Genomic DNA, 55,477 nt, shown 5'->3' with positions numbered 1-55,477 from the left:
GTGCCGGGTCGGTCGAAGGGATCCGTCGCGCCACCGCAGCCGGCCAGCGCGCTGCAGGTCAACAGCAGGGTCAGGCAGGTGGTGCGGGGCATCGGCGCTACTCCAGAATGAAGCCGGCGTCGCGCCGTTCGGTCGGCAGCGGCTGGTGCGGCAGGCCCCGCGCGACCTGCCGCGCATGGAGCAGGCGGTCGAGGTCGGTGGCGGGGCGGAAGCCGTCCGTGGGGCCGGCCAGACGGCGCGGGTCGGAGACCGGGCGCACGAGATAGGGTGTCACGATGATCACCAGTTCGCTCTCGCTGCGGCGAAAGCGCTCGGAGCGGAACAGCGCGCCGAGCACCGGCACTTCGCCCAGGCCGGCCACGCCGTCCGACACCTGGGAGGAGCTGCGTTGCAGCAGGCCCGCGATCGCGAAGCTTTGCCCGCTGCCAAGCTCCACCGTCGTCTCCGCCCGGCGTACCGCCAGGGCGGGGATGCGGACCGTGCCGGCACCGAGCGGGACGGTGATGGACCCGTTCTCCGACAATTCGCTGACCTCCGGGCGGACCCGCAGGTTGATGCGGTCAGGGCCGAGCACGGTCGGCACGAAGGCCAGGCTGACGCCGAACTGCTTGAACTGGATGGTGATCTGGCCGATCTGCGAGGCCGCGACCGGGATCGGGAACTCGCCGCCCGCGAGAAAGCTTGCCGTTTCGCCGGATTGGGCCGTGAGGTTCGGCTCCGCGAGGATGGTGGCCAGGCGGTCCTGCGCCAACGCATCGACGATGGCGTTAATGTCGAAGCGCGAGGAGGTGACGCCCGCGCCGAAGCGCGTCGGCGCGCCGAGCGTCGCGGTGCCCGTGGTGAGGCCGCTGATCACGCTGGCCGCGGCAGCGCCCGAGCGCAGGCCGAGCACGAAGTTCCCGCTATTCGCCAGGGCCTGCCAGTTGAAGCCGAGCTCCCGCGTGATCTCGCGTGATATCTCCATGACGCGGACGCGCAGGTTCACCTGGATGCTCGACATCACCTCGATCTCGTTGAGGACCTGCCCGTCCTCGCCGGCGAAGGCCTTGGCGACGGCCTCGGCGCGCTGCGCCTCGGAAGCCGTGGCGGCGGTGCCTGTCAGGATCACGGCGGACGCCGTGGCCTGCACCCCGAGCCCCTGGAGGGTCGGCACCGCCTGGCGGATCGCTGCCTGAATGGCAGCGGCGGAAGGCCGCGCTGCGGCCGGGGCAGGCGCGGCGGCGGGGGCGGACGCACCGGCCGGCGGGTTGCCGCCGCGCACCGTCACGAGATACTCGGCGATGGTGGCGCCGCTTTCGGCCGCGGCGAGGATCGTGGTGCGTCCCGCTGAGACGCCGATGATGACAAGGCTGGTCGGCGAGGTGGGCTGAACGCGGGCGATGCGCGGATCGGCCGCCACCACCGTCGAGGCCGCCGTCGGCAACGTCACCGCTCGGCCCCGCCCGGCCTCCAGCGTCAATTCCGATCGCAGCGCAGCCTCGGGCGCCAAGGGCTCCGAATTGGCCACGGGACCGCGGCGCGGCATGATCTGGCTGACACGGGGTAGGGCGCCGGCATCCCGCGCAGGTGATGCGGGCTCGGGGTCGCGCGACCGCCTCTGGGCGTCGGCGCTGCCCGCGGCGAGCAGGGCGGCAAATGTCAGGACGAGGGGCAGTGCGAACCGGGCCTGCCATCTCACCGGAAGACGACCTCCTGCGTGTCGTTGCCCTGCAGGACGCGCATGCGCGACCCGACCGCCGATCCGGCCCGTGACAACGCCGGGGAGACGTCGCCGCCGAAGACCGAATTCGGAATTGCATCGCCCTGCGACGCCTGCGCTGTGTCCTCCATCGCGCGGACCGTCAGGGACAGCCGCCCGAGCCGGCCGCCCACGGCGACACGCTCGGCCTCCTCCGCAGTGGCCTCGAGCGTGACGGTCCGTGCGATGCCGCGCTGCGTGCCACCGGTGCCGGGGCCTGGCTCGAGCGTGGCGCCCTGGGTGAAATGCTGGTCGACGGCGATGACGCGGACACCGGTCAGCACGGTCTCCCCCACCACCCGGCGGCCGAGCGGGGTGGCGGCGGCGTCGAGTTCCTGCGTCAGGATCACATCCACCCGGTCGCCCGGCCAGATCAATCCCGCCGCGCCCGTCACGGCATCCACGCCCACCGCGATGGCGCGGGTGCCGGGGCGCAGCACGGCGGCGAGGAAGCCGCGGTCGCGCGGGCGCAGCACGTCGGTGCGCGCCACGGTGGCGCCGGGGTCGAGGTAGCGGCGCAGCATGCCGCCGCGCAGTTCCTGGCGCACCTCGTCAGAATGCTCGAGCGCGCCATCCGGCAGCTCCGCCGGGTTGATGTGACGCACCGCGAAGTCCTCGTCCTTCACCAGCGTGCCCGCGGGCAGCGCACGCGCTGCGACCAGCAGCGCGGCGCGCGCCGGCGGCGCGGGTTGCGGGGCCTCGACGGCCAGCGCTGCGGGCGGAGACGCCGTGCGCAGCGCTGCCAGGGTCAGGTAGCCAAAGCCGGCGGCGCCGATCAGCAGGCAGGCGCCGAGAACGGTGCGGATCATCGCGCATCAGCCTCCTGCGGGGATCAGTCGGACCAGCGTGCCGCCACAGGCGATGGCGACGGCGTAGGGAAGCGGGCCACGCCGGCGGATGCGCCGGCGCTCGACGGCCAGGACGCGGCCGGGCAGGGAAGCCGGGATGCCGACTGCGAAGGGTTGCGGCGAGGGCAGGCGCGCGAGGGCCAGATAGACGCACCCGAGCACGCCGCCCGCCAGCGCAGTGAGCAACAGGAAGTCCATGGTGCCGAACGGCGGCAGGCCCACTGCGACGGCCGCGCCGAGCTTCAGGTCGGCACCGCCCAGCATGCCGCGGGCGTGCAGCGGGACGAGAAGCAGGAACAGCAGCGCCGCGCTGCCGAGCGAGAGGACCACGGCGAGCGGCCCCTCGGTCGCCCTCAGGCCGCAGCCGGCAGCTGCGAGCGCGATGCTGAAGCCATCCGGGATAGTCCGCGTGGCCACGTCACGCAGGGCTGCGGCGATCAGCAGGATGGGGACGCCGTAGAGGAGAGCCGAATGCAGGATGGCCACGGGTCACCTCGTGCGGCGCCGCCGAAGCGGCGCCGCGAACATGTTCATTGCCTAGAAGGTGAAGCCGCCGAGGGCGGTGACCAGCCGGCCGAACAGGCCGCTGAACGCACCGATGACGCCCACGGCCAGCGCGGCGGCGATGAGGCCGTATTCCAAGGCCGTCACGCCCTTGCGGTCGGCGGCGGCCTGCTTGGTGACGGTAACGAACTTGTTCAGCATGTTCTGTCTCCGCGTTGTAGGTCGACAGGCTTTGGGACGCACCCAATGCGCGTCCGCGGTGAGCGCATGCACACCAGCGGTATTTCCCGTCGCCGGAAACACAATGCGCGGTTGATCGAAGCCCAACAACACTGGAATTGTCAGTTAAACCCACCCCGCTTTGCTTTGTTTGATATCTCATTCACAATGTGTCTGACGATTTGCGACAATGTCACGCAAGCAATTCAAGTGTAGTCGGATGTATTCGAGTGTACTTCTTTGCTGACATCGTAGGGCGGCCATTCCCCCGCAGCGCGGTGGTTTGAGCGGGGTGGATGCTGCCACCGCATCAAGGTCACATCAGTCCGGACAAGGCGTTTCCGACGACGATGCGGACCCAGGTGACGCCGTCATGGCCCTCCGCGGGTTCGGGAACCGCATACAACTCATGACGAAACCTGCCGGGCGATTCCGGCGGGCGTCGAACATCGTGCGATGGCGCTGCCAATGCCCTGCTCTGCAGCGCGCTCATCAAGGAGCCTTCCGCATGGTCCCCATCCCGACAGCGCCAGTGGCGGATCGGCGCGCCGCACAGGCGGCAAAGCACGCGACCACGAAGGGTGTACCCGCTCCGCGGCCGCAGGGTATGTCAGCCGCCTGGGCGCTGCGTCGCGACCGCCGGGGAACCGTGGCCGTCACGGTCGCGATCGGCGCCTCAGCGCTGCTCGGCGCCGCGGCGCTCGCGACCGATGTGGGCAACCTGTACCTGGTGCGCCGGAACATGCAGAGCGCGGTCGATGCGGCCGCGATCGCGGCAGCACGCGGCATGGCCGGAGGGGCAGACGACGTCGCCGTTGGGGCGCTCGCATCCGATGTGGCGGCGAGAAACGGCTTCCAGACCGGCACGCAGACACGCATCACGAACGTGGATGTCGCGGTCCTGCGAGCCACGAGCCCGCGCCAGGTCACCGTCACTGTCCAGCAGACCCAGCCGATGCCCTTCGTGCGGGCGATGATGAGCGCAGCGCCGGTGGTGACCGCCTCTGCCACGGCAGTGGCGCAGAGCGACCCTGGCGGCGCCTGCGTGCTGTCGCTCAGCCAGCCGATCGCCTTCGCCGGCAACTCCAACCTGCAGGCGCCGAATTGCGGCCTGAGCTCGAATTACCGCCATCCGGACTCCCTCCGCTTCGGGTCGGGCGGGTCCAATGCGGGCAGCAGCTTCACCGTGCGAGTGTCCTCGCTCATCTCGAGCGGGGGCTGCACGACCTGCACAGCGGCGGAAGCGCTGCTGAAGCTGGCCTTCACGCGCAACCGGCCGGCCTTCTATCAGGCCGACACGGCCAATCCCTATGCGAGTATCACCAGCCAAGGGCCCGCCCTGCTCGACGACATGACCCGCGGCAGCGCCTGCGCGTCGCCGAAGAAGCTCGATGAATCGCCCGAACAAGGCATCGTCGCGCTCCCGCCAGGCTGCTATACTAGCATGTCGGTGACAGGCGGGCGCACGCTGCAACTCAGCCCTGGCATCTACGTCGTCTCGCAGGGCAATTTCTCGGTCTCCGGCGGTTCGCAGGTGAACTGCCCGCTCTGCACCTCGCCGACCAACGGCGTGACGATCGCCATGGTGCCAGGTTCCGGCAACAAGCCGTCCGATGTCGGTGCCATCGACATCCAGGCGAATGCCATCGTGAACCTCAGCGCGCGCAGCACGACGGCCGACCCGAAGCTCGCCACCGGCCTCGACGGCGTGCTTTTCTATCGCGACGGGCGTTGGCCCGCGGAGACCGGCGTCGCGCGCATCACCATCCAGGGCGGTCCCGCCGTGCTGCTGCGCGGCGCGATCGTGGGACCGACGACGAATGTCGAACTGCGGGGCGGGCCGAACGTGGATACCGCTGCGGCGACAAACTGCATGGCCTTCGTGGTCCGGGGCATGACATTCCAGGGCGGGTCGGGGCTCGACACCTCGGGCTGCACGGCAAGCGGGGTGCGCTTGCCGTCGCTCGAATTCGTCAAGCTGGCGAGCTAGTTGGGATGCTTAAGGCATGGAAGGCATCGCGCGACCGGCGGGGCCTCGCCGCCCTCGAGTTCTGCATCGCGGCGCCGATGCTGGTGACGGTTCTGGTCGGAGTCATGGACCTGGGCCGAGCCATCGACCAGACCATCCGGCTGGAGACAGCGGCGCGTGACGGCGCGCAATACGCGCTGTCCTTCCCCGACGACTTGGCGGGCATCCGGAACAGCGTCAGCACGGCACTTAATGGCCAGGCCGGATTGCGCACGCCGCAGGTCACGATGGCTTGCGAATGCCCCTCCGCGGGGGGTGGCGTGCCGGCGGCGGATCCGGGCTGCACCAGCCCCTGCTCCGGCCGGCAGCGCTTGCTGACGATCGTCGCGCAGCAGGATTTCAACGCCACCCTTCTCAAGAACGTGAAGGTGCTGACTGGCAATGTCACGCTGCGCATCGAATAGGCCGCGCCGCCGCCGATTGGGAGTGGCGGGGTCGGTTGCCCTGGAATGGTCGCTGGTCGCACCGGCGCTGATTGTCCTGCTCGTCGGCGGCATAGATCTGGGCCGGTACATGTTCACCGCGCAATCCGTCCGCGAGTTGAGCGGAATCGTCTCTCGCGCAGCGATGATCGACCCGGCCCTGGCCGGCTGCACCGCGCCCAAAGCGCTGGCTGCCCGCACGCCGATGCTGAGCGACCCGGCGAAGCTGACCGTCTGCGTCACGCGCAGCGCCGGCAATGGCACGACGAACTCCGCAAGCATCGAGGTACGCTACGACTTCGCCTTCCTCGTCACCGTGCTGGCAGGCCGTGTCAGCCAGATCCGTGAGACGCAGCAGCTTATCTGGTAGGTGACGAGGCTGCTCTTCATGCCGCGCAGGGCAAGGGAGCGACAGCGCTGCGGACGGCTCATCATTGGCCACCCAGCAGGCAACGAGCCTCGCTGCCTGGCTCATTGACAGGCCGACGCATGTGCCTGGAACGCGACTTGTCTATGGCGACGTGCCTAGCCCCCATCCACCCGGGACGATCATGCCGCGTCAGCCAATTGCGGTCTTCACCGCATCCAGCAGCGCCTGGCGCGTGAAGGGCTTGGGCAGGAAGACGGCGCCGGCGGCGTTCAGCGTGAGCGTGTCGGGCGTGTAGCCCGACATCAGCAGCCCCGCGACCGCTGGATTGATGCAGCGGACACGCTCCAGCAGCGCCAGCCCGTTGACCTCGCCTGGCATCACGACATCGGTCAGCAGCACGTCGACCCGTTCCCCCGCCTCAACGCGGGACGCAGCTTCCGCGCCGCAGGCCGCCACGGCGACATCGTAGCCGGCGCGGATCAGAATGCGTTCCGCGAGGGCACGGATTTCCGGCTGGTCGTCCACCACGAGCACGCGACGCGGCGTGGTGACGTCCGCCGCAGGCAAGGAACTGGCGGGCTCATCGGACGCGGGCGGAAGGCGCGTGGTCGCGGCCATCGCGGGCAGCTCCAGCGTCACCGTCGTGCCCGTGCCGGGCTCGCTCGACAGGCGCACACGTCCGCCAAGCTGGCCCACCAGCCCGCCGACGTGCGACAGCCCGAGGCCCGAGGCCGGACGACCGGTCTTGGTGGTGAAGAAGGGTTCGAAGGCGCGCGCCACGATCTCGCTGCTCATGCCGCGGCCGTTGTCGGTCACCGAGATGGCGACAAAGCGCCCAGGTGCGATGTCGCTGTCGGCAAGGTCGCCGGCGGTCAGCGTGACCTCGCGGACGGCCAGCGCGATCCGGCCGCCGGTCTCCGGCATTGCCTCGCGGGCGTTGGCGACCAGGTTGCCGATGGCGGCGCGCAGCTGCGCGGGGTCGCAGAGGCAGTCCGGCAGGCCCGGCGCGATGTCGAGCGTGACCTTCGTCTTCTGCCCGGCCAGATCCTCCAGCACGGGCTTCATCTCCTCCAGCAGCGATCCGATCGCAACCGGCTGGACCTGCAGCACCTGCGTGCGCGCATAGACAAGCAGGCTGCCGGCGAGCTGCGCACCCGCTTCCGCCGCCTTGCGCGCGCGATGCGCGACGCCGCGTTGGACCGGGCTGGTCGCGGATTCCTCCAGCATTTCCAGGTTGCCGATGACGACCGTCAGCAGGTTGTTGAAATCGTGCGCCACCCCCCGTGCCATCCGCCCCAGCGCTTCCAGTGCATGTGCCTGCGCCAGCCGCGCCTCCAGGGCGATGCGCCGGTCGGTCTCCTGCTCCAGCGCATGCAGCGCGTTGGAGCGCTCCCGGAAGGCGCGGTGTGCGAGCCAGGTGGCGCTGGCCAGCAGCAGCGTTGCGGCCAGCGCCAGCAGGGCATCGCGCAGCAGATCCGCTCGCCAGGCCGCCACCCTTACCGGCATGTCGACGCCGTAGCCGATGAAGGCAGGGAACGCGCCAAGTCGCCGATAGGCATAGACGCGCTCCACCCCATCCACCGAGGAGCTGGCGTACAGCTCGCCACGTGCCGAGCCGGTGGCGAGGGCGCGCATGAGCGGGCTGGAGGGTTCGAGCCGCTCGATCGCCGGGGCCGGCGGGTGACGCGCCAGGATGACCCCGTCCTCCCGGATCAGGCTGGCGGCGCCCCCCAGGCCGCGCTTCATCGCGCCGAACGCATTCTCGAAGTGCAGCGGGCTGATGGCGACATGCAGAATGCCGACGAAGGCACCGCCTGGAGCGGAGCGGCGCTGGCTCATCGCGAAGGAGGGCAGGTTGGTGGTGCGGCCGATATAGGGCTCGCTGATGAAGTGTGGCACGAAACCATGGCGATGCACCTCGAAGTATTCGAGGCCAGCAAGACTCAGGCTGGATGGCCACGGCAGGCTGGCGGCGATGATCGCGCCTTCCGAGTTGCTCACCCAGATGGAGACGGTCTGCGGAAGCTGGCTTGCCAACTCGGCGAGCTGCGCGGCAACGCTGCTGGAGCGCACCTCCTCGTCCGACATGTTGCGGACCATGCCGTCGACGAGTTTGAGCACCAGTTCCTGCGTCTCGAAGATGTGGCGGGCCTGCTGCTCGATGATGGTGACGGTATTGAGCGTGTCGTTCTCCGCAGTGACCTTCATCAACGTCCAGCGCTCGGCCGAGATGCCCGCCAGCAACCCGAATGGCAGCAGCACGGAGAGCGCGAACAGCGCGACGATGATGCGCGGCGTCTTCATGCGCTTTCCTCCACGCCAGCCGCGCGGCAGCCAAGCGTTTCGAGATCGTAGATGCAGGGCGGTGCGATCACAAGCCAGCGGCGGGCGCGAAACCGTGCTGCAACGCGCCAACGCGACGATGCGCTTCTTCGCAGCGCGCCACTCGCACAAGCTTGCCACGGTGTGCGAGTTCCTGTGCCGGCTTTCCAGGCCGCAGCCGCGAGCCGGGTACTTTCGGCGAGAGCGGCCTGCATGGCCGCGTGTACCTCCGCCTGCGCGCGCGCGGCCCCACGGACAATGGCGCGATCCATGACTTCGGCGACCTCCGCCAGGCGGGGAGGCTTCTGCAGCAGGCCGAAGGTGCCGGCGCGCAGCGCGCCGAGGGCGACATCCGTGCCCGCGCCGCCGGTCAGCAGCACCACCTCGATCGCCGCTTCCTCGGGGCGGTCGCGGCGCCGCACCTCTGTCAGTTGCAGGCCATCCACGCCGGGCATGCGCACGTCGGATGTGACAACGCCAATCTGGGGGTCCGCCTTCGCCAGGGCTGATGCCGTCGTCGCATCGCCGGCGCCGGTGGACTGGTGGCCGTGCCTGGGGAGAAAGCGCAGGAGCATGTCGACGATCTGCGGCCCATCGCCGACCATGAGGATACCGAGACGCTGGGGTTCCGGGGCAAGCTGCTGCATGAGCCGCTCCTGATGAGGGGGCGAGCTACCAGACGAGGCGGTAGCCCCGGCCGCGGACGGCGGCGAGCGTGATGCGCCCGGCCGACGCCTCGTGCAGCTTCTGGCGAAGATTGGAGGCCAACTGGTCCACTCCACGCTGTTCCGGCAGCAGGCGGCGCCCGAGCACGCGCTCCGAGATGGTCTCGCGGTCCGCCAGGTTCTCCTGTTGCGTCAGCAGAAGGGACAGCAGCCTGGCCTCGCCGCCGGTCAGCCGTGTCTCCGCCCCTTCGGCATCGACCAGACGGTGGCGGGCGGGCTCCAGGTTGACGCTGCCGAACCGCCAGGCCTGCCGCGTGTCGAGCTCGGCCGCGGCGGGCGCTTCTGCGGTCGGGACTTGCGGCTCCAGCCGGCGGCTCAGCGCGCGCACGCGGGCCACCATCTCACGCGGGGAGAAGGGCTTGGCGAGGTAATCGTCCGCCCCGACCTCAAGGCCGATGACGCGGTCCATCGCGTCGCCGCGGCCACTGACCACGATGATGCCAAGCCGTCCCTGGCCGGACGCTTCCCGCACAAAGGCGATGCCGTTGCCGTCGGGCAGGCCCAGATCGACGACTGCGATGCAGGGCTGGTCATCGCGCAGGCGTGCACGCCCTTCCGCGAGGGTTTTCGCCGTAACGGTCTGCCATCCGTCGCGGGTCAAGGCCGCGTTGATCATCGCGGAAACGCCGGGGTCGTCCTCGACGATCAGAACGGGCCGAGCGGACTGCATCAGCTGTCTTCCAGAAAGTTCCCGCCTCGTTAGTGCAAATTTACGTGATTAACGCTTTGGTGTCGATCCCAAATCATGCCCATGGCTGTTCGGCCGCCGGGCAATGGGCCCGGAAGCGACCGGGCCAGGGGCGATTGCCGGCCGATCAGGCTTCCAGCACGTGGCGAAGCTTCGCAGCAAGCTCGTGGCGGCGATACGGCTTGGTCAGCAGGTGCACCCCGCGATCGACCCGGCCCTCATGGACAATGGATTGCTCGCTGTAGCCGGAGGTGAACAGCACCTTCAGCCGCGGCTGCACCACCACCGCAGCCTTGGCAAGCTCCACGCCGTTCACGCCGCCGGGCATGACGATGTCCGTGAACAGCAGGTCGAAGTCGTGCACCTGCCGCAGCAGCGCCAGCGCCTCGGGCCCGGCGGCGGCAGCGGTGACGCGGTAGCCGAGGCCTATCATCAGGCCGTTGACATGCTCCCGCACCAGCATGTCGTCTTCCACGAGAAGGACGTGCTCGCGCCCGGGTGGCAGCGCGGCAGGTGTGTCCTGTGCCGCCGCCGCCTCCTGCCCTTCCATAGACCGCGGCAGGTAGAGGCTTACCACCGTGCCATGGCCGGGTTCGGAATGGATGCGCGCATGGCCTCCGGACTGCCGGGCAAAGCCGTAGACCATGCTCAGGCCAAGGCCGCTGCCCTTGCCGACCTCCTTGGTCGTGAAGAAGGGCTCGAACGCGCGCGCCATGACATGCGGTGCCATGCCGGTTCCGGTGTCAGAGACCACGATGGTGATATAGGGGCCGGGTCGGACGTCGAACTGCTGCGTGGCGATGTCCTCGTCGAGCCAGGCGTTCGCCGTCTCGATGGTCAGGCTGCCGCCCTGCGGCATGGCGTCCCGCGCATTGATCGCGAGGTTGAGCAGCGCCACTTCGAGCTGGCCGGGATCGACATCCGCGAGCCAGCACTCCGGCGCGCAGCGCACCGCGATCTGGACGTGCTCGCCCAGGGTACGGCGCAGCATGGCTTGCATCCCGATCGCCAGCGCGCCGACATCGATCGAGCGCGGCTCCAGCGCCTGGCGGCGCGCGAAGGCCAGCAGGCGGCTGGTCAGCTCCGCGCCGCGTTCCGCCGCGGTCATCACCATGCCCGCCATCTGGCGGAGGTCCAGCTGGGCTTGCAGCTCGTCGACCAGCAGCTCGGCATTCCCCAGGATGATCGTCAGCAGGTTGTTGAAGTCATGCGCAACGCCACCGGTCAGCTGTCCGACCGCCTCCAGCTTCTGCGCCTGGCGCAGCCGCTCGTCGAGCTCGCGCCGTTCGGTCTGGTCCGCCATGCTGCGGAGCATGCGCACCACGCGTCCCCGGTCGTCACGAATAATGAAGGCCCGGTCGATGATCCAGCGCGTGCTGCCCGCATGATCGATCATCCGGTACTCGCATTGCGTGACCTCCGCACCGCCCTCGATGGCGGTGCGGGACGACTGCAGCACGCGATCGCGGTCCTCGGGGTGGAGCAGGTCGATCCAGCGCTGGACGCGGTCCGCCTCGCTCGCGGCCTTCTCGCCGAACAGCTGCCGGCCGTTCTCGTTCCACCAGACCTCGCCGGTGACGAGGTCCGCGTCCCAGACGATGTCGTTGGTCGCGCGCGCGACCAGCCTGAAGCGTTCCTCGCTGGCGCGCAGCGCCGTCTCCGCCCGCTTGCGTTCGGTCACGTCGCGCTCGGTCGCCACCCAATGGGTGAAGCAGCCGCGTTCGTCGGCGAGCGGCACGATGTCCAGCTCTATCCAGAAGGCCTCTCCGGCCTTGGTGTAGTTCACGAGCTCGGCGCGGACCGGCTGCCAGGCCTTCAGCGCGGCGCCGATGCGGTCGAGCTCCGCCCGGTCCGTCGCCGGGCCCTGCAGGAAGCGCGGCGTGCGGCCGATGGCGTCCTCCCGCGTGAAGCCGGTGCGGCGGACGAAGGCGTCGTTCGCATAGACGATGCGGGGGCCTTCGGGACCGGCGGTCGGCTCGGCTTCCGTGATCAGCAGGATGTCGGTGATGCGCGCCGCCGCGGCCTGCAACAGGCGAAGCTCCTGCTGGTCGGCACGCTCGCGGGTGACGTCCCGGAAGTAGATCGCCAGCCCTTCCGTGCCGGGATAGGCGGTGACCTGGAACCACGCGCCGAGCGGCGGGAAGAACTCGGTGAAGCGCCGCGTCTCTTGCCCGGTGAGCGCTGCCTCGTATTCGTGGGCGAGCTTCGATCCGACGGCCTCGGGGAACACGTCCCAGACGCTTCGGCCCAGCAGCTCGGCCGCACTGCGCTGCATCAGACGCTCGGCTTCATGGTTCAGGAAGGTGTAGCGCCATTCAGCGTCGATGGTGAAGAAGCCGTCGCCGATGTTCTCCAGCACGTTGGTCAACTGCCGGCCGATCTCTTCGGCCTGCTGCCGCGCCTCCACCAGCTCGGAGACGTCCTGGAAGGCGCCGCGGAGCGCGAAGACACGCCCGTCGTCGTCGCGCGTGGCCTCGCCAATCACGCGAACCGACACGCGACGACCGCAGGCGTCGATGATCTGGAACGGCTCGTCGAAGGGAGTACTGTGCTGGATACAGGCATCCACCGCCGCCTGGATGCGGCTTCGGTGTTCCGGGATGTAGAAGTCGCACAGCTCGTCGAACGGCATGCCGCGCAGATTCGGCACGCCGTGAATGGCCGCGACCTCGGCCGACCATTCCACGTGCCTGCAAGGCAGCTGCAGGCGCCACCCGCCGACGCGGGCGGTTCGGCCGGCGATCCGCAGCAGTTCGGTCGCTTCCGCAAGCCGTGCCGCTTCCTCGATGTCACGTGTGACGTCGCGGACCACGCCCGAGAGGATCCGCTGGCCGGCCGCCTCCGTCGCGTCCGCCTCGCCACGCACATGCACGATGGTGCCGTCGGAGCGGAGGATGCGGTGGTCGAACCGAAAATGCGTGTCACCGGACGCGAGAAAGGCCGCGAAGTTGTCCTGCATCGCGGCACGGTCGTCGGGATGCACCAGGCGGACATACGCATCGCGGGTGTGGCCGAACTCATCCGGCGCGACGCCGTGCAGGGCATAGAGGTTGTCCGACCAGCGAAGGGCGTTGGTCGTCAACTCCATCTGCCAGATGCCCATGCCGAGCATCTGCTGCGCGCTGCGCAGCGTGGCCTCCTGCTCCCGAAGGCGCCGGGTCGCTGCCTCCATCGCCTGCGCCTGGAGCCGCGCTTCGAGGGCAAGGACGTCCGCCCGCCCGCACGGCCCGTCGCCCGGGATCCCCCCCGGCTGGTGGACGATAAGCACCACCGTGCCGTCCGTGCCGCGCACCGGCGCGTTGACGCCGGCGGGCCGGCCGGGGGTGTCGGCCAGACCCGTCGCGACGACGCGCTTGAGGGAGGCACGCATCGCCTCCGCATCGTCCGGGCCGAAGATTCCGGACAGCGGCTTGCCGAGCACGGCGTCGCGCTGCAGGCCTGCGCCGGCGAGGTAGGCGTCGCTGGTTGCCACGACGGATTGCGTCACCGCATCCAGCACCAGGTAGCGCCCAGGCAGCACCTGCACCAGGCCCTGATAGTGGCCGCGTGCGTCTTCCGCGGCGCGGCGCAACCCGGCCTCCCGATGCAGTGCCTCGGCGCAGGCCCGTTCGCCGGCGACGTGGCGGCTGACATCCCGCGCGACGACGATCCTGGCGGGCCTCCCGCCGATATCAAGGCCCTGGGAGGTCAGCTCGACATGGATGGCATGGCCCGACTTCCTGCGATGGCGCCAGACGCGGGCGTGGTCGGAACCGCCGGGGGCGGAGGCCAGGCTGTGTCGCAGCGCGGGGGCATCCTCCGGCAAGCCCATCTCGTCCGCCGTGACCGCCAGGAACTCCGCACGCGAATAGCCGTAGGCCGCAATGGCCGCGTCGTTGACGTCCAGGAACTGAAGCGTGGCGGCATCGAGCACCCAGACCGGGTCGGGATGGCGTTCGAACAGCACCTGCGCCGCCACATCCATCACAACGCTCCGTAATCGCCAGTCGCGACGACTGGGAGACGCACCATACGTCCTGGTGGCAACGGATGGGAACCGCTGACTGGATCTGTCACGCATCCCGCCGGCGTGCCGACATGACGGCAGCCTGTTTGGCGCAGCCCGGGACCAACGGCGCGGAGAGGCCGAGATCCTGCCATGCGAGGCGCGCCATCAGCGTGATCGCCGCTGGGTAGTAGTGCACCGCATCGGCGACCGCGGGCAAGGCGCTGTCGCGCCTGTTGCCCACCGACGCGGCGAACGCCAGGCGGGCCACCGCCTCCTGTCCCGCATCGCCGGCATAGGGCGCGGCGAGGCCGGTGCGCAGGTCTACCCAAGCGGGCATGACGCGGTGGCCCGGGTCGGTCCAGAACGCGACCGCAGCGCGCACCGCCGCATGCTGCGCCTGGCCGGCCCAGACGAGGTTCAGCGGCACGCGCAGCGCGTCGTCGGAGAACCGCGGCGGCCAGCCCGGCGCGGGGGCCGGGCGCCCGGCGCCGCGCGGCAGCGCCACCCAGTCGGCCGGAAGCCGCCAGCGGCCGAAGCGTGCCGTCTCGGCCAGGGCGATGCCGCCGGCCTCGAGCTCACGCCAAATTGGGCTCGGCGCGACGCGCGCCAGCGTGCGGAAGGCGGGCAGGACGAAGTAGCTGGGGTTCACGACGAGATGGTCGACCTTGAGGAAGCCCTCCGCCCCGGGCAGCAGCATCGCACCCTCCGGCCGCGGCAGCACCGCGCGGCGCAGCAGGTCGCGCGCCATCTCCGCCGCAAGACTCCGCCACTCGCCGCTCGACCAGCGCTCCGCCGCATCCGCCAGCGCCCAGGCGACGAGCAGGTCGCCGTCGCTGGCATTGTTGAGGTCCGCGACCGGCGTTGCGGCACCCGGCTGGTAGCGCCAGGCGAGCAGCGTGTCATGCGGCCGGCGCAATGTGCCCCGGGTCCATGCCAGGATACGCTCGAATCTGGCGCGGTCACCGAAGCGCAACGCGAACAGCAAGCCTGTGCCCTGACCTTCCGAATGCGAGATGCCCTGATTTCCCGAATCCACCACCCGTCCTTCGGGAGTGATGAAGCGGCGGGCGAAATCCTGCCAGTCTTCGGCCACGACGACGGCTGATGGCGCCGGTTGTTCGGTGGCGCGTGCCTGGCCGGGCCCGGTGGTACGCGTCAGCGGTGTCGCGGCGGTGATCCCGGCGAGCGCTGTGGCACCGCCGAGCAGGAGTCGCCGGCCGAACCGCGGAGCCTGGGCACTCTGCATGTCCCCGCCAGGCAGATGTTGCATCACGCGCGCTCCTCGTCGGCGGCGGCCCGGATGGCCCGGCCAGCTGCCGATCCTGGTAGCGCCGCCGCCGCCCGGCCTTCGAGCCAGCATTTGTGCTGAGTTGTGCGACCTGCCCGTATCCCGCGATGGTCAATCGCGACATTGCCTACGGAAATCGGGGAGCCGCAGGCCGATGACGGCCGGCTGGCACGATGGCTCACCTTTCCTGACCTTTGGCGACATTCGAGACCGAGGCAGCCGTGTCACTCTCGGCGCCTTGGCGAGCCCGGGGGCAGCATGCGCGACGACGATGGCGACCTGATCGGCCGCGCTGAGGCGGGAGGGAGCTATCGGCTCGATGCCGATTGCCGATTCGTGACCGTGGATGCGCACGCGGCCGAATTGCTGGGCCAGCCTGCCTGGTCACTGACCGGCAGCATCATCTGGGAGGTGTTGCCGGAGCTCCGCGTGCCGCTTCAGGCCCGCTTCGAGGCGGTGCTGCAGGGCGGCGGGGCGAGCCGTTTCGTCTGCCGCCTTCGCCCGGTCGATCGCTGGTACGCGGCGCAGGTGGATCCGGTCGGCCCGCCGCAGGCGCCGGCCGGCCTGATGGTCCGCTTCTACGATGCGACGGCCGAGCTCGGCGCGCTGAACGACGAGATTGTGGCCGAGAGGCTGGACGCGGCGGCGGAGGCAACAGGCCGGCTGGCGCACGATGTCAACAACGGCCTCACCGTCGTTCTCGGCAATGCGGAGTTCCTCGAGGAGGAGCTGGCCGGCCGGCCGGACCTTCTGGAGGTCGTGCGGCTCGTCGCGGATGCGGCGGAGCGCCTGGCGGCGCTGACTAAGCGCGTGCAGAGCTTCGCAAGCTACCGCCGCCAGGGGTTCGGCCAGACGCCGCCGGACGCGCTGCTGCCGCGAATGGCCGCGCGCCTGACATCGAACGCGCCGGACTGGCCGGTGCTGGTGGCCTGCGAGCCCGACCTTCCGCCGGTGCTGGTCGATGCCGAAGATCTGGAGGCGGCGCTGTCGGAGTTGGTGCTGAACGCTCGCGCCGCCCTGCCGGACGGTGGACCAGTGCGGCTTCTCGCGCAGGCGTCGGCACGGCCCGGGCGGGTGATGATTGCGGTGGTCGACGGCGGCTGTGGGATGCCGCCCGCACTGAGCCTGCGCTGCATGGAGCCCTTCGTGACCTCCGGTTCGCGGCAGGGGCTCGGGCTGTCGGTCGTGCGGGGCTTCGCCGCGGCGCACGGGGCGACGCTGCAGATCGATAGCGATCCTGGCGCCGGCACGATCGTGACGCTCGACCTGCCCGCGGCGGCTGGCGAGGCGGAGCCGCCGCCGTTGCGCCACGGCGCCAAACGGCCGCATGTGCTACTGGTGGACGACGATGCGAATGGAAGGACCAAAGAAACGCGGCTGCCCGACGCACTCGGCTGCGACGTGATCGCCGCCGCAAAGTCGCGCGATGCGCTGGAGGCCTTGCGCCAGGGTCCGCGCCCGGCGCTGCTGCTCGCGGATGCGGTCCTGCCCAATGGCGCAGGTGGAGCGCTGCTGGTGGAACAGGCGCGGCGACTGCACCCGGCGCTTCCCGCGGTGCTGATCTCGGACGACGCTGCGCTAGGGAGCGTTGACTCCAGGGAGAGAGCATCGGACCTGCCGTTGCTGGAAAAGTCGTTCGGGACGAGCGAACTGGAACAGGTCTTGAGCGGGGCGCTGGAGCGGTGATCGGCTCTCCCATATGCGTCGGGCTTGCTGCTGGCTGGAACGCCACGGACGCCCAGCATGCCGCCCTGCGCTGAACCGGGCGGGCCGGGTTGGCCTTTCGTCGGCCGAAGGCGGGAGCGCCCAGGACGGGGGCGCATGCGCGGCACGCCCACAGACCATGTGCCGCGCCTCAGTGTCCGAGCACCCAGTGTTGCGTGGGACAGGCAGGCATGTCAGCCGTTAAACGCTGTCCGCGGCATCTGCGCATGCAGCGCCAGTCAGAACTCCGGCGACGGCACATCGGCGTCCGCGACGGTCCGGGTGCTTGTCGTCGAGGATGACGAGCCCGTGCGGAGCCACATTGTCCGGATCGTCACGGCGCTCGGCTTTCGCGTGCGTACGGCTGGCAGCGGGATGGACGCCTTGCAGGCCCTGTCTGCCGACCTGCGCTGCGACCTGTTGGTGACCGATGTCGTGATGCCCAGGATGAGCGGCGGTCAGCTTGCCCAGGCGGCCCGGCTGCTGTCGCCCGGGCTGCCGGTGGTCTTCGTGACGGCACACAACGTCGACCCCATTGTCGAGCAGCTGTGCCGCGACGGCAGAGCGGTGATGCTGCCCAAGCCGTTCCGCCGCCAGATGCTGGTTGCGGCGCTGATGCAGGCCCTTCGGTGCGGCTGACATAAGCCTACAAGTCATAACGACTCCAGGCATGCGAGCCGCGGCTGCACGGTTCATGGTTATCCCGAGACGGAATGGGCTGCCTGGGGAGCTTCGATGCCTGACACCTGCATCGCGGTCGCGCCGCGTCCCCTTTGGATGCCGGCTAACGACGATCTGTCGCTGCTCGATCTGTGCTGCCGCGGCGACGCACGGCAAGCACGAGCCATGCGCGCGCTGCTGGACCAGCTGGGTCGCCACCACATGCCGAGCGCAAAGCATTCCCTGCGCGTCGCCCATACGGTCATGGCAATGTGGAAATATGGGTCGGAGCAACTCGGCGATCCGGTGACCGCGGCCACCGCCGGCGTGCTGCACGACATCGGCAAGCTGTTCATCTCCGCCGCCACACTCGACTCCGGCCGCCAGCTTTCGCTGGACGAGCGTGCGCAAGTGCGCGAGCACCCCGCGGCCGGGCAGCGCGTGCTGGCGGGCCTCGGCTTCGATGAGGGGGTGATCGCCGCTGCGCGGGAGCATCACGAATGCTGGGCCGGCCAGGGCTATCCCACGGGCCGGCCGTCCCGCCTGCTGCATCCCCTCGGGCGCATTGTTGCCGTCGCCGACGCCTTCGTAGCCATGGTCGAGCCCGGGCGCGCCTACCGTGCACCGCTCGGCCGAGCGGCAGCACTGGCCGAGATCGCGCGCTGCAGCGGCACGCATTTCGATCCCGACGCGACCGCCCTGCTGCTTGTCACCTTCGCCGGCAACCCAGCCGACCGGATCGAGCTCTTCGCCTCCTAACACCGTCGGGCCCGCCCTCGCCCGGGCAGGCGCCGCGGCACCGTGTCATCCCCGGGAACCGCTCCCGCACGATCAGCAGGACATCCGCCATGAATGCGTCCGACATCGCCGAGCAGCTCATGCAGCGCAGCGCCGCGCCGCGGGAGATTGCGTTCCGCGACCTCGTGGAAAGCGCATCCGACGTCGTCATCGTGACCGATGTGGCGCTCGACCAGCCCGGCCCCTTCATCCGCTATGTGAATCCGGCCTTCACACGCCTGACCGGCTGGCAGCCTCAGGAGGTGGTGGGCCGTTCACCCCGCATCCTGCAAGGTCCGGGCACCGATCGGGCGACCACCGCTGCCATCGGCGCGGCGTTGCGACGCGGGGAACGGACATCGGCGAAGATCCTGAACTACGCCCGCAACGGCGCGCCCTACTGGCTGGACCTGCGCATCGTGCCGCTGTTCGATGCGCAGCTCCGCATCGACGGCTTCGCCGCCTTCGAGCGCGATGTCACCTTGGACAAGCGGCAATACGACGAACTGGAGCATCTGGCGGACCGCGACACGCTGACCGGCGTGCCGAATCGGCGCGCGCTGCTGCGTGGTGCCGAGGCGGAGCTCGCGTCGCGTGGCGATGGAGGCTTCTGCGCCGCCTGGGTGGACATTGACCACTTCAAGCGCGTGAACGATACGCATGGCCATCCCGCAGGCGACGCCGTGCTGATGGCGGTTGCGGATGTCCTGGCTGAGAACTTGCGACGCGTCGACCTGTTCGGCCGGATGGGTGGCGAGGAGTTCGCAATCTGCATGCCCGGAGTGACGATCTCGGAGGCCGGCGCCGTCGCCGAGCGGCTTCGCCGCGCCGTCGAGGCCGCTGTCTTCCCGACCGAAGTCGGGCCGTTGCGCGTGACCTGCAGCATCGGAGTGACAGCGGCACAGCCGGGGGAAGCGCTTGCAACGCTGCTGGCCCGCGCGGATACGGCGCTCTACGCCGCGAAACAGGGTGGCCGCAACCGGGTCGTGGCCGTTGCCTGAGGCCAACGCGAAGCGGTCGAAGGCGCCGGCGCTCTCCGAGACGGCGACGCCGGTCTGCTCCGCGAGGCGTTAAAGGCCCCGTGGGCCGCCTCGGCCGCGGCGATCGCACCTGACGCGGCCTGCAGCCGGGCGAGGGATTCGGTAGCGTGGTCACCAGCGCGGGCCACGGCAACGCCGGCCGTGCCGGTGCCGGCGGCGTGCGCGGCGGTGGCGGTGGCGGTGGCCAGGAGACCAGCAGCGGTGGGAACCGGACTCCAACGTTAGCTGGGCGCTGTGAGACGCGTCTCGCTGACTGAAACGACTTCCCATGCCCGTGCAGGGGCGCTGGCTCGGCCAGGTGGTGCGCGGCTACCTCGCGTCTCACGTTGGGCCCACCAATTCGCTGCCGAGCACGTCCTTCGTGCACGACGTCACCTGGCACTAAAAGCGGACGCTCGGGCGCCGCAGCCAAAAAGCCCACATGTCCTGGGCAGGGATGGCGCCAATCGCCGCGCGGTCGCTGCCGCCCGCTAGGGTCCATCACCCGTATCAGGTTGGTACCATGCCGCGGGGGACTTCCCTGACTGACGCAAGCCGCCAACGTGACCACCGTCTCTCTTGCAGCCTGGAAGGCGAGAAACCGCCGACCGAGCAAACGCCCTCTGAAGTGGCCTCGCCGAATTCTCGTTGCGCCGAAAGAGTGCAAGTGAGGTAGTGCCATCCAATCCTGCTCTGCCAGCGGCGTGTAGTCCTGCCTCCTCGCCCAACGCGACCTGCATCGAGGCCGCTTTGCCGAGGAAAATCCCATGCCCATCCTTGCTACCGTGGCACCGAGCCTGAAGCTGCTCACGCCTGAAAATCACCTGCTGATCCTGATTGACTTCCAGTCGCAGATGGCCTTCGCCACGCGCACTATCGACGGGGTTTCGCTGCGCAATAACGCGGGCATGGTGGCCGAGGCCGCCGCGGGCTTCGGTGCGGCGACACTGCTGACAACGGTCGCCGAGAAGACCTTCTCCGGCCCGATGTTCGATGATGTGACACGCCCGTTCCCGGGTGCCGCGATGATTGACCGCACCACCATGAATTGCTGGGAGGATGCGGCCGTCATCGCCCGGGTGAACGAGGCCGGGCAACGGCGCATCGTGCTGGCGGCTTTGTGGACCTCGGTGTGCATCGTCGGGCCCGCGCTCTCGGCTCTCGAGCAGGGCTAAGACGTCTGCGTCATCGCCGATGCCTGCGGCGATGTTTCGGACGAGGCGCATGATCGCGCCATGGACCGCATGGTGCAGGCCGGGGCGCAGCCGATGACGGCGCTGCAATACCTTCTGGAACTCCAGCGCGACTGGGGCCGAGGCGCGACCTACGGCCTGACGACCGGCATCGCGGCACGGCTTGGCGGCGCCTATGGCCTGGGCATCGTCTATGCCGGGGCGATGTTCGGCGGCCATGAAGGCTGAGCGGAGGTGAAGGCCTATCTTCTCGCGCTCGGAGCGGGGGCGCTGGTAGGGGTGATCTACGGGTTGTTGCAGATCCGCTCGCCCGCCCCGCCGGTCATCGCGCTGGTCGGACTGCTCGGCATCCTGCTGGGCGAGCAGGTGGTGCCGCTGGCGCGCCGGCTCCTCGAGGGGCAGGGCGTCAACCTCAGCACACTGCGCGAGGAGTGCGGCGAGCATGTGCTGGGCCGCCTACCCGGGCGCGTTACCGCCGAATCCCGCCCGAAGGCATGATCCGGAGCACTGCATTGACCGACGCCGCCCCCCAGACCATCCTGCACAACGCGGCCATCACGACGATGGACCCCGCACAGCCGGCGCCAGGAGCGGTGGCCATCACCGATGGCCGCTTTTTCCGCCATCGGATCGGCGCGTGACATCCTGCTGCTGGCGGGTGCGGCGACGCAGGTCATCGACCTCGGTGGACGTCGCATGATCCCCGGGTTGATCGACAACCACATCCATATCATCCGCGGTGGGCTGAACTACACGATGGAATTGCGCTGGGACGGCGTTCGTAGCCTGGCCGACGCCATGGCGATGCTGCGGGCGCAGATCGCCATCACGCCGCCGCCACAATGGGTGCGCGTCATCGGTGGCTCCCCCGAGCACCAATTCGTCGAGAAGCGCCTGCCAACGCTTGCGGAGATCAACGCCGCCGCGCCCGACACGCCACTTCATCCTGCATTTGTACGACCGCACGCTGCTGAACGCCGCCGCGCTGCGCGCCGTGGGCTATGACCGCGCCACGCCCGATCCGCCGGGCGGGGAGATCCAGCGCGACCCGTCGGGCAATCCCACCGGCCTGCTGCTGGCCCGGCCGAACGCCAGCATCCTCTACGCCACGCTGGCGCGCGGCCCGAAGCTGCCGCCCGAATACCAGCGCAACTCCACGCGCCATTTCATGTGCGAGCTTAGCCGTCTCGGCGTTACCAGCGTGATCGATGCGGGCGGTGGCTTCCAGAACTATCCCGATGATTACGCGATCATCGAGAGCCTGGGCGGTTTGGGCGAGCTGACGCTGCGCATCGCCTACAACCTGTTCACCCAGAAGCCGAAGCAGGAGCGTGACGATTTCCTGCGCTGGACCTCGAGTGCCCGCTACGGCCAGGGCGACGACTACTTCCGTCTCAACGGGGCAGGCGAGATGCTGGTCTACAGCGCCGCCGACTTTGAGGATTTCCGCGTCGAACGGCCTGAGATGCCGGCGGCGATGGAAGGCGAGCTCGAACAGGTGCACATCCTCACGGCAAATCGCTGGCTCTGGCGGCTGCATGCGACCTATGATGAAACGATCACCCGCGCACTGGATGTCTTCGAGAAGGTGGATGCGGAGATCCCGCTCGAAGGCCTGCACTGGATCTTCGACCATGCGGAGACTGTCAGCGACCGCAGCCTGGAGCGCATCGCGCGGCTCGGCGGTGGCGTGGCGGTGCAGCACCGCATGGCGTTCCAGGGCGAGTACTTCGTCGAACGCTACGGCGCCGCGGCGGCCGCGCGCACACCGCCGGTGGCGCGCATGATCGAGATGGGAGTCGCCGTCTCGGCTGGCACCGATGCGACGCGCGTGGCCTCCTACAACCCCTGGATCGCGCTGTCCTGGCCGGTGACGGGCCGCACGCTCGACAGGCTGCGGGTCACGCCCGAGTGCGACACGCTCGACCGCATGACCGCATTCGGCATGCTGACCCACCGCGTGCCCTGGTTCTCGAATGAGGAGGGCCGCAAGGGCGCGCATCGCGCTGGGCCAGTTCGCCGACCTTGCCGTGCTCGACCGCGACTACTTTGCCGTGCCCGGCGACGAGATCCAGGACATTGCATCGGTGCTGACCCTGCTGGGCGGGCGGGTCGTGTATGACACTGGCGATTTCGCCGGCCTGGCATCGCCCCTGCCGCCCGCCATGCCGGATTGGTCACCGGTGCGCCGCCATGGCGGTTATCAGCCCCGGCCGGGCAGGATGGCGCGTTGCTGCGACACCGCCTGCGGCGTGCATGGCCATGACCACGCCCGGACCTGGGCGGCCGACGTGCCGGCGGGGTCTGACCGCGGCTTCTGGGGCGCGCTTGGCTGCGCCTGCTGGGCCTTCTGAGACGGCGGCGGGATTCGCCAAATTCGGCCGCGCGCGTGCAATCCCGTCCGCCGCCGCCACGCCATGGTGTCGCCGGCCGCGCATCGCGGTCCCCGTTGCGAAGGACACCGCCCATGCCACGATTCACCACGCCGGATGGCACGAAGATCTTCTTCAAGGATTGGGGCAGTGGCCAGCCCGTTGTGTTCAGCCATGGCTGGCCGCTGAACGCCGATGCCTGGGACGCGCAGATGATGTTCCTGGGCGCGCGCGGCTACCGCGTCATCGCGCATGATCGGCGCGGCCATGGCCGGTCCGACCAGACCTGGTCGGGCAACCACATGGACACCTACGCGGACGACCTCGCCGCGCTGATGCAGGCGCTGGACCTGAAGAACGCGGTGCTGGTCGGCCATTCGACCGGCGGGGGCGAGGTTGCGCGTACAATCGGCCGGCATGGCACGGCGCGAGTCGCGGGCGCGGTGCTGCTCGGCGCCGTGCCGCCGCTGATGCTCCGCACGCCGGCCAATCCGGGCGGCCTGCCGATCGAGGTGTTCGACGGCATCCGCGCCGGCACCCTGGCTGACCGCTCGCAATTCTTTTTCGACCTGACCATGCCCTTCTACGGATTCAACCGACCTGGCGCGACGGTCTCGCAGGGCATCCGCCATGCCTTCTGGCAGCAGGGGATGATGGCGGGGATCAAGCCCGCGCTAGACTGCATCGCGCAGTTCTCCGAGACGGACTTCACCGACGACCTCAGGCGCTTCGACGTGCCGACGCTGATCGCGCATGGCGATGACGACCAGATCGTGCCAATCGGCGCCGCTGGCCTGGCCTCGGTTAAGCTGGTCCGTGGGGCGGTGCTGAAGGTCTATCCGGGCGGCTCCCACGGCATCGCGACCACGCATCCCGAGGTCTTCAACGCCGACCTGCTCGCCTTCCTTGAACGACGCCTGGCCGTCGCGGCCTGAGCGCAACCTCCCTCCCCTCATATCGCAGGAGCGTGCCATGATCCTCGGCCTGTCCTTCACTACCTTCGTCACGCTGCATGTCGTGCTGAGCCTGATCGGCATCGTTGCCGGGCTTGTCGCCCTTGGTGCCATGCTGGCCGGCAACTGGACCGGGCGCTGGTCCGCGCTGTTCCTTGGAACCACCGCGGCGACGGTGGTCACGGGCTTCATCTTCCCCATCGGCGCGATCCTGCCTTCGCATGTCGTGGGCGCGATCTCGGTGGTCACCCTCGCGGTCGCGTTCTACGCGCTCTATGCGCGGCGCCTCGCGGGGCGCTGGCGCGCCACTTATGTCGTGGCGGCGGCCGCGTCGCTCTACCTGAACTGCTTCGTCGGCGTGGCGCAGGCCTTCCTCAAGCTGGGCAGGCTGCAGGCGCTAGCACCGACCCAGTCGGAGCCGCCTTTCCTCCTCGCGCAGATCGCCCTGCTGGCCACCTTCGTGGTCGCCGGCGGGCTGGCGCTGCGGCGCTTCCACCCCGTGATGGGCGGGCGTCTGGCGTGACGCGGCGCGTCGCCTGACGTGTGCGCCGCCCGAATGGCCAAGCTGCTGACGCCGCTCAACCTCGGCGCCCTGGATTTGTGCCACCGCGCGGTGTTTCCGGGGGCGGGATGGAGCCCCGATGGCGCGCTTCACCCGCCTTCCGCGCCCCTGGCCTATGGCCGCCAGGCCAGCCCCGGCGGCTTGGTCATCACGCGCCGGCTGGCGGCAAGGGCAACCTTCCGCCGCGCCCATTGGCCGGCGACGGTCGCCGCGGTGCATGCGACAGGCGGTTTCATCCTTGCGCAGCTCCCCCTGCCCGACCGGATCGACGATTGCCGCCAGGCGGCCGAGGACGCCCGGCAGGCCGGGTTCGATGGTGTCGAGATCGCCGTGCCGGAGGACAGGACGGCCCTGGGGCTCGGGGCGCTGGACGCCGTCATCGCGGACTGGGCGGCAGAACGGGTCGGCCTTCGCCTCACCCCCCCTGGTGCCTCGCAGGGCCATAGCCCATCACCGCTCGCCGCAACCGAGGCGGTGCTGCGCGAGGTGAATGAGCGAGAGGTCGCCTTTGTCCACCTCGCCGGCGCGGGCGCCTGTCCGGGCCCGGACCTCTACGGCGTGGCAGGGGCACGGCGGCTGCGGGCGGCGATCGCTTGGCCGATGCTGGTCTCGGGCCCCTTCACGCCGGCTTCAGCGCTGGCGGCCGTGGAGTTACGCTGGGCGGATGCCGTGGGGTTCGAAACGGCAGAGGATGGGCCAGCCCTGCTTGCGGCGCTGCGCGGTGCGGCATCGTCGCAGGATCGCTAATCCGCGGCGCGGTCCACCAGGCCGCGCCACCGCGCAACCTCCTCGCGCGTGAGCCGGGCGAGATCCTCGGCACCGCCAGGCATCGGCTGCGCGCCCAGCCGGGCGAGCGCCGCCACCAGCCCGGCATCCGTGCCGAGCACACGCATCGTCGGCACCAGCCGCGCGAGCACGTCGCCGGGCGTGCCGGTTGGCGCATAGAGTCCGCACCAGGCCTGCACCACCAGGCCCGGCAGCCCTGCCTCGGTGGTGGTCGGCACCTCGGGCAGGCTGGGCAGCCGCTCAGGCGCGGTGACCGCCAGCGCGCGCAGCGCCCCGCTGCGCAGATGCGGCCCCAACACGGCGGGGCTGTAGAACATTGCGTCCATACGCCCTTGCAGCAGATCCGCGATCGCCTGCGTCGGCGACTGGTAGGGAATATGCTGCACCGTGACGCCTGTGACCTTCGCAAACAGCAGCATCGACAGATGCGCGGTGGTGCCCTGCCCGGTGGAGGCGAAGGTCAGGGGGGCGCCGCGCCGGCGCCCCAGGGCAATCAGCGCCGTGGCATCGGTCACACCCAGGCCCGGCGGCACCGCCAGCAGGCTCGACGTGGCAGCGAAGGGCGCAACAGGGACAAAATCCGCGACGGGGTTGAAGCCCTGGTCGGCGTAGAGCGAGGCATTCACGCCATGCGTGCCGATGGTGCCGAGCAGCAGCGTATGGCCATCGGCCAGCGCCCGCGCGACATGGGCCGAGCCCAGATTGCCGCCGGCGCCACCGCGGTTCTCCACCACCACGGCCTGGCCGAGTTCCCGCGCCAGCCCCGCCGCCAGCACCCGCCCTAGAAGGTCCACCGTGGTGCCTGCCGAAAACGGGATGACGAGGCGAATGACGCGCGCGGGCCAACCGCCCTGCGCGAAGGCGCCGCCCGTAGCCAGGCCAGCAGCCAGGCCAGCAGCCAGACCCAACAATCCGCGTCGAGTTGCATCGACCTTCGTCATGGCCCTCTCCGCTCTCTCCCGTCCGACACAGCGTAGCGCAGGTAGCGCCGCCGCTGGAACGACCATCCTTGCCACGTTTGTGTTGCGACCTACCGAGCGGCCGTGTGCCGCACGAAGCTCGCGATGATCTCCGCCGACATCTCGGGGTATTGGTGCTGCGGGCCATGGCCGCTGTCGGGAAGCGTGACGACGAACAGCGTCGGCCACAGATCGTTCAGCGCGTACCAGTTCTCCACCGGGAACATGATGTCGTGGTCGCCCGACAGGGCGAGCACCGGGATGTCGGTGTTGCGATAGAACCGGGCGTAGGCGTCGTCAGGATCGGGAAAAGGGCCGGACGGCTCGATCGAGGCCTGAAGCGAGCGGAGGAAGACCTCGGGCGGCGTCGGATGGTCGCGCGGCTCGGTACGCGCGGCGATGCGCGCCATCGAGGCATCGCCGAGCGCCCGGCTGGCGGCTGAATCTGGTTCGAAGAACAGGATGTACTCATCGGCCACCGTGTTGGAGAGTTTTGTCGCAGTCTCCAGGAACAGCGGCTCCGGCGGCTTGAGCATCGGCCCCGGCGGCATCGTTCCAATCGCAAGAACATGGCTGACCTTGTGCGGGTGAAGGGCCGCGAAGGTCTGCGCCGCGAAGCCGCCGAGCGACCAGCCGCCTATGATGACCCGCGTGAGGCCGAGCGCGCTCACCAGATCGTCCACATCGCGCGCCATCTCCCGCTTGCCGTAGCTCGCGGTGCCGGTGGACAGGCCGAGGCCGGAATAGTCGAAGACGGTGACGGTGAAGTGGCGCGCCAGCACGTCTAGGAAAAGCGGGTCCCAGCTGTCCATCGTGCCGCGCAGGCGAACGCACAGGACGAGGTCCGGCCCCGTGCCGAAACGCCGATAGGCGAGGCTACGGCCAGCCGTCTCGACGATCCGGTTCGGCGCGCTAAGCGCAAGCGAGGTTCGGGCGATGAAGCTCATGCGGGCATTTCCTTTTGCTGGCGTCCGGTGCCCAGGGCCGAGACAAGTTTCGCTGTGGTGACCACGGCATGGGCGTAGGTCGGCGCGTTGATGTCGTGTGCGGCGTGCATCGCCGCCTCGCTGGTGGCGGCGGTCGCATCGCGCACGAGTGTGACTTGGTAGCCGAGCTCGACGGCGTACCTGGCGGTGCTCTCGATGCAGGCGTTGGCGATCAGCCCAACCAGGATGACGCGCGTGATGCCGTGCTGCTTCAGTGGGGTGTCGCGGTTGGTATTGGCGAAGCTGCTGCTGCACCAATGCTCGGTGCAGACCAGCTCGCCGGGTTGCGGTGCGAAGTCCGGGTGCAAGTCGCCACCTGGGCTGCCCTCCGCGCAGACCTGCGCGGCGTGGCCGCCCAGGTGGTAGGGCGTGGGGTGGTCCCAGCCGGCCAAATCCGTGGGCCGGGCGCGATGATGCGGCACGATCACCACCTGCAGCCCACTGGCACGCGCCGAAGCGCAGACGCGGCGCAGATCCTTCAGCACGCCCACGCGTTGCGTGACCTCGGCCACCATGGGCCAAAGCTTGCCGTCCTCCGCGAGGAAATCATTGTCGGGATTGACGAAGAACAACGCCGTCCGGCTGGCATCGATGGCTGGGTTCGTGTTCATGCAAGCAGACTGGCCCGCCGCACGCCGCCGGCGCTTGCAGCATGGCGGCGCGGCTTGGACGAGACCGCCGCCGCCTCAGCCACCGCTGAGCAGCGCGGCCGCCTGCCGGTGGTCCAGGCTTCGGGTGGTCACGCCGAAGCGAGCGACCACAGCGGCCAGAGCCGCACCCGGACCGTCCAGCGCCGCGAGGCTCTTCGCGGCACGCAACTCCCAGGCCAGCGCCCCCTGTTGCCGCGCGATATCCTGCGCGCGGGTGAACATCGCCCGTGCCGCCGGCGCATCCCCGGCATCGAGCAGCACGGTGCCCTGCGCGCGCAGGATTTCCGCCGTGCACCAGCTCGGCGAATTCGCTGTCGCGCGCCGGAGGGCGGCGGGCAGGAGCAGCGCGGGGTGGAAGGTGCCGAGCAGATCGGCATGGATCGGCCCCACCGCCCCGGCCGGCTGCGCCACGCCGCCTGAGGCAGGGAGTGCGAGCACCTGCGCGTAGAGCCGCCGCCAATTCTCCCAATAGCCGAAGCTGAGGGTCGCGGAATGCGCCATCAGCATCCCGACATAGCGCTCGGCGGCGACAAGGTCGCCATTCCAGAAGGCGACGGGGCAGGCCGCGAAGGCCAGGATATAGCAAAGCGGCGGCGGGTAGCCGAGTGTGAGCGCGTGCTGCACGCCTTCCTCCGCCACGTCGGCCGCGCGATCCGGCTCGCCCTTCACCCACAGGATGCGCGCCAGGTGCGAGCGTGAGGCGACGCGGTTGTCGTATTCGTGGAAGCTCTTGTGGGCGCTGCGGATCGCCTCCGCCGGATGGTTCAATGCGCGTTCGGCATAAAAACCGGCTTCGTCCTGCCGGCCCACCAGGTGCAACGCCAGCGCCATCATCCTGTCGCGCACCAGGCCGGAGCCGAGGTCGTTGACCGTGGCGGTCAGCGCATTGAAGTCTTCGCAATGCGCGAGCGCGCCGTGATAGTCGCCCTGCACGTAGCGCTCACGCGCCATCGCCCAGAGCGCGCGCAACTGGTAGGTCGTCGCTCCGCGGCGGGTGGCGAGGTCATGCGCGCGGGACGACAGCGCCGACATCGCCGGCGTGGGGCCCTGGGTATTGAAGATCGCGGCACCCGCGGCGAGGCACAATTGCAGCTCCGTCTCGGTCCCCGGCCACGACGTTCCCTCGATCGCGTCCAGCGCCAGCAGGGCGCGGCCGCGGAACTCCTCGACCAGCGATAGCGCGAACCATAGTGGCGCGGAGGCGGCGGCGAGCGCGATGGCCGTCTCCCGCTCCCCACCCGGCGCGAAGCCGTGCTCGAGCGCGGCGCGGACGTCATCGATCCACCCGGCATAACGCGCGAGCCAGGGGGCTTTTTCCATGGCCTCCCAGTCCCGCTCGGCCGCGGCGAGCAAGGCGAGGCAATGCCGCGCATGGCGTGCGGCGATGGAGGCTGCCTCACCACTTTCCGCAAGCTTCTCCAGCGCATAGGCGCGCGTCATTGCGAGCAGCCGATAGCGCACGGCATCGCCGCTGATGTCCACGACCAGCAGCGACTTCGCCGCGAGGCTGGCGAGGCCCTCGATCACGTCCGTCGCGCCGGCTTCCGCCTCGCCGACGACGGCCTGCGCCGCGCTGAGCGGGAAGGCGGCGCGGAATGCCGCGAGGCGCCGCAGCAGCATCTGTTCGAAGGGCGGCAACAGCTGGTGGCTCCAATCGAGCGTGCCGCGCAGCGTGCGATGCCGCGTCAGGCCCGAGCGCAGGCCCTTGTCGAGCGTGATTAACCGGTCGTCGAGCCGCTCCGCCAGGCCGATGACGCCGAAGAAATCGACGCGCGCGGCCGCAAGCTCGATGGCCAGCGGAATGCCGTCGAGCCGCTGGCAGATGCCGGCGACGGCGGGTGCCTCGGCATCGCCCAGTACGAAGCTTTCGAGGCTGGCGCGGGCGCGCTCGACGAAGAGCTGCACCGCCGGATAGGCCAGCGCATCCGTCGCGCGAAGTGCCGCCAGGGGTTCCGGCCCAGCAAGCGGCGACAGCCGGTGCACCCACTCGCCGGCGGCGCGCAGCGGCTCGCGGCTGGTGGCGACGATGTGCAGCCCGGGCAGCCCAGAGAGCAGCTTCTCCGCCGTCACCGCGGATGCATCGATGAGATGCTCGCAATTGTCGAGGATCAGCAGCAGGGAGCGCCCGCGTAATGCCGTAACGAGCTCGGTGGTGACCTCCCCCGAGACAACGGAAATGTCGAGCACCGCGGCGATGGCCGGCGCGAGGTGATGCGGATCCGAGAGTGCCGCGAAATCAACGAAATGCGCGCCGTCTGCAAAGCGATGCTGAATGCTCTCAGCGAGGGTCACGGCCAGCGTGGTCTTGCCCATCCCGCCCGGCCCGATGATGGTGAGAAGTCGCCTCTGCGCCATCTGTGCGGCCAATTGCTGCACCAGCGCGTCGCGCCCAATGATGCGGGACAACAGTGCCGGCAGATGCGTGGGCGTGTCGCGGCGTGACGGCGCCGGCATGGCCGCCACCTCCGCGCGGATGGCCGGGGAGGCGAACATGTAGCCGCGACCAGGCACATTGACGATGTAGCGTTGCCCCGCCTGTCCGTCGCCGAGCACCTTGCGCAGGGCCGCGACATGCACGCGCACCGTGCTTTCATCCACGAAGACTTTCGGCCAGGCGCGCGCCATGAGGTCGTCGCGGCTGACGAGCTCGCCGGCACGTTCGACGAGCGCGAGTAGGATGTCGAAGGCACGGCCGCCGAGGCGCATGCGGCGGTCGTTCTCGAACAGCGCCTGGCGAGACGCATCGAGGCGATAGGGACCGAAGGTCCAGACGCATGGTGGGGCGAGGGTGCTTACATCCGGAACGGTCATGATCACGCCCGGCGCTGCGCTATTCGGCGATGCGAATCATTTCCTGTCGACTGGAACCTGAAGCTTCCCATCGGGCCGATCGGCGGGAAGCCGGCGCTAAGCGATTCTTCACACAGCTTCACACACGCCTCCCCGTTCCATTGAGAGAAGCTCTGCCTCGAAGCGCGAACGCATCCCGGCAATACCGGGCCTGTGTCGGACGCCGGCAACGAGAAGGAGACGACGATGTCCAGTCTGCAAGATCGCACCCCCTTTGGCGCCGTTCCGGCGCGGATGGCGCCCACCCTCCCGAACGCCATGGTGGCGGCCGCCCTGGCGCAGCTGCTGGATGAGGCGGACCGCGCCCTGCCGCACAACGCCGATGCGGTGCGCGGCCTTCTGGCGCGCGCCTCCGCCATGCTGCGCCGGCCAGCGGCGCCGGCGGCAAAACGACGCACCGGCCGCCTCGCGCCATGGCAAGAAAGCCGCGTCATCGCACATATCGAGGCGAACCTGCAGGAGCCGATCCGTGTCGAGCATCTCGCAGCCCTGGTTCGCCTGAGCGCCAGCTATTTCGCGCGTGCCTTCAAGGCCAGCTTCGGCGACACGCCGCACGAATACCTTCTGCGCCTGCGTGTACAGCACGCCCAGCTGCAACTGCTGCACAGCGATGTGCCTCTGGCGCAGATCGCGTTGGATTGCGGCATGTGCGACCAAGCTCACCTCTCCCGCGTGTTCCGGCGGGCGACCGGAACCAGCCCCAGCGCCTGGCGCCGCCATCATTCGAGGCCCGACTAGACGTCATTTCGCCGCATCGGGCGCCGGGCGAGGCTCCGCCGGCGCCGCAGGGCCCCACACAATGTCCTGCGACCATGCAGGGCGTGTCGCCTATACGAAGGTATGAGGCCGGAAGGCCCTTGAAGGCGCCTTGCTCACGCACCGCGGGCTATGTTGTCCGGCCTCGTGCCTCTAGGCTTGACGGCAGGCGGGCGTGGGGAGGTATGCGCTGGTGACAAGGACTGGGGCGCCCGGACGGGCGCCGACGGGATCATGAAGCAGGCCTTTTCCCTGTGGCCCTCGCAACAGTCGCCGGAGGCCTTGCGGGTGCCCCGCAACGTCAATGGGAAGCTGCCGCCCTGGGCATCGGGCATGCCCACCACGGCCCTCCGAGGGTCGCGGCACTACTTCCAAGCTGCGGCGCTGGTTCTAGCGGCGGCATTTGCCGGCGGCACGTCGATCCTGGCGCTGCCGGGGCCAGGCGGTGCCGGGGCGTCCTGGCGCTGGTTGGCCCTGGCATTGGCCGGGCTGGCACTGCTCGCCGTCTTCATGCTCGTCCTACGCCTGCTGGACCGCCTGCAGCGCGGCGAGGCGCGCGCGTATGCCATTTTTGAACGCGCCGGCGTCTCGCTGTGGGAGGAGGATTGGACCGCCGCCAGCCAGGCCGTCCTCGCCCTCAAGCAGCAGGGCATCCACGACATTCAGGCGCATTTCACCGCGCATCCCGAACAGGCGCGCACGCTGCGCCGCAAGGTCATCATCCGCAATGTCAACGCGTTCACGGTGCAGATGATGGGCGCCAGAGGGCCCGAGGATTTCATCGGTCCGCTCGATCGCATCCTACCGGACACCGACCAGACCTTCGTACAATGGCTGGTGGCCCTCGCGAACGGCGAGTCGGTGTTCCGCTCCGAAGCGCACATCACCCGCCCCGACGGCAGCGTGATCGACACGATCTTCATGGCGGAGCTGCCGAAGTCGCTGGACGGCTTCGCACACATCGTGGTGACGGCGATCGACATCACCGACTATAAGGCCGCACATGCGCGCCTGGTGGCGGCGGAGACCGAACTCGCGCGCGCCTCGCGCGTCATCACCGTCGGCACGCTCACCGCCTCGCTCGCGCATGAGGTGAACTCGCCGCTCGCGGCCATCGTCGTGAACGCCGAGGCCTGCCTGCGCTGGATGCACCGGCCGATACCCGATCTGGCCGAAGCCGAGGCCGCGATCGCCCGCGTGGTGAATGACGCAACGCGCGCACGCGACGTGGTGGCGCGCACCCGCGCCTTCCTCAGCAACACGCCGCGTCAGCATCGGCATCTGGACCTGACCGAGGCCGCGCGCGACGCGATCATGATCGTCGAGCGCGAATTGCGCGGCCATGGTGTCTCGATGCATTTCGATGCCGATTCGGACCTGCCGAAGGTCGTGGCGGACCAGATCCAAATCCAGCAGGTGCTGGTGAACCTGCTGCTCAACGGCGCGCATGCCATGGCGGAGACGCCTGCGCCACGGGATCTCACGCTGACGCTGCGGCATGTCGGCCAGGATGTGCAGGTGGCGGTGCGCGATCGCGGCGTTGGCATCGCGCCCGAGCAGCTGGCGCGGATCTTCCAGCCCTTCCACTCCACCCGCGCCGGCGGCATGGGCATGGGCCTCGCCATCTGCCGCAACTGCGTCGAGGCGCATGGCGGGCGGCTCTGGGCGGAGAGCACTCTGGGCGAAGGTTCCACCTTCCACGTCACCCTGCCGGCGGCGGGGCTCTAGGCGATGGTACCAGGCATCATCGCCGTGGTGGACGATGACGAGGCAATCCGCGTCGCGCTGCGCAGCCTCCTGCGCTCCATGGGCCACGAGGTGCGGCTCTTCGCCGACGCCTTCTCCTTCCTCGCCGAGGCGACGCTCCGGCCACCGGACTGTGTGTTGACGGACATCCAGATGCCCGGGATGAACGGTCTCGACCTGCAACGGGAGATCCGTCGCACCATGCCAGGCCTGCCCGTCATTGTGATCACTGCCTTCCCGGAGGAGGCGATCCGCCGGCAGGCGATGGCCGATGGGGCGCTCTGCTTCCTGAGCAAGCCCTTTGAGACTGCGGCGATCCTGCATTGGTTGGCCGAAGCGCTTGGCGAGCGGAAGTAGCGCGATGGAGCAACTCTCCCCCGCATCCACGCTGACAGATGCCTTTCACGGTCTAGGCATCTCCGTCTGGACGGAGGATTGGCGTGCGGTCGGACAGGCCATTCTCGCCCTGCGCGCGGCCGGTATCGACCCTGTGCAGCATCTCGCCACCGCACCCGGGGAACTCGCCAGGCTGCACGCCACCGTGCAGGTGACGGACGTGAACAACTTCACGCTCGAGCTGATGGGCATGCCGGACAAGCGAATGCTGATCGGCTCGCTCGCGGAGGTGGTGCCCAATTCGGCGCAGACCTTCGCCCGCTGGTTCGCGGCGCTGGCGCGGGGCGACCGGTTCTATCGTTTCGAGAGCCGCGTGCGGCGGCTGGATGGCAGCCTCCGCGACTGCCTGGTCATGGCAAGGCTGCCGCAGGATCCGGAGGGCCTCGCCAGGCTCTTCGTCTGCGTCGTGGACATCACCGGCTACAAGGCGGACCAGATGCGCCTGACCGAGGCGGAGCGCGCTGTCGATCGTGCCTTGCGCGCCTCCGCCATGGGCCTCGTCACCGCCGCGATTGCGCATGAGGTGAACAACCCTCTCGCCGCCGTCGTCACCAATGCCGAAGCCGCGCTGCGCTGGCTGCGCCGGCCGAACCCCGACACCGTCGAGGCCGAAGCCGCGATCGTCGCGGCCATCGGCGATGCGCTGCGGGCGCGTGACGTCGTCGACCGAACCCGCGCGCTGCTGAGCAACGCTCCGCCAAGGCCGGTGGCGCTCGACCCGCATCACGCGATCCGGGATGCCGCGCAGTTCGTCCAGCGCGAACTGCGCCTCGCGGAGGCGACGCTGCGGTTGGAGGTCATGGCCGACACGCCTCGGTTGCTGGCCGACCCGGTCCAGGTGCAGCAGATCCTGACGAATCTGCTGCTCAACGCCGCGCAGGCGCTTGTGGCGCATGACGGGCTGCGCGAGATCGCCCTGCGAGCAAGGCCGCATGCCGCCGGCGTGCTCATCGAGGTGGCGGACAGTGGCGCAGGCATTCCGCCCGACCGACTGCTGCGTGTCTTCGAGCCCTTTTACTCAACCCGCACGGACGGCATCGGCCTCGGCCTCGCCATTTGCCGCACTGCTGCCGAGGCGCAGGGCGGACGAATCTGGGTGAGCGGCGCGCCTGGGAGCGGTGCGTGCTTCCATGTACTGCTACCGGCCGCGCCGTGAACGAGCCGCTAATCCATATCGTGGAAGATGACGCCCCGCTCCGCGAGGCGCTGGTGCGCCTGTTCCGCTCGGCTGCGCTGGCATCGGAGGCGCATTCGTCGGTGGGCGACTTCCTTGGCAGGGCACGACCGGACAGGCCGGGCTGCCTCATCCTCGATGTGCGGCTGCCCGACATGGATGGGCTCGAACTGCACGGCCGGCTGGAGGAGCTTGGGATCGTGCTGCCCACCATTGTCATCACGGGCCATGGCGACATTCCGATGTCGGTACGGGCGATGAAGGCGGGCGTGGTGGACTTCCTGGTCAAGCCGTTCCGCGATCAGGAGATGCTCGATGCCGTCGCCAACGCGTTGGAGCGCGACCAGGCGCGGCGCGCCGCGGCCAGCAGCAGTGCCGACCTGCGCGCCCGCTTCGAAACGCTTTCGGTGCGGGAGCGCGAGGTCATGGCACTCGTCACGGCCGGGCGCATGAACAAGCAGGCGGCGTGGGAGCTGGGGCTCAGCGAGATCACGGTGAAGATCCACCGCCGCGCCGCGATGCAGAAGATGGGCGCGCGCTCGCTCGCCGAGTTGGTGCGCTTGGCGGCGCTGCTGAACGCGCCACCCTAGGCCGGCACGCCACGCGGCCCTGCGACCGCGTGGCGGTAAGGCGGTGGCTCAGCGGACCAGAGACTGGTCGATGATGTGGATCACGCCGTTGGAGCAGGGGATGTCCCCTCGCAGCACCGTGGCGACAACACCATTGCCGGTGCGCAGCGTCACCTTGCCATCGACGTTCGACACCTGGATCGTGTTGCCCGCGCGGGTGCGGGCAGGCATCGTCATACCTGGCTCAAGCGCCGCCGACGTGTAGCGTCCGTCGAGGATATGCGCGTTGACGGCGGCGGGCGCCAGGACAGGGTCGGCGCTGGATTCGCCACCGGCACCCGCTGGGAACAGGATGTTCACCAGGCCGGGCGTGACGGCGGCGACGGCCGCATTGGTCGGCACGAAGAAGGTGAAGGGCCCGACCTCGCGGAAATCCGCGACCAGATGGCTGCGGTTCACGACGCCGACGAAGCGCGACGCGTCTCCCAGACCGGCCAGGGTGTCGATGCAGTTGCGATGCTGCGCATGGGCCGCGGTGCCGGCCAGGGTTGCGCTGATGGCGAAGCCCATGAGCAGGGCGGCGCGATGGAGAGGCTTACGAATGTTCATGGTGATCGCCTTTCTGGCTAAGGGGCGGAAGCGGGTTGCTTGCGCCGGGATCGTCGGCTCGCCATGCCTCGCCGGTCCTCCTGCCGCCTGCATTGTTGCAGGAACGTCTGGTCAGCCGTCGTGCATCGCCGCCGCACAATGGGGCAAGCCCTTTCGGCCTGATTGAAGTGGACTGCCCTGTTTGGCGATTCTAGCCGCAGCAGCACGCGCCCCAGCAGTCTGGCTTGGCAGTTTCCAGTTGGTCTCCAGCGCCAGACTCCGCGTCCTCACCGGCACCGCGGGACAGGCGTATAGGACGGTCCGCGAGGCCTCCGGCAACCCGACGAGCCGCAATGCCTCGAGGTCGATTCGCCCGTCGAAGCCCTCGATCCCCAACTGCGCTTAGACCACGCCTTCTCCGACCCGGATCGTCTGCCGCCGGTTCAGCTAGGCGTCGACCATCACCGCACCGGCGTTCCAGCTCTTCACCGGGCGGTTCCACTGCATTGTGGTACCGGAGGCCAGCACGTCACCACCGGTGTCCTCCCGCACATTGGCCGCCCCCTTGGGCACGCCTGTTTCTGGCGTGATGCTGACCAGTTCCAGCCATACGGTCTGGCCGGCGATGCGCTGGCTGAGGTTCAGTGCGACCATCGCGCGCAGCGGCAGCATGAAGACTGCCGGCTGAACAGGACCAGCTCGTCATCCAGCGTGGTGCCAGTGGAGAGCCGGCCATGCCTGCGACGACGAAGCTGCGCTGCGCCGTCTACAAGCGGAAGTCCACGGACGAGGGGCTGGAGAAGGAGTTCAATACCCTCGACGCGCAGCGCGACGCCTGCGAGGCCTACATCACCAGCCAGCGCGCCGAGGGGTGGATGCTGGTGCGCGACCGCTACGACGATGGCGGCTTCTCCGGCGGCACGCTGAAGGGGCCGGCACTGCAGCGCCTGCTGCGCGCTATCCAGGCCGGCCTGGTCGATGTGATCGTGGTCTACAAGATCGACCGTCCGTCCCGCTCACGGATGGATTTCGCCAAGCTGGCGGAGGTGATGGGCGCATATGGCGTGACCTTCGTGTCCGTCAAACAGTGCCGACGCGTCCGGGGACCTGGTAGCGGCCCGATCGCCGACATTCTTCTCGTGATGGGGAATGCCGGCATCTGTGTCGCGAAGGAGGAAGTCGGACGCGCGGCGATGGATGGGCTTTCGCGTTGGTCAGGCGCGGCTCATCGGCCCTATGTGCTGATTGCTGCAGATAAGGACAGATGTGCGCGCTCGCGGCTCGACGCAGCACATGTCCTGGCAGGAGGCGGCCAAGGCCTGAGGTCGCGACTGAGCACCGCAGGGGCGATCCGGCGCCATAGCAATAGCTTCCTGAGCACCAGATCCGTCCAAGGGGAGGGATCGTGCTCTACGGCGCCGGCATCACCTCCCCGCCCATCACGCCCGGCAGCAGCGGCGCCACCACGCCGCGCCAGAGCGGGCTGTCCACCAGCCAGGAAAAGCCCAGCGGCAGGGCCAGGGCGAAGATCGCCACCATCGCCACGGCGCGGCCGGGCGACCGGCGCTGCACGCCGATCCAGAAGGCGGCCAGGAAGGCGGCCATGCCGGCGAGGAAACCAAGCCACAGCGCCACGCCCAGCGCCGCCACCAGCAGGGCGGCCAGGCGCAGCGTGGCCGCGGCCTCCGGCCCCGAAGTGGCCTCCCGCCCCCGCCAGGCCTGCACCAGCACCAGCGCCAGCAGTAGCGCGGCGAGGCCCAGCACGCCCGGCGCCACGATGCCGCCGCGCCAGCCCGGCGCCATCGCCTGCCACAGCAGCGCCAGTGCCGCCACCAGCATCAGCGCGCCAAACAGGATGGCACCGCGCGAGAAGCCCGCCGCATCCGCCGCCTCCCGCCGCCCGCGCACCACCTTGGCCCCGCAGACCAGCGCCGCGATGGCGGTGATCGCCGCCAGCCCGGCCGCCACCGGGGAGCCAATGAAGACGGTGTAGTCACCCAGCGAGCTTTGCAGCGCGGTGTAGAAATTCCGCTCGATGACATCGCCCAGCACGAAGCCGATGACCACGCCGATCACCGAATAGCCATAGAGCCGCAGGAAGGCGCCAAACACGCCGATGCCGAGCAGCAGGCCGAGATCGAGGAAATTGGAGCGAACCGTATAGGCGGACATCAGGGACGCCACGAGCACCGCCGGCGCCAGGATGCCCATGTCGAAGCCCGGCAGCCGCGCCAGCCAGGGGCTGGCCGCCGCGGTGCCGACGCTGGCGACCAGGTTGGAAAACAGCAGGCCGAAGACCAGCGCCCAGGCCAGCGCGCCATGGGTGGTCATGAAGCTCGGCCCCGGCTCCAGCCCATGGATCTGCCAGGCGGCCAGCACCAGCGCCATCTCCGCATTGCCGGGGATGCCGAAGAGCAGGGTGGGGAACAGCGCGCCGCCTTCCTTGGAATTGGTCGCGGCCTCCGTCGCCACCAGCGCGTCCTCCGCCCCCTTGCCGATCTGGCTGGCATCCTTGGTGGTGGCGACGGCCAGGTTGTAGGACAGGAATTGCGCGACCGTGCCGCCCACGCCGGGCAGCGCGCCTACGGCGGTGCCGAGCGCGGAGGAGCGCAGGAAGATGCCGGGATGGCGGAAGGGCGCCTTCCAGCCATCGCGCATCTGCTGCTTCCAGTCATCGCCGACCCGCGCCACGGCATTGGTGGCGATGCCGGACTCCCGCCCCCGCGCCCAGACGCCCGCCACCTGCAACAGGCATTCCGAGACGACGAGGAAGCCGATGATGACCACCACGATCTCCAGCCCATCCAGCAGGTAGCTGCTGCCGAAGGTGAAGCGCGGCACCGGCAGGCGGGGCCCGCCCATGCCGATGATGGCGAGGAAGACGCCGATGGCGATGGCGACCAGCCCCTTGGCCGGCGACCCCGCCACCGCCAGCACCATGGTCACCAACCCGAACACCGCGACCCAGAAGGTCTCGGCCGGGCCGAAGGAAAGCAGGAAGGGCAGGAAGACCGGCACCAGCGCCACCAGCACCACCACGCCGAAGACGGCGCCGAGCCAACTGGCGGAGGCCGAAAGGTTCAGCGCGAAGACGGCGCGGCCGGCGCGCGTCATCGGATAGCCCTCCAGCGTCGTCGCCGCATTCTGCGCCGTGCCGGGGATGTTCAGCACGATGGCCGTCACGGCCCCGCCATTGCCGGCGGCGCCGATGATGCCGGCGAAGAAATACATCGCCTGGGCCGGCGTCCACCAATAGGTCAGCGGCAGGAACACCGACATGGCCGTGATGGATTGCAGCCCCGGCAGGATGCCGAAGACATAGCCCACGGCGGTGCCGAAGATCATGAAGACCAGCGCATCGAAGGTGGTGGCCTGGGCCAGCCCCTCCATCAGCGCCTGGGCGAGATTGTCCATCAGTTGGCGAACTTGTCGAGAAGCATGCCGTGGCCGCGGGCGATGCCGCCGACGCCCAGCGCGCGGAAGGCGGCCAGGAAGTCCGCATGGTTCTGCGCCACGACGGGCTTGCCGAGGCGGGCTTCCAGCGCTCGAACCACCTCCACCGCCGGCACCTGGCCGGAAGGCAGCCAGATGGCGTCGAAATCCGGATCCTCGGCTGCTGCGGCCAACGCCGTGCGGAACAGCACATCCGGCGGGATGTCCTGGAGGAAGTCGAAATGCGCGGGCACGCTGGCGATGCGGGAGAAGCCGTAGCCCTCGGCCTCCACGAAGGCGCGCATCTGGCCGTTCAGCGTCGCGTGGAAGGGCGTGACGGCCAGGATGCGCCGGGCGCCAAGGGCGGCAAAAGCATCGAGCGCGCAGCGGATGGTGGTGCCGCAGGGGATGCCGTTCGAGACCTCCGCCATCTCGGCCAGCAGCAAGCGGTCATAGCCCGGCCCCTGCGCCACCACGATGGGGGAGGCGACGTGCAGGATGTAGTCCACCTTGCGCGCGGCCAGGTAGCGCACGGACTCCTTCAGCTGCGCCAGCGCCTGGCCGTACTGGTTGCCAGCCCAGCCGCCCATGCCGGTCGTGATGCCGCAGATCATGCAGCCCTCGGGGGCGATGCGCTGGAAATCCAGCGGGATGCGTTCCAGCACCGTCGGGCTGATCACGCCGATCCGCGCGCGCCAGCCCGGCAGCAGCAGGCTGTGCATCAGAAGGCGCCGCGCAGCGTGGCCGCATTCTGCTGCAGCAGCGCCTGGGCGCGGGCCAGGCTCTCGGGATAGGTCGCGGAGAAGGTCCAGTCGCGCTCCAGCTGCGCCTGGGTGACGAAGGCCTCCCACTCCGGCTTGGCCATGGCGGCATTCAGCGCCGCGATCAGGCGGTCCCGGATTGCCGCCGGCAGCGCCGGCGGGGCTGCGACGCCGCGGATGACCGTGACATCGGCCAGGCTGGCCAGGTTGATGTCATTCAGTGCCGGCAGTTCCGGCAGCCGCGCATCGCGCTGCGCCGACCAGGACAGCAGCGGCCGCACCGCATTGGCCGCGATATGGTCGCGCCAGAGCGTCGGGCCGAGGGAGGCGATATCCACATCGCCGCGCACCGCCGCCAGCACCAGTTCCGGCGGCCCCTGGACCGAGACGAAGGCGACGGGGAAGCCCATCTGCGCACCCAGCAGCGCGCATTGCGCGGCGCCGGTGGAAATGCCGCCGAAGGTGCCGCAGCGCACCGGCTGGCGCATGGAACGCAGCGCCTCCAGGCTCGCCACCCGGCCACGGGCGGAGGCCACCATGGTCTGCACCCCGGCGGAGAAATGGCCGAGCCAGGTGAAGCGCAGCACGTCGAAGGGCTGCGGCTGCACGATGGCCAGCGCCATCTGCGCCACCGGATCGCCATAGCCGATGGTCTGGCCATCCGGCGCGGCGCGATAGACGCGGTTGTAGCCATTGGCGCCGGGGATGTTCTGGACCGCCACGGGCACGCCGAGCTCGGCCGAAAGCAGGGGCGCGACGACGCGCATATTGCGGTCGGCCAGGGATCCCGCGGTGAAGGGCACGACGATCTCGATCGGCCGGCTGGGCTGCCAGGTCTGCGCCAAGGCCGGCGTGGCGAGTGTCGCCATCGCGGCAAGCATCACGCCGAGGAAACGCATCGCTCGCATTTGTCCTGTCCTTTGTGACCGGCCGCCAGGATCGGGCGCGACACTTCCTCTGTCCAGCGTCCGGGCGATGCCGGTTCACGGCATGGCGCTTGCTGGATTTCAGCCGCGCCGCGCACCGCGCAATCCAAGACCGGAGGCTGCCCAAGATGCACGCATTCACCCGCCGCAATGTCCTGACATCTGCCTTATTGCTGCCCAGCCTGGCCGCGCCCGCCCTGGCCCAGGGGGCCCGCCGGCCCGTGAAATTCTGCCTGGACTGGGCCTGGCAATCCGCCCATTCGGCCTGGACGCTCGCCGCCGACCGCGGCTTCTTCGCGGAAGCCGGCCTCGATGTGCAGATCGACCGCGGCTTCGGCTCCGGCGATACGCTGACCAAGGTGGCCGCAGGCACCTATGACATCGGCTTCGCCGACACCAACCTCGCGCTGAAGTTCAACACCGAGAATCCGGGCAGCCAGGTCACCTCGGTCTTCGTGCTGTATGACGCCTCGCCCAATGCGGCGATCTTCCTGAAATCCTCGGGCATCACCAAGCCAAAGGACCTGGAGGGGCGCAGCGTCTCCGTCTCCCCGGGCGAGGGCACGCATCTGCTCTTCCCGATCTTTGCCCGCGCCAACCAGCTGGATGTGTCGAAGATCAACCTGCTGTCCGTCACGGCGCAGCTGCGCGACACCATGGTGATCCAGCGCCGGGCGGATGCGACGCTGGGCTTCCTAACCACCACGGCGCTGAACATGGTGGGCACCGGCGTGCCGCTGCGCGACATCGGCTGGCTGCAATACAACCAGTGGGGCGTGCAGCTCTATTCCTCGGGCCTCGTGGTCCGCAAAGCCTTCGCGGAGCAGAATCCGGATGTGGTGCGCGCCTTCAACCAGGCGACGGTGCGCGGGCTGCGCGCCATGCTGGCCGAGCCCGCCGCCGCCATGGAATCCCTGAAGCGCCGCGAGCCGCTGATCGACACGGCGGTGGAGATCGCACGCAACGAGCTGATCAACGAGGTCGCGCTGCTGACGCCGCATGTGCGCGCCAATGGTGTTTCCAGCGTGGTGAAGGAGCGCTTCGAGACCTCCGCCCGCCAGGTGGCGGAGGCTTTTGGCATTCCCGGCACGCCGACGATGGATTTCACCTATACCGACCGCTACCTGCCCGACGACCGCAAGATCGTCTGATGCCCATGGCCCTCCCCCGCGCTTGCGGGGGAGGGTTGGGTGGGGGCGCTACGCCATGCGCGCCGCAATGCCGGCGGGCACGCGCCCCAGCCGCCGCGCCGCGTCCCAGACGCGGCGGATGGCGGCGGCGCCGCGGCGCACCACCGCGGCCTCGTCCACACCCTGCACCCGGCGGTCGCGGATCAGCGGCTTGCCGTCCACCAGCATCGTGTGCAGGTCGGCCGCCACGCCATTGGTCAGCAGCGCCTGCAGCGGGTTCCACACCGGCTGGTAGCGCGCGCCGGACAGGTCGAAGAGCAGCAAGTCCGCCGTCGCGCCCACCGCCAGCGTGCCGAGATCCTCCCGCCCGATGGCGGCGGCGCCGGCGGCCGTGGCGGCGCGCAGCATCGCCTCCCCGCTCGCGATGCCGCCGCGCCCGGCCTGCACCTTGGCCAGCAGTGCCGCCGCGCGCAGCTCCGCCACCATGTCGAGGCCGACGCCATCCGTCCCGACGCCAAGGTTGATCCCGGCCTCCAGGAACCGCGCGAAAGGCACGGCGACGCCGAAGCGGGAGAAGGCATAGGGGCAGGAGGCCACGGCCGCGCCGTGGTCGCGGATCATCGCCAGCTCGGCATCGGTGGCCATCACGCAATGCGCCAGCACCGTGCCGGGCCGCAGCAGGCCGAGGTCTCGGATGTGTTCGATAGGGGACTTGCCGTAGCGGGCGCGCACGATGTCGAGCTCCACCTGGCTCTGCGCCGCATGGATGGTCAGCGGGCAGCCGATATCGTCGACCACGTCGCGGATGCGGATGAGCAATTCCGGCGTGCAGGTATCCAGCCCATGCGGCCCGAAGCCGATGCGGGTGCGCCCGCGTGGGCCCTCGTCGTATTCGGCGAACAGCTCCATCACCCTGTCGAAGCCGGTCTCCGCCGTTTCCGGCGCCGTCACCGGCCTGCCGTCCGGCCCCATGTCCATCTTGGGTGTCGAGAACAGGTAGGGGCAGGAATAGGTCCGCAGCCCCAGCCGCCGTCCACGTTCGATGAAGGGCGCCTGCTGCAGGCGCCAGACATCCATGATGGTGGTGGATCCGCCCTTCAGCGTCTCCAGCAGCGCCATCTCGGCCACGTCGCCGATGGCCTCCGCGTCCAACACCTCCGCCGCGATGTCGCCGAGCGGCATCAGCAGGGAATAGACGATGTCGCCCGGCAGCTCGCCCTCGGCGATGTCATCCGCCAGGCCGCGGAACAGCGGGGCGCTGAAGGCGTGGTTGTGCAGGTTGACGAAGCCCGGCAGCAGCAGGCTTTCGGGCAGGCTGATCCGCTCGGCGTCGAGCGTCGGACGCTGCGTCGTGACATCGGCGATGCGGCCGTCCCGCACCACCACGAAGCGCCCGCTGCGCAACCCGGCCTGCGCGTCCCAGATCCAGCCGGGTTCGAGGATCAGCGTCTTCATGGTCAGCCTCCGCACCGTGCCAGGCGATCATGGCACGGGCGGGACCTTCCAAGAATCAGGCCAGCGCGGCGCCGCGGCGGGAAACCAGGCCGGCCCGGGCGGCGCCCGCTTCGCTCAGCCCTTCTCGGGCTTCGGCGGGGGCGCCTTCTTGGTCGGCTCGCGGGTGAAGGGGGAAGCGGCGGCGGCCTCCGGCTTCTTCGCGGCCTTCGGCTTCTTCGCTTCCCGGTTGGAACGCTGTTGGCCCTTGGCCATGGTCGTGATCCTTCGCTCGGTTCAGGCCGCTCGGTTCAGGCAGGCGGTGCAGGGGGCGGCGCGGCGGGCGCCGCGTCCTCGATATCCTCGGTCCAGATATGCAGCAGCCCCGCCGCGGCGCCGGAGCGGGCGCGGTGCTTGTCCAGCGCGATCGCCTCGATGCGCGGCCGCAGCGCGGCGAAGCACTGCATCAGGTCGGCCGGCTTGAAGCGGCGTATCTCGCTGATGTCCTGCAGCGCGTTCATCGAGATGGCGCAGGGCACCAGCTGGTCCGCATCCACCACCTCGAACAGCACGCGGCGGCCGTCCCAGCGCGGGGCGGGCGTGCTGGGGGTTGCGGGCATGTTTTGGCTCATCCGGCGTTCCTCGTCTCGTGGATCCCTCGCCTCACGCCGCATCGATCAGCTGCGCGGCCTCGAGGTCGCGTGCAGTGACGGCATGGGCCTCGATCAGCTCGCCCGCGCGCTCGGGGCGCCGGGTCAGGGTGGTGGAGGTGCGGCGCCAGGCGGGGAAGGACAGGGCCTCGATCAGCTCCTCCTCCACCTCCACCGTATAGGTGCCGGCAGGCAGCTTCTGCGCCAGGCCGGGCAGGGCGAAGGGGCGGCGGAACACCAGCTGCTCGCGGCTCGTGCGGGTCTGGGTCATTTCGAGGCGCCGCTTGTGCGGGTGAACATGCCATTGTCCTCCGGGGCCCTTGCCCAGCCCCGGCGCGGATCGGTCCAGCGCCAGCATGGTATATGGGGTGGCGGCGCCCCGATACCAGCGGCTTCGCGCCGCCAGGCGCATGGGGCGGCCTTGCCCCGCGCCGCGCCAGAAGGCATGGGAGGCGGGTGGAACGCCCGACGCCCGCGCGCCCGACGGGGACGCCACGCCATGCCCCATGACGGAGCCCCCCGTTGGACTCAGCCGCGCCTGGACCGCCCCCGCCGGACGCCGCGACCGATCCCGGGCGCGCGGCCGGCCGCCCGGTGCGGCGCCACCTGGTGCTTTTCGCGGCCGCGCTGGCGCTCCCCATCCTGGTCTTCGTCGCCACCCTGTCCAACCGCTTCGCCGAGGCGCAGCGCGACCGGCTGGAGGATGAGGCGCTGAACACCGCCCGCGCCGTCGCCCTGGCGGTGGACCGGGAGCTGACGGCCATCGCCGCCACGCTGAACCTGCTGGCCCTGTCGCCGCAGCTGGCGGAGGGGGACCTGCCGGGCTTTCACCGCCTGACGGTGGAGCTGCGCCAGCGGCTGGGCATGGCGGCGGTGCTGCGCGACCCCGACGGGCGGCAGCGCCTGAACGCCTGGCTGGCGCCGGGTGAGCCGCCGACCACCACCTCCCCGCTGCCGCCGCCGGCGCCGGGCCGCAATCACCTGGTGGTCACCGACCTGTTCCGCGGCATCCTGCACCAGGTGCCGATGTTCGCCGTGGAGCTGCCGGTCGGCGTGCCGGTGCAGGGCGAGCCGGGCGGGCTCTACCTCAGCCTCAGCACGCCGGCGGACCGCATCCGCCATGTGCTGGAGGACCGCCAGGCACCGGAGGGCTGGACGCTCGCCGTGGTCGATGGCCAGGGCCGCATCCTGGCGCGCAACACCCGGCACGAGGAGTTCGTCGGCCAGCTGGCGACGGAGGATCTGCGCCGCCATACCGGCGGGTGGGAAGGCAGCTGGCACGGCTTCACGGCGGATGGCACGCCGGTGCTGGGCAGCTTCGCCAAGACCGCCCTGGCCGATTGGCGGGTCGCGGTGGGCGTGCCGCTCGCCACGCTGAACCAGCCGCTGGACCGCGCGCTGCTGCTGCTCGGCTCGATCGGCGGCGGGCTTGCCCTGCTGTCGCTGGTGCTGGCGCTGGTGCTCGGCCGCCGCATCGCCAATCCGCTGCTGCGCCTGGCCGCCCAGGCCCGGGCCCTGGGGCGGGGCGAGCCGGTGGCGCCGGTGCCGAGCGGCATCCGCGAAGTCTCCGAGACCGCCGCAGCCCTGGCCGAGGCCTCCCGCACCATCCTGGGGCGGGAGGAGGAGCTGCGCCGGCTGAACGAGGCGCTGGAACAGCGCGTGGCGGAACGCACGCGGGACCTGGCCGAGACCAATGCCCGGCTGGTCGCCGCCGCCAGCGGGCGGGACAGGGCAGAGGCGCAGCTGCGCCAGTCGCAGAAGATGGAAGCGGTGGGCCGGCTGACCGGCGGCGTGGCGCATGACTTCAACAACCTGCTGACCGTCGTCATCGGCAATCTCGCCTTGGCCCGCCGCCGCCTTGGGGAGCTGGAGGGCCAGGGCGATCCCGCCGCGCGCCAGGCGCTGGAAGGGCGCATCGGCCGGGGCATCGACAATGCCCTGGAAGGTGCCAATCGCGCGGCGACGCTGACCCAGCGGCTGCTCGCCTTCTCCCGCCAGCAGCCCCTGGCGCCGGAGCCGGTGGATGCCAATCGCCTGGTCGCCGGCATGTCCGACCTGCTGCGGCGGACGCTGGGCGAAGATATCGAGATCGAGACCGTGCTCTCGGGCGGGCTCTGGCGCGCGCATGCGGATCCGAACCAGCTGGAGGCCTCGCTGCTGAACCTGGCGGTGAATGCGCGCGATGCCATGCCCGCCGGCGGCAAGCTGACCATCGAGACGGCGAATGCCCACCTGGACGAGGCCTATGCGGCGGGGCGGGAGGATGTGGAGGCCGGGCAATATGTGCTGATCTGCGTCTCCGACACCGGCACCGGCATGTCGGCCGATGTGGTCAGCCGCGCCTTCGAGCCCTTCTTCACCACCAAGCCCACGGGCCAGGGCACCGGCCTCGGCCTCAGCCAAGTCTATGGCTTCGCGCGCCAGTCCGGCGGCCATGCCGCGATCTACAGCGAACCAGGCCAGGGCAGCACGGTGAAGCTCTACCTGCCGCGGCTGCGGGAGGCGGAGGCGGCGGCGGCCGAGCGCGCCCGGCCGGCCGAGCCCGGCCCGGCCGCCGCCAATGGCAGCCTGCGCCTGGCCCCCACCCTGCCGCCGGGCGCAACCGTGCTGGTGGTGGAGGACGAGGACATGGTGCGGGACTTCGCGGTGGCCGCCCTGGCGGAGGCCGGCTGCCGCCCCATCGCCGCCGCCGATGGCCCCGCCGCCCTGGCGCTGCTGGAGGCGCATCCGGAGGTGACGCTGCTGTTCACCGACGTGGTGCTGGTCGGCCCGATGAACGGGCGGGAACTGGCCGCCGCCGCCCTGGCGCGGCGCCCGCGCCTGCGCGTGCTGTTCACCACCGGCTACACGCGCAACGCCATCATCCACCACGGCCGGCTGGATGAGGGGGTGAACTTCCTCGGCAAACCCTATACCGCCGTCGCGCTGGTGGAGCGCATCGGCCGCCTGCTGGTCTGACCGGCGGGCGCGTAAGGGCAATTCGCGGCGGTTCCACCGCCGGGGCGGTTAGCGGCGGTTCCACCGCCGGGGCGGTTAACGGCGGTTTCACCGCCTTGCGGCAGATTGCGCAGGCCGGCCCAGCACGGGCCGAGGAGCCTCGCATGACCCCTTCGGCCCTGGCCTGGCCATGTCCGCAATAACGGACAGCATCTTCACCTGGACCTTCCGCGCCACCACCGGCGACAGCTGGGGCGGCACGCTGGTTGAGGATTCCACGCGCTACGTGGTGGGCAGCACGCTCGCCACCGCGCATGGCACCTACACCATCGTCGCCAGCGATCCGCAGGGCACGGATCTCGGCCAGTTCGACATGGAGGAGGGCTGGATCGCGGTCGGCTGGTATCGCGACCGCACCGGCAGCTGGATGCTGACCCAGCTGGGAGAGGGAAGCCCGGCCGGCCTGGGCGGGCTGGGCAGCGAGGTGGATGCCGCCTGGAACGGCACCGGCTGGGACAGTTTCGGCCGCGGCGGCGCGGATCAGGCCGATCCGGGCGACCTGGCGGACAGCCTCTTCACCTGGGTCTTCAATGCCGATGGCGGCGATGCGCTGTTCGGCACGCTGCTGGCCGATAGCGTGGACTGGGCGCCGGGCGACACGCTGCGCACCGACCACGGCACCTATCGCATCCTGACGGAAACACCCTTCGGCCAGGACCAGGCGGAGGCGGGCAGCGAGGGCACGGTGCGCACCACCCGCTACTGGGACGCGCAGGCCAAGGTGGACTTCAACCTTGAAAGCGGCGGCACGGCGGCCACCGGCTATGCCGGGCTGGGCAGCGAGCTGGACCGCGCCTGGACCGGCACCGCCTGGGTGCAGGTAGGGCTGGGCGGTTCGCTGCAGGCCGACCGGATCCCGGATTCCCTTTTCGACTGGACCTTCCAGATGCCGAACGGGGATCGCTACTTCGGCCGCATGGTCGGCCACAGCACCGCCTGGGATGTCGGCGATACCGTCACCATGCCGGGCGGCACCTATACCATCACCGGCACCGCCTCGCTCGGCGGGCAGGCGATGGCCCATGGCACGGTCTGGACCACCGGCGGCTATTTCGACGCCAGCGCGAACCAGCAGCTGACCAGCTATTCCGCCTATGTGCTGGGCGGCGCGCCCAGCGGCTATGGCGGGCTGGGCTCGGAATTCGACTATGCCTGGGACGGCGACGAATGGGACGATTTCGGCCGCGCCGGCACGGTGCAGGCCAGCCTGGAACAGCCGGCCCGCTTCTCCTGGTATTTCCAGCACGCGACCAGCGGCGACATCTATGCGGGCTTCGCCGTGGCCGATGCGGGTCTCTATGCCATCGGCCAGCAGATTCCCGGCGCCCGCGGCACCTACACCATCTACGACCGCAGCGGGTCCACCAGCGGCGCGGCGGAGGGCACGGTCTGGGTGACCGACTACCTGGATGCGCAATCGCAGCGCTGGATGAAGGGGCGCAGCTGGGAGCAGACCGGCCAGCCGGTGACCCAGGCCGGGCTGGGCCAGGAATACGACTATGTCTGGGACGGCAATGAATGGGACGACTTCGGCCAGGGTGGGATCTACCAGGTCGATGTCGGGCGCGACGGCTATTACGCCTGGGCCTTCTACAGCCAATCCGGGGACCTCTATGCCGGCTGGCTGTCCGAGGATTTCGCCCGCTTCCAGGTGGGCGACCGGCTGCAGGGCGCGCGCGGCTACTACGAGATCTACGCCAAATGGGAACATCCCAACCCGACCCAGATCCGCGACGGCACGCTCTGGATCACCGACTACTACGACAGCAACAGCGAGCGCTGGCTGCCGACGCGGTCCTGGGGGCAGAACGGCCAATCCGCCAGCGAATGGGGGATCGGCAACGAATACGAATATGCCTGGACCGGCAGCCAGTGGATCGGCTTCGGCGTCGGCGGCATCCACGAATTCGACGTGCCGCGCGGCTCCGCCAACAACCCGCCGGAGCCATTCCCCTTCTGAAGCGCGCGGCGCCTCAGCGCGCCGGCTTGCGGCAGACCATCACGTCCTGGAACGACAGCGCGTGCTGCGGCGGCAGCAGCTCCAGCACCTCCAGGTAGCGGCTCCAGTTGCGGCGCGCGACCTCGGCCTTCCAGAAGGCCTGGCTGACGGCGATGTCGCCGTGGTGCAGCCAGTCCACCTGCATGGTCGGCTGGTCCAGCATCCGCGCCGCATGGGCGCGCCGGACCCAGTCCTCGTGCCTGTAACGGTGGTAGTATTCCCAGGCATTCTCGGTGTGGATGGTCTGCACCAGCAGCCCGCCCGGCTTCAGCACGCGCTTCAGCTCCAGCAGCCACATGTCCCACAGGTACTTGATGTGGGTGAAGACGCTGAAGCCGTAGATCACGTCGAGGCTGTTGTCCTCGAAGGGCAGGTGCGGCTGCACCGTGCCGGTGGTCACCGTGTAGTGCTGCGGGAAATGCAGGCGCAGCCATTCGATCGGGCGCGCCTGGATGTCCACGCCATGCAGCCGCCAGCCATGGGCGGCGTGTTCCGCCTCGAAATGCCGCAGCACGCGGCCGGAGGAGCAGCCGAAATCGAGCAGCGCCAGGTCGCGCGGCGCGCCCAGGTGGCGGGCGATGGCGTCGCGCACGATCGTCGCATCCATCTCCCCCATGCGGAGATAGGCGGCGTCATCGGCCGGATAACCGAAGCGGTCCGCCGGCGCGGGCAGCGGCAGCTTCTGGTCGGGCCGCACCACCGGCGGGTCGAAATGCGGTGGCAGGCTGACCTCGTTGTAGTCCAGCGGCTGATGGAAGCCGAAGCGCGGCAGCACCGTGTATTCGGCACGCACCATGGTCAGCGTCCGCTCCATCCGCGCATCCGCCTCACGCTCGGCTTCGGCCTTCCGGGCCGCCTGCAGGGCGGCTGCCTCCGCGGCCTGCTGGTCGATCAATTCCTGCATCCGGTCCAGCACCGCATCCCTGTCCCGCAGCGCGGCGTCGCGGCTTTGCGACAGGCGCTGGATCGGCGGCAGGAGATGGGCGAGCCGACGCAACAGGGGATGGGTCACGCGGGATTTTCCCTTGGCTGAAATGGCGGCCGCTGGCGTCGCGGCGCGTGGCTGAGGTCGAATTCTGCTGGACCGTTGCCTGCCAAGCGCCGGCCGTGCTGCAGCGTCCCAATCTGCATCGTCCGGCCATCCAGCGAAGCCACACCAGATAGGCGAGTGTGTTGCATGGGCCTTCGCCTCGATCAAGCAGGTGGCGGGACCTTGTCCGACCGGCCGCCATGGGCCAGAAGCGTTGGCCTGGATGAGGATTCACGAATGTTTCGGGCGATGCGGGCCGTCTGGTTCGCCGGTTTCACCTTCCTGGGCCTGATGCTGCTGGGCGCCAGCTTCTGGCGTGCGCTGTTCGGAACCCTGGCGCTGCTGGCGCTGCGCATCACGCCGGTGCCGCCCCCCGTCATCATGGCGCTTGGCGCCGCGATCTTCGCGCTGGGAATCCTGCACTGGGCCACGGGGCTTCCCGCCCTGCCCTGAGGATCCAAGGGGAGGATCAGCGGGCGATCCGCGCCAGGCCCGCCAGAAGGGCCTCGGCCTGTCCGTCCCAATCGGCCTCGGCCTGGCCTGCCTCGCGCGCCTCCGCGCGCAGCCGGGCGAGTTCCGCCGGATCGGTCAGCCGCGCCAGGGCGGCGGCGAGGGCGGCGGGCGTCACCGCCGCCGCCAGCAGGCCGCCGGCGCGCAGCTGCTCCGTCAGCCCGCCCACGGGCATGGCCACCACCGGCACGCCCATGGCCAGCGCCTGCGGCACGATCCCGGACTGGCTGGCCTCGCGATAGGGCAGCACGACGGCATCGGCGGCGGCCAGCAAGGCGGGGATCTCCGCCTCCGCCACCCAGCGCTGCTCCAGCCGCACGCCGGGCAGCGCGCCGAGGCCGGGGGCGCAGGCCTCCGCATCCCCTTCCCCCACCACGCGCAGGGTGACCCCGGGATGCGCCTGGTGCAGCAGGCGGAAGGCGTCGCGCAGCAGATCCAGGCCCTTGTAGCGGCGGAAGCGGCCGAAAAACAGCAGCCGCAGGCTGCCGGCGGGCGGTGCGGCAAGGGCATCCTGGCGCGGCGCGGGCGCCAGCAGGGCCGGCAGGCGCATGCGGATCAGCGGCAGGGCGGGGCGACGGCGCGCCAGGGCATCCGCCACCTGGTCCGACAAGGCGATGGCGGCCCGCGCGGCATCCAGTTCCCGCCCCAGGCGCCAATCCCAAGCCCAGCCGAAATCGCCCGGATGCGGCGCGGCGTCATGCACCACCGGCACGAAGGCGCGCCCGGCGCGGGCCAAGGCGGGCGCCACCAGCGGCGTCCAGACATGCGTCATGCCGGAGATCACGACATCCGCCGCGGCGGCGCTGCGCTGCAATCGCCGTGTCAGGGCGGGAAGTCGCAGCAGGCCGGTGGCGAAACCCCGAAGATCGCGGTAGGTGTCCACGATGTCGGTCGAAACGCTCAATTCGCGAAACCCGTCCAGTAATTCGCCTTGCCGCGAGATGGACAGGCTGAGCGTGACGCCGGGCCGACGGGCCAGCGCCTGGGCCAGCCCCAGCGTGAATTGCGCACCGCCCCCACGACGGCCCCAGTACCAGAGCAGAATCCGCATGGCCGAGGGGCCTACAGCAAGACCGGCGCGGAGGAAATCGCCGCCGCCAAGAGCCCTGCCCTGCCGCCCCTGGCAGGGTTGAAGCTGCGGCCGGGCATCATTGCATCTTCCGGTTGTTATTCCTTTCCACATTAGCGCTATCATTGTACCCGGGGCAGATCGCCCAGCGTTCCGCCCCGCCTGCCCCTGGAGACTCCATGCTGGACTGCCTGACCGAGGCCACCGACCGCGCCCTGCCGCTTCATGCCGTGGCGCCGGACGGCCTTCCCGCCCTGCTCGCCAGCCTGCCGGAAGCCAGTGCCGGCTTCCTGCGGGCCAGCGGCTTCAGCGGCAAGGCGCAGGAGCTGCGCCTGCTGCCCGGCGGAAGCGGCCTGGCCGGCGCGGTGCTCGGCCTGGGCGAGGATCCGGAGACGGCTGCCGCACCCTGGGCCTTCGGCGCCATGCCCTTCGCCCTGCCGGAGGGCAGCTGCTGGCGGATCGAGGGCGCGCCGGACCCGGTGGCCGCCACGCTCGGCTGGTGCCTGGGCGCCTATCGCTTCGCCCGCCTGAAGTCCCGCGCGCCGCGCCGGCCGGCTTCGCTGGTCGCCCCCCCGGGGACGGAAGCCGCCCAGCAGCAGGCGGAAGCCATCTGGGCGGGGCGGGACCTGGTGAACCAGCCGGCCAACCATCTCGGCCCGGCCGAGCTTTCCGCCGCCGTCGCCCGCCTCGCCGCGGCGCAGGGCGCGAGCTTCGAGGAGATCTCCGGCAGCGCCCTCGAGCAGGGCTTCCCGGCGGTGGCGGCGGTGGGCCAGGGCAGCCCCCGCGCGCCGCGCATCGCCATCCTGCGCTGGCAGGGCGCGCCCGATGGGCCGCTGGTGGCGCTGTGCGGCAAGGGGGTGTGCTTCGACACCGGCGGGCTCGACCTGAAGCCGGCAGCCGCCATGCTGCGCATGAAGAAGGACATGGGCGGCGCTGCGGCCATGATCGCCACGGCGGAGATGCTGATGCGCGCCAAGGCGCCGATCCGGCTGCTGCTGCTGGTGGGCGCGGTGGAGAACAGTGTTTCCGGCGCCGCCTTCCGGCCGATGGATGTCATCAGGACACGGCAAGGACTGACGGTGGAAATCGGCAATACCGATGCCGAGGGGCGGCTGGTTCTGGCAGATCTTCTGGCCTTCGCCTGCGAACAGGCGCCAGACCTTCTGATCGACGCCGCGACGCTGACGGGAGCAGCGCGTGTCGCGCTGGGGCCTGATTTGCCGGCCTTGTTCTCCAATGATACGGAACTGGCACAAAGTATTCTCTTGGCGGGCACAGCTGTTCACGATGCGGTGTGGCAACTTCCGCTGATGAAAAATTACGTTTCTTGGCTGGACAGCTCCATTGCAGACATGAACAACGTCAGCAGCAAGCCAATGGCTGGCGCCGTGGTGGCGGCTTTGTTTCTGCAACACTTTGTATCACCGGGCCTGCCTTGGGCTCATATCGATTTATATGCATGGAACGATCAGTCGCGCCCCGGCCGGCCCGAAGGCGGTGAAATTCAGGCGGCACGCGCTCTGGCAAGGGCCGTGACTGCTTTGGTTTCCAAACGAAGCCCTGCAGGACGGTAACGAATTCGAGATGAAACGGGAACTTTCAGGCCTGCGGCGCTCTCAAACGGGTGTGTCAGAAACGAACCCTTCGCAGAGCGGGACGGCAGAGGGGCGCGCCAGGGGCCGAGGAGGACCTGGGGCTAAGTCGGCGCAGGCCAGCCGCATGCGTGTCGAAGAAGGAAGCAACATCATGGCCACTCAAGCAAATTCCGACCAGCTGGTCGGCATCCTCCGCGACACCGTCGTGGCGCTCGTCCGTCGGGACGGGCCGGATCTCTCGGCACGTCAGCTCGGCGTGTTCCTCACAGTCTATCTGACGGACGGCCCGCATACGGTGCGCGGACTGGCGGCGGAGCTGAACGTCTCCAAGCCCGCCATCACTCGGGCCCTGGACCGGCTGGGCGAGCTCGACCTGGCCCGGCGCAAGGTGGACCCGATGGACCGGCGCAGCGTGCTGGTGCAGCGCACCCTGAAGGGCGCCGCCTTCCTGCGCGACATGCGCAGCATCATGACGGTGGCCGAGCAGACGGCGCATGAGACGGTGGTGCCGGAAGAGAACCGCAAGGCCGGCTGAACCGGATGGCAGCGCCCCGCGCGCTGCCTCCGGCCCCGCGGCGCCTGATCAATAGCCGGCGCTGAAGTCCACCAGATTGAGCAGCGATTCGCCGGCCCGGGCGCGCGTCAGGTTCTCCACGACCTGCGGCGCGGCGCTGGCCGGGATGGTGATGCTGGCCGCATGCGGCGTCATCACCACACGCGGATGCGTCCAGTAGGGATGCTCGGCCGGCAGCGGTTCCGGGCTGAACACGTCGAGTGCGGCAGCCGCCACCTGGCCCGAATCCAGGGCCGCCAGCAGATCCGCATCCACCACATGCTGCCCCCGCGCGCCATTGATCAGGAAGGCGCCCCGCGGCAGCAGGCCCAGCAGGCGGGCATCCACGATGCCGCGCGTTTCCGGCGTCAGCGGCAGCAGGCAGACCAGGATGCGGCTGCGCGCCGCCATTTGCGCGAGGCCGTCCGCGCCGTGGAAGCTCTCCACCCCCGCCACCTGCTTCGGCCGACGCGACCAGCCGAGCACCGGGAAGCCGAGGCCGCGCAGCAGGCCTGCGGCATGGCTGCCGAGCTCGCCCAGGCCGAGAAACCCCACCGGCGTCTCCGCCGTCACCGGCGCCGGCAGCTCGTTCCAGATGCCGTCGCGCTGCTGCGCGCGATAGTCCAGGTCCTGGCGATGGAAGCGCAGCACATTCAGCAGCACCCATTCGCCCATCTGCGTCGTCAGCATCCGGTCCACCAGCCGCGCCACCGGGATGCCCGGCGGCGGGCCCGGCGGCCGCAGCAGATGGTCCACCCCCGCGCCCATCGAGACGATCAGCCGCAGATTCGGGTAGCGGCGCAGCTCCGCCATGTCATGCGCCGTCCAGACCACGGCGGCCTCGATATCCGCCGGATCGCCGGACTCGGGGAACATGCGGATCTCGAGCGCGGGATCCACCGCCAGCAGCGCATCCCGCCACATCGCCATGGCGGCGGGCTTGGTCGAAAGCAGCACGGCCATCAGGCGGCATCCTCCGTGGGGGCGGTTTCGCGTGACACCAGCCGCACGAAGCCGCGCCAGTCGTCGCGGCGCCCGGCGGCAAACTTCCGGCCATCCGGCAATTCGGCATGCAGGCTGAGCACGCCCTTGGCCCAGAGCGCGTCGAAATGCTCCTCCGACTGCAGCGCCCAGAGGCTGGTGCGTTCGAAGACGCCGTCGCGGATGCGCGGCTGCACCTTGGCCAGCCACCACCAGCAGCCCACCGCCAGGATCGCCGCGCCGACATAGAAGTGGATCAGCGCAGTGCCGGCAAAGGAGGTAACGAGGATGGTGCCGGCGGGCCAGATATTCTCGCCATAGCGATAGACCGGGCTGCCGGGCGAATTCATCTTGCGGATATGCACGCCGAGCTTCGCCTGCTGCGCTTCCAGCAGCAGCCGCAGCCGCTCGATCGGCGGCATCGGCGCGTCATCGGCCTCGGTCATGTCCGCACCACACCCTCATGCCCGGCGGTGGTCAGGTTGAAGGCCGCCGCCATCAGGGCGCGGGTGTAGGGTTGTTGCGGCGCCTCGACAACCGCCTGCGCCTCCCCCTCCTCCACCACCTGCCCG

The 55,477-nt window shown here is 69.8% G+C and carries 55 protein-coding genes and 3 pseudogenes (2 of these 58 cut by a window edge); 29 read left to right on the top strand and 29 right to left on the bottom strand.

Annotated elements, in window-relative coordinates:
• The 6 genes from J3S20_RS05845 to J3S20_RS05820 form a co-directional block, all read right to left on the bottom strand.
• Positions 1-92, bottom strand: the beginning of a protein-coding gene (locus tag J3S20_RS05845; protein WP_216835309.1) for a hypothetical protein. It extends 220 nt beyond the left edge of the window; 92 of the gene's 312 nt are visible here — the first part of the coding sequence; its start codon is at positions 90-92; its stop codon lies off the left edge, out of view.
• 5 nt (positions 93-97) lie between these two features.
• Complete coding sequence (locus tag J3S20_RS05840; protein ID WP_216835308.1) at positions 98-1,525, bottom strand: type II and III secretion system protein family protein; 1,428 nt, start codon at positions 1,523-1,525, stop codon at positions 98-100.
• 149 nt (positions 1,526-1,674) lie between these two features.
• The gene (cpaB, locus tag J3S20_RS05835; RefSeq protein ID WP_216835307.1) at positions 1,675-2,547 is read right to left on the bottom strand and encodes a Flp pilus assembly protein CpaB; all 873 of its coding nucleotides are present in this window, start codon (positions 2,545-2,547) and stop codon (positions 1,675-1,677) included.
• A 6-nt stretch (positions 2,548-2,553) separates the two neighbouring features.
• On the bottom strand, positions 2,554-3,072 hold the full coding sequence (locus tag J3S20_RS05830; RefSeq protein ID WP_216835306.1) for an A24 family peptidase: 519 nt from the start codon (positions 3,070-3,072) through the stop codon (positions 2,554-2,556).
• A 51-nt stretch (positions 3,073-3,123) separates the two neighbouring features.
• The gene (locus J3S20_RS05825; RefSeq protein ID WP_216835305.1) at positions 3,124-3,291 is read right to left on the bottom strand and encodes a Flp family type IVb pilin; all 168 of its coding nucleotides are present in this window, start codon (positions 3,289-3,291) and stop codon (positions 3,124-3,126) included.
• A gap of 334 nt (positions 3,292-3,625) precedes the next feature.
• The gene (locus J3S20_RS05820) at positions 3,626-3,802 is read right to left on the bottom strand and encodes a hypothetical protein (RefSeq protein WP_216835304.1); all 177 of its coding nucleotides are present in this window, start codon (positions 3,800-3,802) and stop codon (positions 3,626-3,628) included.
• Between the two features lie 15 nt (positions 3,803-3,817).
• On the opposite strand from J3S20_RS05820, the gene J3S20_RS05815 reads away from it, so the two are divergent.
• From J3S20_RS05815 to J3S20_RS05805, 3 genes are read left to right on the top strand one after another with little or no spacing between them, the layout of a single operon-like run.
• Entirely contained in the window at positions 3,818-5,299 is a 1,482-nt protein-coding gene (locus tag J3S20_RS05815) for a pilus assembly protein TadG-related protein (protein ID WP_216835303.1), read from the top strand.
• A 5-nt stretch (positions 5,300-5,304) separates the two neighbouring features.
• Positions 5,305-5,742, top strand: a complete 438-nt coding sequence (locus J3S20_RS05810) for a TadE/TadG family type IV pilus assembly protein (protein ID WP_216835302.1) — start codon at positions 5,305-5,307, stop codon at positions 5,740-5,742.
• Positions 5,720-6,130 (top strand): TadE/TadG family type IV pilus assembly protein, encoded by a 411-nt coding sequence (locus J3S20_RS05805; protein ID WP_216835301.1) that lies wholly within the window; start codon positions 5,720-5,722, stop codon positions 6,128-6,130. The genes J3S20_RS05810 and J3S20_RS05805 overlap by 23 nt, the downstream gene beginning before the upstream one ends.
• Positions 6,131-6,319: 189 nt before the next feature.
• Here J3S20_RS05805 and J3S20_RS05800 read toward each other — a convergent pair whose 3' ends face one another.
• The 5 genes from J3S20_RS05800 to J3S20_RS05780 form a co-directional block, all read right to left on the bottom strand.
• Positions 6,320-8,434 (bottom strand): hybrid sensor histidine kinase/response regulator, encoded by a 2,115-nt coding sequence (locus tag J3S20_RS05800; protein WP_216835300.1) that lies wholly within the window; start codon positions 8,432-8,434, stop codon positions 6,320-6,322.
• Complete coding sequence (locus J3S20_RS05795; RefSeq protein ID WP_216835299.1) at positions 8,431-9,099, bottom strand: response regulator; 669 nt, start codon at positions 9,097-9,099, stop codon at positions 8,431-8,433. Before J3S20_RS05795 ends, J3S20_RS05800 begins: the two co-directional genes overlap by 4 nt.
• A 25-nt stretch (positions 9,100-9,124) precedes the next feature.
• On the bottom strand, positions 9,125-9,847 hold the full coding sequence (locus tag J3S20_RS05790; protein ID WP_216835298.1) for a response regulator transcription factor: 723 nt from the start codon (positions 9,845-9,847) through the stop codon (positions 9,125-9,127).
• 145 nt (positions 9,848-9,992) lie between these two features.
• The gene (locus J3S20_RS05785; protein ID WP_216835297.1) at positions 9,993-13,829 is read right to left on the bottom strand and encodes a PAS domain S-box protein; all 3,837 of its coding nucleotides are present in this window, start codon (positions 13,827-13,829) and stop codon (positions 9,993-9,995) included.
• Positions 13,830-13,917: 88 nt separating this feature from the next.
• Complete coding sequence (locus J3S20_RS05780) at positions 13,918-15,123, bottom strand: glycosyl hydrolase family 8 (RefSeq protein ID WP_246602276.1); 1,206 nt, start codon at positions 15,121-15,123, stop codon at positions 13,918-13,920.
• Between the two features lie 276 nt (positions 15,124-15,399).
• Between J3S20_RS05780 and J3S20_RS05775 the strand changes: the two genes are divergently transcribed.
• The 14 genes and pseudogenes from J3S20_RS05775 (at position 15,400) to J3S20_RS05730 (ending at position 25,128) form a co-directional block, all read left to right on the top strand.
• Complete coding sequence (locus tag J3S20_RS05775) at positions 15,400-16,827, top strand: ATP-binding response regulator (protein ID WP_216835296.1); 1,428 nt, start codon at positions 15,400-15,402, stop codon at positions 16,825-16,827.
• Between the two features lie 135 nt (positions 16,828-16,962).
• Positions 16,963-17,484 carry a response regulator gene (locus J3S20_RS05770; RefSeq protein WP_216835295.1) on the top strand — a complete coding sequence of 174 codons (522 nt, stop codon included), beginning with the start codon at positions 16,963-16,965 and terminating at the stop codon, positions 17,482-17,484.
• Between the two features lie 96 nt (positions 17,485-17,580).
• The gene (locus tag J3S20_RS05765) at positions 17,581-18,264 is read left to right on the top strand and encodes an HD-GYP domain-containing protein (protein ID WP_216835294.1); all 684 of its coding nucleotides are present in this window, start codon (positions 17,581-17,583) and stop codon (positions 18,262-18,264) included.
• Positions 18,265-18,353: 89 nt separating this feature from the next.
• A complete protein-coding gene (locus J3S20_RS05760; protein WP_216835293.1) occupies positions 18,354-19,283 on the top strand; it encodes a sensor domain-containing diguanylate cyclase in 930 nt (309 codons plus the stop codon).
• 785 nt (positions 19,284-20,068) lie between these two features.
• Positions 20,069-20,476: an isochorismatase family protein gene (locus J3S20_RS31065; RefSeq protein ID WP_343215166.1), complete on the top strand. Its 408-nt coding sequence runs from the start codon at positions 20,069-20,071 to the stop codon at positions 20,474-20,476.
• A 60-nt stretch (positions 20,477-20,536) separates the two neighbouring features.
• Positions 20,537-20,722: a hypothetical protein gene (locus J3S20_RS31060; RefSeq protein WP_246602459.1), complete on the top strand. Its 186-nt coding sequence runs from the start codon at positions 20,537-20,539 to the stop codon at positions 20,720-20,722.
• Positions 20,723-20,728: 6 nt separating this feature from the next.
• Positions 20,729-20,992, top strand: coding sequence for a DUF1427 family protein (locus J3S20_RS05750; RefSeq protein ID WP_216835292.1), 264 nt, complete (start codon positions 20,729-20,731; stop codon positions 20,990-20,992).
• Between the two features lie 14 nt (positions 20,993-21,006).
• Positions 21,007-21,135, top strand: a complete 129-nt coding sequence (locus J3S20_RS30745) for a hypothetical protein (protein WP_281419412.1) — start codon at positions 21,007-21,009, stop codon at positions 21,133-21,135.
• A pseudogene (locus J3S20_RS30090) lies at positions 21,101-22,433 on the top strand (amidohydrolase); the annotation flags it as partial. The gene J3S20_RS30745 and the pseudogene J3S20_RS30090, both read left to right, overlap by 35 nt.
• Positions 22,434-22,470: 37 nt before the next feature.
• Positions 22,471-22,560 (top strand): annotated as a pseudogene (locus tag J3S20_RS31230) (hypothetical protein); the annotation flags it as partial.
• A 21-nt stretch (positions 22,561-22,581) separates the two neighbouring features.
• Positions 22,582-22,848 carry a hypothetical protein gene (locus tag J3S20_RS30085; protein ID WP_246602273.1) on the top strand — a complete coding sequence of 89 codons (267 nt, stop codon included), beginning with the start codon at positions 22,582-22,584 and terminating at the stop codon, positions 22,846-22,848.
• A gap of 113 nt (positions 22,849-22,961) precedes the next feature.
• Positions 22,962-23,801, top strand: coding sequence for an alpha/beta fold hydrolase (locus J3S20_RS05740; protein WP_216835291.1), 840 nt, complete (start codon positions 22,962-22,964; stop codon positions 23,799-23,801).
• A 37-nt stretch (positions 23,802-23,838) separates the two neighbouring features.
• Positions 23,839-24,342 (top strand): hypothetical protein, encoded by a 504-nt coding sequence (locus J3S20_RS05735; RefSeq protein WP_216835290.1) that lies wholly within the window; start codon positions 23,839-23,841, stop codon positions 24,340-24,342.
• Positions 24,343-24,375: 33 nt separating this feature from the next.
• Entirely contained in the window at positions 24,376-25,128 is a 753-nt protein-coding gene (locus tag J3S20_RS05730; RefSeq protein WP_216835289.1) for a beta/alpha barrel domain-containing protein, read from the top strand.
• Here J3S20_RS05730 and J3S20_RS05725 read toward each other — a convergent pair.
• The 4 genes from J3S20_RS05725 to J3S20_RS05710 all read right to left on the bottom strand — a co-directional run bounded on the left by J3S20_RS05725 (position 25,125) and on the right by J3S20_RS05710 (position 30,573).
• Positions 25,125-26,108 carry a Bug family tripartite tricarboxylate transporter substrate binding protein gene (locus tag J3S20_RS05725; RefSeq protein WP_216835288.1) on the bottom strand — a complete coding sequence of 328 codons (984 nt, stop codon included), beginning with the start codon at positions 26,106-26,108 and terminating at the stop codon, positions 25,125-25,127. The genes J3S20_RS05730 and J3S20_RS05725 overlap by 4 nt on opposite strands.
• A gap of 89 nt (positions 26,109-26,197) precedes the next feature.
• Complete coding sequence (locus J3S20_RS05720; protein WP_216835287.1) at positions 26,198-27,073, bottom strand: alpha/beta fold hydrolase; 876 nt, start codon at positions 27,071-27,073, stop codon at positions 26,198-26,200.
• A complete protein-coding gene (locus tag J3S20_RS05715) occupies positions 27,070-27,723 on the bottom strand; it encodes an isochorismatase family cysteine hydrolase (protein ID WP_216835286.1) in 654 nt (217 codons plus the stop codon). Before J3S20_RS05715 ends, J3S20_RS05720 begins: the two co-directional genes overlap by 4 nt.
• A 75-nt stretch (positions 27,724-27,798) precedes the next feature.
• The gene (locus J3S20_RS05710) at positions 27,799-30,573 is read right to left on the bottom strand and encodes an ATP-binding protein (RefSeq protein WP_246602451.1); all 2,775 of its coding nucleotides are present in this window, start codon (positions 30,571-30,573) and stop codon (positions 27,799-27,801) included.
• A gap of 192 nt (positions 30,574-30,765) precedes the next feature.
• Between J3S20_RS05710 and J3S20_RS05705 the strand changes: the two genes are divergently transcribed.
• From J3S20_RS05705 to J3S20_RS05685, 5 genes are all read left to right on the top strand, one after another.
• Positions 30,766-31,350: a helix-turn-helix domain-containing protein gene (locus tag J3S20_RS05705; RefSeq protein WP_216835284.1), complete on the top strand. Its 585-nt coding sequence runs from the start codon at positions 30,766-30,768 to the stop codon at positions 31,348-31,350.
• Between the two features lie 150 nt (positions 31,351-31,500).
• Complete coding sequence (locus J3S20_RS05700) at positions 31,501-33,096, top strand: sensor histidine kinase (RefSeq protein WP_216835283.1); 1,596 nt, start codon at positions 31,501-31,503, stop codon at positions 33,094-33,096.
• 27 nt (positions 33,097-33,123) lie between these two features.
• On the top strand, positions 33,124-33,471 hold the full coding sequence (locus J3S20_RS05695; RefSeq protein WP_216835282.1) for a response regulator transcription factor: 348 nt from the start codon (positions 33,124-33,126) through the stop codon (positions 33,469-33,471).
• A gap of 4 nt (positions 33,472-33,475) precedes the next feature.
• Complete coding sequence (locus J3S20_RS05690) at positions 33,476-34,666, top strand: sensor histidine kinase (protein ID WP_216835281.1); 1,191 nt, start codon at positions 33,476-33,478, stop codon at positions 34,664-34,666.
• Between the two features lie 20 nt (positions 34,667-34,686).
• Entirely contained in the window at positions 34,687-35,274 is a 588-nt protein-coding gene (locus tag J3S20_RS05685; protein ID WP_343215164.1) for a response regulator transcription factor, read from the top strand.
• A gap of 48 nt (positions 35,275-35,322) precedes the next feature.
• Here J3S20_RS05685 and J3S20_RS05680 read toward each other — a convergent pair whose 3' ends face one another.
• Both J3S20_RS05680 and J3S20_RS05675 read right to left on the bottom strand, forming a co-directional pair.
• Positions 35,323-35,862 carry a fasciclin domain-containing protein gene (locus J3S20_RS05680; protein WP_216835279.1) on the bottom strand — a complete coding sequence of 180 codons (540 nt, stop codon included), beginning with the start codon at positions 35,860-35,862 and terminating at the stop codon, positions 35,323-35,325.
• Between the two features lie 426 nt (positions 35,863-36,288).
• Positions 36,289-36,513 carry a hypothetical protein gene (locus J3S20_RS05675; protein WP_216835278.1) on the bottom strand — a complete coding sequence of 75 codons (225 nt, stop codon included), beginning with the start codon at positions 36,511-36,513 and terminating at the stop codon, positions 36,289-36,291.
• A gap of 62 nt (positions 36,514-36,575) precedes the next feature.
• On the opposite strand from J3S20_RS05675, the pseudogene J3S20_RS05670 reads away from it, so the two are divergent.
• Positions 36,576-36,920, top strand: a pseudogene (locus J3S20_RS05670) (recombinase family protein); the annotation flags it as partial.
• Positions 36,921-37,251: 331 nt separating this feature from the next.
• Here J3S20_RS05670 and J3S20_RS05665 read toward each other — a convergent pair.
• Genes J3S20_RS05665 through J3S20_RS05655 form a run of 3 tightly spaced genes read right to left on the bottom strand, consistent with a single transcriptional unit; the run spans position 37,252 to position 40,942 of the window.
• Positions 37,252-39,255 carry a tripartite tricarboxylate transporter permease gene (locus tag J3S20_RS05665; RefSeq protein WP_216835277.1) on the bottom strand — a complete coding sequence of 668 codons (2,004 nt, stop codon included), beginning with the start codon at positions 39,253-39,255 and terminating at the stop codon, positions 37,252-37,254.
• Complete coding sequence (locus tag J3S20_RS05660) at positions 39,255-39,995, bottom strand: aspartate racemase/maleate isomerase family protein (RefSeq protein ID WP_216835276.1); 741 nt, start codon at positions 39,993-39,995, stop codon at positions 39,255-39,257. Before J3S20_RS05660 ends, J3S20_RS05665 begins: the two co-directional genes overlap by 1 nt.
• Positions 39,995-40,942, bottom strand: coding sequence for a Bug family tripartite tricarboxylate transporter substrate binding protein (locus J3S20_RS05655; RefSeq protein WP_216835275.1), 948 nt, complete (start codon positions 40,940-40,942; stop codon positions 39,995-39,997). The genes J3S20_RS05660 and J3S20_RS05655 overlap by 1 nt, the downstream gene beginning before the upstream one ends.
• 146 nt (positions 40,943-41,088) lie before the next feature.
• Between J3S20_RS05655 and J3S20_RS05650 the strand changes: the two genes are divergently transcribed.
• Complete coding sequence (locus J3S20_RS05650; RefSeq protein ID WP_216835274.1) at positions 41,089-42,111, top strand: ABC transporter substrate-binding protein; 1,023 nt, start codon at positions 41,089-41,091, stop codon at positions 42,109-42,111.
• Between the two features lie 48 nt (positions 42,112-42,159).
• Here the strand turns inward: J3S20_RS05650 and J3S20_RS05645 are convergent, their stop codons facing one another.
• The 4 genes from J3S20_RS05645 to J3S20_RS05630 all read right to left on the bottom strand — a co-directional run bounded on the left by J3S20_RS05645 (position 42,160) and on the right by J3S20_RS05630 (position 44,442).
• Positions 42,160-43,545 (bottom strand): amidohydrolase family protein, encoded by a 1,386-nt coding sequence (locus J3S20_RS05645; protein ID WP_216835273.1) that lies wholly within the window; start codon positions 43,543-43,545, stop codon positions 42,160-42,162.
• 114 nt (positions 43,546-43,659) lie between these two features.
• On the bottom strand, positions 43,660-43,797 hold the full coding sequence (locus J3S20_RS05640; protein ID WP_216835272.1) for a hypothetical protein: 138 nt from the start codon (positions 43,795-43,797) through the stop codon (positions 43,660-43,662).
• Positions 43,798-43,832: 35 nt separating this feature from the next.
• Positions 43,833-44,141: a DUF1488 family protein gene (locus J3S20_RS05635; protein WP_216835271.1), complete on the bottom strand. Its 309-nt coding sequence runs from the start codon at positions 44,139-44,141 to the stop codon at positions 43,833-43,835.
• A 43-nt stretch (positions 44,142-44,184) separates the two neighbouring features.
• Positions 44,185-44,442, bottom strand: a complete 258-nt coding sequence (locus J3S20_RS05630; protein ID WP_216835270.1) for a hypothetical protein — start codon at positions 44,440-44,442, stop codon at positions 44,185-44,187.
• A 251-nt stretch (positions 44,443-44,693) separates the two neighbouring features.
• Between J3S20_RS05630 and J3S20_RS30740 the strand changes: the two genes are divergently transcribed.
• Positions 44,694-47,129 carry an ATP-binding protein gene (locus J3S20_RS30740; protein WP_216835269.1) on the top strand — a complete coding sequence of 812 codons (2,436 nt, stop codon included), beginning with the start codon at positions 44,694-44,696 and terminating at the stop codon, positions 47,127-47,129.
• 169 nt (positions 47,130-47,298) lie between these two features.
• A complete protein-coding gene (locus tag J3S20_RS05620; protein WP_216835268.1) occupies positions 47,299-49,128 on the top strand; it encodes a hypothetical protein in 1,830 nt (609 codons plus the stop codon).
• A gap of 13 nt (positions 49,129-49,141) precedes the next feature.
• On the opposite strand, the gene J3S20_RS31055 is transcribed toward J3S20_RS05620, so the two are convergent.
• Positions 49,142-50,179, bottom strand: coding sequence for a class I SAM-dependent methyltransferase (locus J3S20_RS31055; protein ID WP_216835267.1), 1,038 nt, complete (start codon positions 50,177-50,179; stop codon positions 49,142-49,144).
• A gap of 255 nt (positions 50,180-50,434) precedes the next feature.
• Here J3S20_RS31055 and J3S20_RS05610 point away from each other — a divergent pair, with 255 nt between their 5' ends.
• Entirely contained in the window at positions 50,435-50,650 is a 216-nt protein-coding gene (locus J3S20_RS05610; RefSeq protein WP_216835266.1) for a hypothetical protein, read from the top strand.
• Positions 50,651-50,666: 16 nt separating this feature from the next.
• Here J3S20_RS05610 and J3S20_RS05605 read toward each other — a convergent pair whose 3' ends face one another.
• A complete protein-coding gene (locus J3S20_RS05605; protein WP_216835265.1) occupies positions 50,667-51,758 on the bottom strand; it encodes a glycosyltransferase family 4 protein in 1,092 nt (363 codons plus the stop codon).
• 197 nt (positions 51,759-51,955) lie between these two features.
• Here J3S20_RS05605 and J3S20_RS05600 point away from each other — a divergent pair, with 197 nt between their 5' ends.
• Together J3S20_RS05600 and J3S20_RS05595 are read left to right on the top strand one after the other, a co-directional pair.
• Positions 51,956-53,350, top strand: a complete 1,395-nt coding sequence (locus J3S20_RS05600; RefSeq protein WP_216835264.1) for a leucyl aminopeptidase family protein — start codon at positions 51,956-51,958, stop codon at positions 53,348-53,350.
• A gap of 172 nt (positions 53,351-53,522) precedes the next feature.
• Positions 53,523-53,906 carry a MarR family transcriptional regulator gene (locus J3S20_RS05595; protein WP_216835263.1) on the top strand — a complete coding sequence of 128 codons (384 nt, stop codon included), beginning with the start codon at positions 53,523-53,525 and terminating at the stop codon, positions 53,904-53,906.
• Positions 53,907-53,954: 48 nt separating this feature from the next.
• Here J3S20_RS05595 and J3S20_RS05590 read toward each other — a convergent pair whose 3' ends face one another.
• The 3 genes in view from J3S20_RS05590 to J3S20_RS05580 are tightly spaced (each overlapping or abutting the next) and all read right to left on the bottom strand, a layout consistent with a single transcriptional unit that may run on beyond the window.
• Positions 53,955-54,887, bottom strand: coding sequence for a 2-hydroxyacid dehydrogenase (locus tag J3S20_RS05590; protein WP_216835262.1), 933 nt, complete (start codon positions 54,885-54,887; stop codon positions 53,955-53,957).
• Positions 54,887-55,351 carry a hypothetical protein gene (locus J3S20_RS05585; RefSeq protein ID WP_246602272.1) on the bottom strand — a complete coding sequence of 155 codons (465 nt, stop codon included), beginning with the start codon at positions 55,349-55,351 and terminating at the stop codon, positions 54,887-54,889. Before J3S20_RS05585 ends, J3S20_RS05590 begins: the two co-directional genes overlap by 1 nt.
• Positions 55,348-55,477: the 3' portion of an ABC transporter ATP-binding protein gene (locus J3S20_RS05580; protein ID WP_216835261.1), read on the bottom strand. Its footprint extends 1,484 nt past the window's final position; the window shows 130 of its 1,614 coding nt (coding positions 1,485-1,614); its start codon lies off the right edge, out of view; the stop codon is at positions 55,348-55,350. The genes J3S20_RS05585 and J3S20_RS05580 overlap by 4 nt, the downstream gene beginning before the upstream one ends.

The sequence above is a fragment of the Falsiroseomonas tokyonensis genome (assembly GCF_019024325.1).
Classification (GTDB): Bacteria; Pseudomonadota; Alphaproteobacteria; order Acetobacterales; family Acetobacteraceae; genus Falsiroseomonas; species Falsiroseomonas tokyonensis.
Note: the sequence above shows the minus strand (reverse complement) of the source record. Positions and strands in the feature narration are given on the sequence as shown.

Bases quoted from the DNA above. Each gene is read 5' to 3' on its own strand.
- J3S20_RS05735 (WP_216835290.1), top strand. From the start codon at position 23,839: ATGATCCTCGGCCTGTCCTTCACTACCTTCGTCACGCTGCATGTCGTG.
- J3S20_RS05620 (WP_216835268.1), top strand. From the start codon at position 47,299: ATGTCCGCAATAACGGACAGCATCTTCACCTGGACCTTCCGCGCCACC.
- J3S20_RS05680 (WP_216835279.1), bottom strand. From the start codon at position 35,862: ATGAACATTCGTAAGCCTCTCCATCGCGCCGCCCTGCTCATGGGCTTC.
- J3S20_RS05815 (WP_216835303.1), top strand. From the start codon at position 3,818: ATGGTCCCCATCCCGACAGCGCCAGTGGCGGATCGGCGCGCCGCACAG.
- J3S20_RS05765 (WP_216835294.1), top strand. From the start codon at position 17,581: ATGCCTGACACCTGCATCGCGGTCGCGCCGCGTCCCCTTTGGATGCCG.
- cpaB (WP_216835307.1), bottom strand. From the start codon at position 2,547: ATGATCCGCACCGTTCTCGGCGCCTGCCTGCTGATCGGCGCCGCCGGC.
- J3S20_RS05640 (WP_216835272.1), bottom strand. From the start codon at position 43,797: ATGGCCAAGGGCCAACAGCGTTCCAACCGGGAAGCGAAGAAGCCGAAG.
- J3S20_RS05730 (WP_216835289.1), top strand. From the start codon at position 24,376: ATGGCCAAGCTGCTGACGCCGCTCAACCTCGGCGCCCTGGATTTGTGC.
- J3S20_RS05720 (WP_216835287.1), bottom strand. From the start codon at position 27,073: ATGAGCTTCATCGCCCGAACCTCGCTTGCGCTTAGCGCGCCGAACCGG.
- J3S20_RS05775 (WP_216835296.1), top strand. From the start codon at position 15,400: ATGCGCGACGACGATGGCGACCTGATCGGCCGCGCTGAGGCGGGAGGG.
- J3S20_RS05800 (WP_216835300.1), bottom strand. From the start codon at position 8,434: ATGAAGACGCCGCGCATCATCGTCGCGCTGTTCGCGCTCTCCGTGCTG.
- J3S20_RS05795 (WP_216835299.1), bottom strand. From the start codon at position 9,099: ATGCAGCAGCTTGCCCCGGAACCCCAGCGTCTCGGTATCCTCATGGTC.
- J3S20_RS05645 (WP_216835273.1), bottom strand. From the start codon at position 43,545: ATGAAGACGCTGATCCTCGAACCCGGCTGGATCTGGGACGCGCAGGCC.
- J3S20_RS05820 (WP_216835304.1), bottom strand. From the start codon at position 3,802: ATGAGCGCGCTGCAGAGCAGGGCATTGGCAGCGCCATCGCACGATGTT.
- J3S20_RS05585 (WP_246602272.1), bottom strand. From the start codon at position 55,351: ATGACCGAGGCCGATGACGCGCCGATGCCGCCGATCGAGCGGCTGCGG.
- J3S20_RS05840 (WP_216835308.1), bottom strand. From the start codon at position 1,525: ATGCCGCGCCGCGGTCCCGTGGCCAATTCGGAGCCCTTGGCGCCCGAG.
- J3S20_RS05660 (WP_216835276.1), bottom strand. From the start codon at position 39,995: ATGCACAGCCTGCTGCTGCCGGGCTGGCGCGCGCGGATCGGCGTGATC.
- J3S20_RS05655 (WP_216835275.1), bottom strand. From the start codon at position 40,942: ATGCGAGCGATGCGTTTCCTCGGCGTGATGCTTGCCGCGATGGCGACA.
- J3S20_RS05790 (WP_216835298.1), bottom strand. From the start codon at position 9,847: ATGCAGTCCGCTCGGCCCGTTCTGATCGTCGAGGACGACCCCGGCGTT.
- J3S20_RS05605 (WP_216835265.1), bottom strand. From the start codon at position 51,758: ATGCGGATTCTGCTCTGGTACTGGGGCCGTCGTGGGGGCGGTGCGCAA.
- J3S20_RS05650 (WP_216835274.1), top strand. From the start codon at position 41,089: ATGCACGCATTCACCCGCCGCAATGTCCTGACATCTGCCTTATTGCTG.
- J3S20_RS31065 (WP_343215166.1), top strand. From the start codon at position 20,069: ATGCCCATCCTTGCTACCGTGGCACCGAGCCTGAAGCTGCTCACGCCT.
- J3S20_RS05805 (WP_216835301.1), top strand. From the start codon at position 5,720: ATGTCACGCTGCGCATCGAATAGGCCGCGCCGCCGCCGATTGGGAGTG.
- J3S20_RS05600 (WP_216835264.1), top strand. From the start codon at position 51,956: ATGCTGGACTGCCTGACCGAGGCCACCGACCGCGCCCTGCCGCTTCAT.
- J3S20_RS05665 (WP_216835277.1), bottom strand. From the start codon at position 39,255: ATGGACAATCTCGCCCAGGCGCTGATGGAGGGGCTGGCCCAGGCCACC.
- J3S20_RS05635 (WP_216835271.1), bottom strand. From the start codon at position 44,141: ATGCCCGCAACCCCCAGCACGCCCGCCCCGCGCTGGGACGGCCGCCGC.
- J3S20_RS05675 (WP_216835278.1), bottom strand. From the start codon at position 36,513: ATGCTGCCGCTGCGCGCGATGGTCGCACTGAACCTCAGCCAGCGCATC.
- J3S20_RS05610 (WP_216835266.1), top strand. From the start codon at position 50,435: ATGTTTCGGGCGATGCGGGCCGTCTGGTTCGCCGGTTTCACCTTCCTG.
- J3S20_RS05725 (WP_216835288.1), bottom strand. From the start codon at position 26,108: ATGACGAAGGTCGATGCAACTCGACGCGGATTGTTGGGTCTGGCTGCT.
- J3S20_RS05780 (WP_246602276.1), bottom strand. From the start codon at position 15,123: ATGCAACATCTGCCTGGCGGGGACATGCAGAGTGCCCAGGCTCCGCGG.
- J3S20_RS05760 (WP_216835293.1), top strand. From the start codon at position 18,354: ATGAATGCGTCCGACATCGCCGAGCAGCTCATGCAGCGCAGCGCCGCG.
- J3S20_RS05810 (WP_216835302.1), top strand. From the start codon at position 5,305: ATGCTTAAGGCATGGAAGGCATCGCGCGACCGGCGGGGCCTCGCCGCC.
- J3S20_RS31060 (WP_246602459.1), top strand. From the start codon at position 20,537: ATGGACCGCATGGTGCAGGCCGGGGCGCAGCCGATGACGGCGCTGCAA.
- J3S20_RS05710 (WP_246602451.1), bottom strand. From the start codon at position 30,573: ATGACCGTTCCGGATGTAAGCACCCTCGCCCCACCATGCGTCTGGACC.
- J3S20_RS05740 (WP_216835291.1), top strand. From the start codon at position 22,962: ATGCCACGATTCACCACGCCGGATGGCACGAAGATCTTCTTCAAGGAT.
- J3S20_RS05590 (WP_216835262.1), bottom strand. From the start codon at position 54,887: ATGGCCGTGCTGCTTTCGACCAAGCCCGCCGCCATGGCGATGTGGCGG.
- J3S20_RS05630 (WP_216835270.1), bottom strand. From the start codon at position 44,442: ATGACCCAGACCCGCACGAGCCGCGAGCAGCTGGTGTTCCGCCGCCCC.
- J3S20_RS05700 (WP_216835283.1), top strand. From the start codon at position 31,501: ATGTTGTCCGGCCTCGTGCCTCTAGGCTTGACGGCAGGCGGGCGTGGG.
- J3S20_RS05785 (WP_216835297.1), bottom strand. From the start codon at position 13,829: ATGGATGTGGCGGCGCAGGTGCTGTTCGAACGCCATCCCGACCCGGTC.
- J3S20_RS05715 (WP_216835286.1), bottom strand. From the start codon at position 27,723: ATGAACACGAACCCAGCCATCGATGCCAGCCGGACGGCGTTGTTCTTC.
- J3S20_RS05595 (WP_216835263.1), top strand. From the start codon at position 53,523: ATGGCCACTCAAGCAAATTCCGACCAGCTGGTCGGCATCCTCCGCGAC.
- J3S20_RS05770 (WP_216835295.1), top strand. From the start codon at position 16,963: ATGCGCGGCACGCCCACAGACCATGTGCCGCGCCTCAGTGTCCGAGCA.
- J3S20_RS05825 (WP_216835305.1), bottom strand. From the start codon at position 3,291: ATGCTGAACAAGTTCGTTACCGTCACCAAGCAGGCCGCCGCCGACCGC.
- J3S20_RS05690 (WP_216835281.1), top strand. From the start codon at position 33,476: ATGGAGCAACTCTCCCCCGCATCCACGCTGACAGATGCCTTTCACGGT.